We start from the raw sequence: 57,671 nt of genomic DNA, 5'->3' as shown, positions 1-57,671 counted from the left end.
GAGCCGGCCCCCGCGTACGGCAGGCGCGGCGCCGTCACCGCCGCCACCCAGCTCACCCTCTTCACCGTCGACGGGCTCATCCGCGCCCAGGTGCGCCGCGACACCGGCGCCTGGCACCCGCCGACCGATCTGTTCCGCGCCTACCGCCGCTGGGCCGCCACCCAGAGCGACTGGGGGCCCGACGAGCGGCGCGCGGAGGACGGCTGGCTGGCCCGCGAGGAGTGGCTGTACGCGCGGCGCGGTCCGGCCCGCGCCTGTCTGCTCGGGCTCGGCAACACGGTCATGGGCACCCTGGACACCCCCAAGAACCCGGACGAGAGCGGCCCCGAGGCGGCCGTCAGGTCCGCGCCCTTCGGGCTGCTCGTCGGCTGGGAGCCGCAGCTCGTGCTGCAGCTCGCTGTCGAGTGTGCCGTCCAGACCCACGGCCACCCCACCGCGTATCTGGCGGCCGGGGCGCACGCCGTGATCGTGCACGGGCTTGCCCGCGGGGAGTCGCTGGACGGGGCGATCCAGCGGTGCCTGGCCCTGCTGGCCGCCCGCCCCGGCCACCAGCCCGTCACCGACGCGCTCCGGCACGCGCTGGGCGCCGTACGGCAGGGCATGCCGACCCCGGCGCGGGTCGCGGAGCTCGACGCGGACGAGGGGACGGCGGAGGGCGCGCTGGCCGTCGCCGTGTACTGCGCCCTGGTCGGCGAGGACATCCGGCACGGGCTGCGGCTCGCCGTCAACCACGGTGGGGCGTCGGCCGCGTGTGGTGCGTTGTGCGGGGCCCTGCTGGGGGCGTTGCACGGGGAGACCGCGTTGCCGCCGGGGTGGCTCACGGAGCTGGAGGGCCGCCCCACGATCCTCGAACTCGCGGACGACTTCGCCATGGAAATGACCCAGGGCCCCGCCCTGCACGGCCCCGGCCTCCCCTCCCCGGGCTGGCTGACCCGCTACCCCCGGGGGTAGCCCCGCGAAGAGCCGCGGTCGCGTCTGCCGGGTCCCCCGTAGATGCGTCTGCGGCTTGTCTTTGGTTGCTCGCGCAGTTCCCCGCGCCCCTGACGGGGCACTCCGGTCGGCCGCGCCCGTAAGGGGCGCGGGGAACGGCGCGCTCAGCCCGCGAAGAGCCGCGGTCGCGTCTGCCGAGTTCCCCGCAGATGCGGCCGCGGCTTGTCTTTGGCCGCTCGCGCAGTTCCCCGCGCCCCTGACGGGGCACTCCGGCCGGCCGTGCCCCGCAGGGGCGCGGGGAACGGCGCGCTCAGCCCGCGAAGGGCCGCGGTCGCGTCTGCCGAGTTCCCCGCAGATGCGGCCGCGGCTTGTCTTTGGCCGCTCGCGCAGTTCCTCGCGCCCCTTACGGGGCACTCCGGTCGGCCGCGCCCCGTAGGGGCGCGGGGAACGGCGCGCTCAGCCCACGACAAGCCGCAGCGTTCCTTACGTCAGTCCTTCGACGGGGACGGTGCCACGTCGTCCCAAGGCTCCGCAGGAGTGGGCACAACGGCTCCCCCCGAGCCGTCGCCATCCGTGTTGATCCGCTCGATGAGCGCATCCCGCTCCGGCGTGTCCTCGGGCTTCACGTAGCCGATGACCACGAAGAGGACGAGCGAGACCGCCAGCGGGATCGACACCTGGTACTGGAGGGCGACCCCGCCAGCGACCGCGTCGTCGATCGGATAGTTGACCAGGTAGAAGGCGAAGAGCCCGACCGCCCAACTGGTCAGCGCCGCCGTCGGCCCGGACTTGCGGAACGTACGCAGCAGACCCAGCATCATCGGGATCGCGATCGGCCCCATCAGCCCGGCGACCCACTTGATGACCACCGTGATGATGTCCTTGAACGTGGGGGAGTCCACCTGCGTGGCGACCGCCATGGAGAGCCCCAGGAAGATCACCGTGGTGAGGCGGGCGGCGAGCAGCCCCCCGCGCTCGTCCCAGCCCCGGGCCCGCGCGGACATCGCGGGCGCCACGTCCCGGGTGAAGACCGCGGCGATGGCGTTGGCGTCGGAGGAGCACATGGCCATGGTGTGCGAGAAGAAGCCGACGACGACCAGGCCCAACAGCCCGTGCGGCAGCAGCTGTTCGGTCATCAGGGCGTACGCGTCCGAGCCGTCCGGCTTCTTCGCGTCGACGAGCAGCGGCGACATCCACATGGGGAAGAAGAGGACGACCGGCCAGACCAGCCACAGCGCCGCGGAGAGCTTCGCGGAGCGCGCCGCCTCCTTGGCGTCGGCGGTCGCCATGTACCGCTGCGCCTGGTTGAGCATGCCGCCGTTGTACTCGAAGAGCTTGATGAAGAGGAACGCGAGCAGGAAGACCGTGCCGTACGGGCCGACCAGCGGCTTGCCGTGGCCCGCGAGCGCCGGCTCGTCCCACACGCCGAAGAAGCCGCCGTGCGGCCCGAGCCTGCCGACGACCGCCACGAACATGGCGACTCCGGCGAGGAGTTGGATGACGAACTGGCCGAGCTCGGTCAGCGCGTCGGCCCACAGCCCGCCGATGGTGCAGTAGAACGCCGTGATCACGCCGGTGACGAGAATGCCCTGGTTGAGGGAGACGCCGGTGAAGACCGACAACAGGGTCGCGATCGCCGCCCACTTGGCGCCCACGTCCACGATCTTGAGCAGCATCCCCGACCAGGCGAGCGCCTGCTGGGTCTGCAGGTTGTAGCGGTTCTTCAGGTACTCCAGGGGCGAGGCGACGTGCAGTCGTGAGCGCAGCCGGTTGATGCGGGGGGCGAAGAGGCGCGCGCCGATGGCGATGCCGAGCGCGATGGGGAAGGACCAGGTGACGAAGGACGTCACGCCGTAGGTGTAGGCGATTCCCGCGTATCCGGTGAACATCACCGCGCTGTAGCCGGACATGTGGTGCGAGATGCCGGACAGCCACCAGGGCATCTTGCCGCCGGCGGTGAAGAAGTCGGAGACGTTGTCGACCCGCTTGTGGGACCACAGGCCGATCGCGACCATGACGCCGAAGTAGCCGATGAGCACGGCCCAGTCGAGACTGTTCATATGGCCCTCCAGGGGTCCGCCTGGTGAACGGGCCGATGGGGACGAGAGCGGCCCAGAAGTGCCCGCTCATCGTGGGTTCGGGCGCGGTGTGCCGACAACCGTCCGCAAGGTCAAGAGGAAGTAAAATCGTTCGCTTTGCTGACCTAGGTTCACATACATGGTCAGCCCCGGGCACAAAAAAGCGCCCCGTAAGGGGCGCGGGGAACGGCGCGCTCAGCCACCCACAACCCGCAGCCGAACAAGAACCGCCCCATCACAGCGAAGCGTTACCGCATGATCTCCCCCGCGTTGACCAGCAGCGACTGCCCCGTGATCGACCGCGCCCGGTCCGACGCCAGGAACACCGCCGCATCCGCCACGTCCCCGTCCGTGGCCAGATCGGGCAGGGCCATGCGCGCCGCGAGGCGGTCCCGCACCTCGTCCTCCGGTACGCCCTCGGTGTGCGCGGTGAACTGGACGTACGCCTCGACCGGCGGGCCCCACATCCAGCCCGGCAGCACGGTGTTGACCCGGATCCGGTCCGGCCCCAGCTCCTGCGCCAGCGCGTACATCGCCGACGTCAGCGCCCCCTTCGACGCCCCGTACGCCGCCTGGCGCACCTGCGAGGGCGCCGCGATCGCCGACTGGGTCCCGATGAACACCACCGAGCCGCCGGTGCGCTCCCTGAGTGCGGGCAGGCAGGCCCGCGTCATGCGCAGGGAGCCGAGGAGGTTGACGTCGATGACCTGGGCCCAGGTGGCGAAGTCCGCGTCCTCCAGGCCGCCGAAGTAGCTGTCCCACGCGGCGACATGGACCACCGCGTCGATCCCGCCGAAGCGTTCCCCGGCCAGCGCCGCGAGGGCCTCGCACTGCCGCTCGTCGGTGATGTCGGTGACCCGGAAGGCGGTGCGGGCGCCCTCGGGGTCGATCTCGGCGGCGGTCTTGGCGAGGTTCGCCTCCGTGCGCGCCCCGAGCACGGCGTTCCCGCCGTCGCGCACCACGGCCGCCGCGACCTGGTTGCCGAGCCCGGCGCCGACGCCCGAGACGACGACGGTCTTTCCCTGAAGGAGCGACGACGGCATGGGGCGCCTCCCGGCTCTGGCAGTTTTGCTGACGGGGCGTCAGAGTATGGGCGACCACCGGAGGAAGGAAGAGGGAGGCAGGAGCCGAGCATGAGCGAGGACACCCGCAGCGACGTCTACGCCGAGCTGGCCGCCGTCGGGCCCTACGGCGTCCACCCCGGGCACGCCCTGATCACCATGGTCGAACCGCACCCGGGCCACGAGTACGCGTACAACCGCTGGTACGAGGACGACCACTACTACGCCGGCGCGATGGCCATGCCCTGGATGTACGCGGGGCGCCGCTGGGTGGCCACGCGCGAACTCCAGCTCCTGCGCGCCCCGGAGAAGTCCGCCGTCGCCGAGCCGGTCACCGCCGGGTGCTACCTCTCCACGTACTGGGTGACGCAAGGGCGCTACGACGACCACATGAAGTGGACCGTCGGCATCAACCGGCGGCTCAACCGCGACGGCCGCGTCTACCGCGACCGCACCCACGTCTTCACCGCCTTCCAGGACCACGAGGCGACCGTCTACCGCGACGGCGCGGCGGGCCCGCGCGACTTCCACGCGCTCGACCACCCGTATCGGGGCCTGGTCCTTGAGGTCATCGACGCCGAAGGGCCCGAGCAGCGCGCCCAGTTGCTGGAGTGGCTGGTGGCCCGGCACCTGCCGCGGGCGCTCGCGGGGTCGCCCGCCGCCATGGTCACGCTGTTCCGTCCGACGCCGCTGCCGGGGGACCGGATGACGTACGTGAAGCAGGTCGAGGGCGTGGACACCCGGCTGACCCTGCTCTGGTTCCTGCAGGCGGACCCGCGGGAGTGCTGGGAGGAGCACTTCGCCGGGCGCGGGGAGGCGGTGGCGGAGTCGGGGCTCGGGCGGGTGGAGCTGGTGGCGCCGTTCATTCCGACCGTGCCGGGGACGGACACGTACGTCGATCAGCTGCGCTGACGTCCCCGGGGCGAGGGGTGAGGGGGTAGGGGCGGCGGGTGGTCGGCGGGGGGTAAAGCCGAGCCCCCTCGGCCGGGACGGCGGGCCAGTCGAGAGGGCTCATACGGTGGTGCCTGTGCGGTTGTTCGTGCGGGGTCCGTGGCAGTCTCACGCGAGGTCGGCAGCCCCCCTGCTCACCTCGCTGACGAACGCGTTCCACGACGCGGCGGGGAAGGCGAGGACCGGGCCCTCGGCCACCTTCGAGTCGCGCACGGAAATGCCCTGCGCGAGGGGCGACTTGACCTCGACGCACGCGCCGTTGCCGGTGGAGTACGAGGACTTGACCCACGTGTGCGAGGCACCCTGCTGAATTGCCATGTTCTGCTCCGGTCTTTCCAGTCGACGAGTAGCTGACACCGCATCGCTGCGGCTCGCGCCAACGCTCTTGCTCGATGGCGTGAATGACGCTACTCGCCAACATCGTGGCGTGAAGGGGTCGTTCACTCGACCGGATGGCATATACCAGGGGGGTCTTCCGCCCCGACATGGCGAGGGTGTACCGTGCGGCACTTTCACTCGGGGACCCCGGAAATCCCCGGAATTCCCGCGTGTATCAGCGGGCGTAGTCCTTCGAGATCTCGGCGATGAGCTGTCGGGACTGGTCCACGTTCAACGCCTGGGCCCGCAGATGCTCGTACATGACGCTGTACTGCTGGACGTCGTTCGCCTTCTCCAGATACAGGTCGCTGGTGACGCCCTCGATGTAGACCACGCTGGAGTCGGCGGCGTCGGGGAACTCCAGGATCGCGTACTGACCGTTGAGGCCGGGGTGCGCGCCCATCTCGAAGGGGATCACCTGGACGGTCACGTGCGGCAGTTGGGACTGCTCGACGAGGTGTTCCAGCTGGTCGCGCATGAGGTGCCGGGAGCCGACGACGCGGCGCAGCGCCGACTCGTCGAGCACGGTCCACAGGCGCAGCGGGTTGTCCGGCGCCGCGATGCGGTCCTGCCGCCGCATGCGCACCTGGACGCGCTTCTCGATGTCGGTCGGCGTGGTCTCCGGGAGCGCGCCGGTGACCAGCGCCTCCGCGTACGCGCGGGTCTGCAGCAGGCCGGGCACGACCTGCGGGTCGTACACGCGCAGCGACGCCGCGTCGGTCTCCAGGCCGATGTACACGCTGTAGGGGATGTCGCCGAAGGAGTGCCACCAGCCCTGCTGGCGGGAGTCCTTGGCCATCTGCATCAGGGAGTCGACGACGCGGTGGTCCTCGACCTCGTAGACACCGCACAGGTCGCGGACGTCGCGCTGGCTGATGGAGCGGCGGCCGTTCTCGAGGCGGCTGATCTTCGACTGGGAGACGAGCAGCCGCTCGGCGACCTCCTCGGCCGTCATGCCCTTGAGCTCGCGGAGCCGACGGAGCTCCTGGCCCAACCGGCGTCGCCTGACAGTGGGATTGACATTGGACGCCACGGGACGTGCACCTCCGGCTTGCCTGCCTCTGTTTTGCGTATCTACTGCTCAGCAGAGTGCCACCAACGAGGCCGGCACCGCTGGGAAACAGCGGATATGCGGACGTGAGGACGGGTGCGTGGGGGTACGGCCCTGCCCTGCGGCGCCCGGTCGCGAGCGGCCGCGCGGGACGGAAATGCCGGGGTGTCGTCGTCCGGACGGTCCGGCACCCCGCCCCGCGCGGCCCAGCGGCTCCCGAACCGGGTCTGGGGGACTGCGGCGCGGCGCTGGTGCGGTTGGTGCGAGTGATGCGGGTGGTGCGGGTGATGCGGTGGTGCTGAGCGGATGGTGCGGTGGTGCTGAGCGGTGTGCTGCCGATCGGTCGCGCGCGGGTGGTGCGGTACCTGGATCAGTGCGCGACCGCGCGTGCCATGGATCCGCGGCGCGGCTGCAGTGGCACCCCGCCGGGGTCCGCTGTCGCCCTGGCCGGCTGCCTGCCACCGCCCGGCCCGGGCGGGCCCGCCGGTGCGGCGCTGCGGCGCGGCTGGGCCGCGACGCCGTTCTGGACGTCCATCACGGCGTGCGCCACGAGGCCGCCCATCGGGTCGTGCCTGATGAGATCCCGGAGCCGGGAGCGCGATGAACGCCCCTCGTTCCCGGGGTAGAGGTGCTTGCCGAGACCGACCGCGTGGGCCAGCGCGGCGAGCGCCGCGGTCCGCGGGTCCGGCGGTACACCGGTGCGGATCGCACTGTCGAGCCGGGACCTGATGTCCCTGCTGATCGCCGTGTCCGTCGCCTGGTAGCGAGTCGTCGGCAGTACTCCGCACATCTGGCCCGACACGGCATGCACCATGCCGCACCGCTCCAGGTGCGCGAGGTAAATCTGGCGCAGCCCCAGTCGGGGCCCGCCGATCCAGTGGACCGCCCGGACCGGGCTGCCGCGCCTGCGCAGCAGTTCCAGTGCGGAGTCCAGAGTCGGATCTCCGGTCGGCCGTGGCATCACCACGGCGATACGATCCCCGTCAGGGGCTATCCGTCCGGCCAGCGCCAGCTCCACTAGCTGTGCTCCGGCCAGACCGAGGTCGAGCGACTGCGGCTGCGCCGTGGTACCCGTGGCCGGGTCCAAAGCGAGCAGCAGAAGCTCCTCCGGAATTGTTCTGCGGCTCCTGCCCATCCATGCCTCCCCGCGTGGATGAATGACAGGGTGACCCCTCTCACATTGGTCTGTCGAGAGCGCGTGGGCGGGATGTACGGGAACCAGTAGGTATGTCGTTCTCGTCTACCACGGGGGTTAAGCCCTCACACAGGACACTGGTACACGGTTCGGACAGTGGGGTCCGGCCGGATTTGGCGCACGGCCAGCACACGGCAAGCATTCAGCATCGGCATACGGCATGGCGTACGAGGAGGCATCGGTGGCGGGCGAGACCCCCGACAGGTCGAAGCAGCGGAAGTCGTCGGGGAACCCGACTACGGCGGACTCTTCCGAGTCGGCGCCGGAGGAACGGGACCCGCGCCTCGCGATGACCCGCGAGACGCCGCAGGTGCGGGAGGACACCGCTACCGCGGTCTTCTCGACGAAGGACGTCGCCGAGGAGGCGACCGGTTCCGGCGAGGACGCGGAGCCGGAGTCCGGGGCGGACGAGGGCGACGTGAAGTCCGCGTCGGAGGCCAAGGGTGAGGCCGCCCCCAAGGGGGAGGCGAACGGCGACGCGCGGCTGCGGGACGTGGTGGCGGCGTGGGTCGCGACCTCGGACGAGCCGGAGGACGAGGCGGCAGCCGAGGCCCCGGGCAGTGACGCTTCTGCGGCGGACGACGCCGAGGACGAGTCGCCGGCCAAGGGCGAGACCCCGGCCGACGACGACGCCAAGTCCACCGACGACGCCAAGTCCCCCGGCGGCGACAAGGCGACCGCGGTCTTCAAGGCGCTGCCCCCGAAGGACGCCGCCAAGGGCCCCGTGAAGGACGACGCCCCGGCCGAGGAGACTCCGGCCGACGTGACCCCGGCCGAGGACGAGACCCCGGCCGACGACGCCAAGTCCACCGACGACGCCAAGACCAAGTCCCGGTCCACCGGCGTCGACCAGGCCACCGCGGTCTTCAAGGCGCTGCCCGCGAAGGACGCCGCCAAGGGCCCGGTCAAGCAGCCCGGCAAGGACGTCGACCAGCCCACCACCATGCTCAAGATCGGCGACCAGAAGAGCGCCGAAGGCGAGAGTGCAAAGGGCACCGCAAAGGACTCTGCAAAGGGTGCGGCGGCGAAGGGAACCGGTGCGCCGGAGAGCGACGCCGAGCGGACCAGCAAGTTCGTCGCCCTGAAGCCGCTCGACGAGCCGTCCGCGAAGACGGCCACCCCCAGGACGGCCCCCAAGACCGCCCCCAAGGGCACCCCGAGGGCCACCCCCGCCGAGGAGCCGAAGCCGGCACCTAAGGCCACCCCCAAGGCCACGGGAGCAGCCGCAGCCACCGGCGCCGCAGGTGCCGCGGGCACGACGACCCCCGCCCCGGCCGCCACCCCCCAGGCGCCCCCGCCAGTGGAACGCACCACCCAGCAGCCGCTGCCGCCCAAGCCGCCCATCGACCTGCTCGCCGAGCTGACCAACACCCCGCCGCCGCCCGAGACGCCCGTCCGCACCGCCGTGCGCCGGGTCAAGATCTGGACGCCGCTGGTGCTGCTCCTGATCGTCGTCTTTGCGGTCGTACAGGCCGTGCGGCCGCTGCCGTCGCCGACCCTGAAGCTCACCGCCGAGGAGAGCGTCTCGTTCGACGGCGGCAAGCCGTCCATCCCGTGGCCGGGCCAGGGCCAGGCCGCGATGGACGTCAACGGCATCGGCACCTTCGGTACGTCCGGTGACCAGAAGCCCGTGCCGATCGCGAGCATCGCGAAGGTCATGACGGTCTACCTGATCCTGCGCGACCACCCGATGAAGCCGGGCCAGAAGGGGCCGGAGATCCCCGTCGACGCCGCCGCGCAGAAGCACTACGAGACCGGCAAGCCGGCCAACGAGTCCGTCGTCAAGGTCACCGAGGGCCAGAAGATCCGTCAGTACGAGGCCCTCCAGGCGGTCATGCTCCCGTCGGCGAACAACGTCGCCAAGCTCCTCGCCCGCTGGGACACCAAGAGCGACTCCGAGGACGCGTTCGTCGCGAAGATGAACAAGACGGCCAAGGAACTGGGCATGAAGAACACCCACTACACGGACCCCAGCGGCCTGGACAAGACCACCGTCTCGACCGCCGAGGACCTCGTGAAGCTCGGCCGTGCCGCGATGGAGAACCCCGTCTTCAACGAGATCTCCCGGCAGCCCAGCTACGTCGACCTCAACGGCGACAAGCAGCGGAACTTCTTCGGCCTCGTCCCGAGCATCGCCGTCGGCATCAAGACCGGCACCACCACCGCGGCCGGCGGCAACATCCTCTTCGCCGCGGAGAAGCAGGTCGGCGGCAAGAAGCAGACGATCATCGGCGCCGCCCTCGGCCAGTACGGCAAGAACGGCGTCGCCAACATCGACGAGGTCACCGGGGTCACCCGCAAGCTCATCGAGGCCGGGCAGGGTGCGCTGACCGCCAAGACCGTCGTGAAGAAGGGGACCGTCGTCGGCCAGGTCGACGACGGCCTGGGCGGCACGACCCCCGTCGTCGCCACCAAGGACGTCTCCGCGGTGGGCTGGTCCGGCCTCACCGTCAAGCTGATGCTCGACGAGGAGAAGGGCAGGACCGTCCCGCACACCGCGAAGGCCGGCACCGTGGTCGGCGTCCTGCACGTCGGTGACGGCAAGGGCAAGGGCGACGCCGTCGAGGTGCCGGTCGCGCTGCAGAAGAGCCTGAGCGAGCCGGGGCTCGGCGCCAAGCTGACCCGCGTCGGCTGACCCTCGAAGGACACCCGCGAAGACCTGGCGCGCGACCGCGAGGGGAGGCCCCACCCGGGGCCGCCCCTCGCGGCTGCGTGCTAGCGTCACAAACTCGGGGGGTAGTACGCCGGGGCGGAGGACGAGTGTTCCGGGACGAACTCTCGTCGGCACGGACCCGGGGCACTCCGGAAACACGGACGACACGGGGAGAACCTCCAGTGGCCACAGCGGAGCCGACGCGCGCCGAAGACGACGCCGCCGCGCCTGAGACGGGCGGGGGTGGCCGCGGCGCTGCGCGAATAAAGCTGCCGGCCCAGCGCCGCACCTCCGAGACGGGACCGGTCGAGCCGTGGCAGCGGCGCTTCGCACGCCACCCCGTGACGATCACGACCGTCGTCGCCGCGGTGCTGCACATCGTCTGGTTCTTCGTCTTCGCCAACAGCGGCGGTGACCTCGCCGCGCAGGACGCCTGGGCCGAGTTCGTCGGACGCCACCCCGCCTCCGCGTACAACCTCGGCTGGTACGGCGGCATGCACCCGGTGTCGTACAGCGTCATCTCGCCGTACCTGATGTCGGTGCTCGGCGTGCGGACCACGATGATGATCGCGGGGACCGTCTCCGCCGCGCTGCTCACCATGATCCTGATGCGCAGCCGCGCCGTGCAGCGGCTGCTGTGGCCGACCGCCGCCGGTGTCTTCGCGCTGCTGTGCAACGCGGTGTCGGGGCGTGTGACCTACGGCCTCGGCCAGATGTTCGCGCTGATGGCGGTCGCCGCCGTCTTCTGCTGGCCGCACCGCTGGCGCTACAAGCGGTGGGCGAAGGCGCTGGTCGCCGCGCCGTTCGCGGCGCTCGCGACGATGGGCAGCCCGGTGGCCGGGCTCTTCGTCGGGCTCGTCGCCGTCGCGCTGTTCCTCAGCAAGCGCTACCCGGGCGCCTACGCGCTGGGCCTCGCGCCCGCCGTCGTCGTCGGCCTGTCCGCGTTGCTGTTCCCGTTCTCCGGCACCCAGCCGATGTCGTTCGGCTCCGCGTCGCTGCCGCTGATCTGCGCCCTCCTCGTCTACTACGCGGTGCCGCGGCAGTGGAAGACGGTGCGGATCACGACGGCCGTGTACGGGGCGTTCGTGCTCGGCGTCTGGCTGATCAGCTCGCAGATCGGCTCCAACATCTCGCGCCTCGCGATGTCCTTCGCGGGCGTCGCGCTGCTCGCCGCGCTGCCCTACGCCGTGCCGAAGTCCCGCAAGTGGTACGTGATCGTCCTGGCGTTCGCCGGCTTCACCGGGTGGATCGGGTTCAAGGCCGTCGACGACATCGTGCACACCAGGTCGGACGCCTCCTGGACACGTGAGGTCGCGCCACTGGTGCACGAGCTGAAGGAGCGGGGCGCCGCCAAGGGCCGCGTCGAGGTGGTGCCGGCCCGCAGCCACCGCGAGGCGTCCGCGCTCCCCACGTACGTACAGCTGGCCCGCGGCTGGAACCGGCAGGCCGACATGGAGCGCAACCCGCTCTTCTACGACGACACCCTCAACTCCGCGAACTACCACGAGTGGCTGCGGCGCTGGGCCGTGCACTACGTGGCGGTCCCCAAGGGCGAGCCCGACGGGGACGGCGGCAAGCGCGAGACGCAGCTCATCTCGGACGGCCTGCCGTATCTGCGGCAGGTGTGGGTCGACTCCAACTGGAAGCTGTACGAGGTCACCGACCCGACGCCGATGGCCGAGCCGCACGCCGTGGTGGAACGCGCCGAGCAGGGCGAGATGACCGTCCGCGTGCAGAAGCCCGGCCGCGTCCTCATCCGCATCCCGTACTCGCCGTGGCTGAGCGTCGTCGACGCCAAGGGCAAGGGCGTCGAGCAGCCCCGCGAGACGGACGCCTCGAAGCGGCAGCGCGAGACGGACGAGCGGCGGCCCAAGGAGTACGCCAACGTCAACGGCTGTCTGCTGGAGGCCGAGGAGGACCACAACGGCGACGAGTGGGTCGAGCTGCTCGCCCCGAAGGCCGGCACCTACCGGCTCGGCTCGCCCTACCAGCTGCCCCGCGGCACGCCGTGCCCGGAGGAGATGCGCCGCTGACCGGGCGCGGCCCGTCCGGCGGGCCGGTCAGCCGCCCGGCGGCGCGCAGATCCCCGAGGCCGGCGGACGTCCGGGCCCCGCGTCCGCGGCGGCCTGGGCGCGCACGGTCTCCAGCTGGTCGAGGAGCGCGTCGAGCCGGTCGCCCGCCGGGTCCCTGAAGTACTGCAGGACGGCCCGGTGGAACGCGTCGCGCACGCCCGGTGCCATCACGTCCGACGCGTCGAAGCAGAGCGTGCGCGCCCGGCCGGTGAGGATGTGCGCGATGCGCCGGCCCGTGGGGTCGGCGGGCTGCGGGTCGCTCGCGTCGGGGAACAGCGGCCGCAGCTCCGGCTTCGCCCGGTCCCGCCACAGCGTGCGCGCCCGCGGCGACGACAGCCGGTCCACGAGGTCGCGCGCCGCCGGATCGCGGCTGAACACGGCGGCCATGTCGCCCGCGACCTCGTAGGCGCCGTCGTAGGTGGAGCGGCCACGCAGGAAGCCCGCCGCCGGGTCGACGCGGACCGGCTCGCCCGCGTACACGTAGCGGATGAACGCGCTCTGGTGCTCGTGCGTGCAGCCGGGCGTCAGGGAGCGGAGCAGACCGCGCGGGCCGCCGCCCTTCGCCGGGTCGGGCGTTCCCACGTAACTCGTGGTCAGCGAGCGGTCGATCGACGCCTTGGAGCGGTCGCCGAGCAGCGCGGCCCACGTCGTCCACGCCCTGCGCACCCGCCGGTCGTGCCAGCTGAGCCGCCCGGTGGCCCACTCCGTGTACGCGGTGGGGCCCGCCTGGTGGAGCAGGATGTCCTCGACCCAGTCGGTGCCGGGCCAGCCGGAGGTGGCCTGCGAGGCGAGGCCCACGCACCAGTCGGGGGCGCCGGCCGAGCGCCCCTCCTTGCTCCACACCAGACTCTTGAGGTCGACCTTCAACGGCACCCAGTAGGTGCGGCGCTGACCGTTCACGGAGAGCGGCAGGCTCCAGGGCGGATAGGCGCGGCCGGTGGCGGCGCGACCGAGCGGGGTGAGGCGGCCGGCCCGCGCGTACTCGGTGAGCTCGCCGACGCTGTTGAGGATCGCCACGTCCGGCGGGTCGCCCGCCTCCAGCTGGGCGACGAGCGTCTCGCGCAGGGAACGCGTGCCCTGGTAGGTGTACGTCTTGCCGGTGCCGTCGTCGAGCCGGTGCAGCATCGACTCGAAGGCCTCGCCCTCGGGGCCCGTCCAGGGGCCGAGCACCACGAGCGTCTCGGGCCGCCCGCCTCCGCAGGCGCCCGCGGTGACGGCGAGCAGACAGGCCGCGAGGAGCGCCCGGACCACGGCGAGTGCGGTGCGGGGGGCACGGGGGGTGCGGGGGGTGTGTGGGCTGCGTGAGGTACGCGTCCGGGCCGTCATACGGCGGCTCCCGAGCGGGAGACGAGGACGTACTCGCGGCGGTAGGCGTGCAGGGTGGCGCCGGTCAGGGCGGCGCCGAGGAGCCCGGCGGGCGTCACCCACGGCGCGGCCCCGTCCAGCGAGGCGAGGCGGCCTGCGGCCAGCTCGTGGCGGGCGCGGGCGTCGAGGGACGCGATCAGGAGACGGGGCCGGGCGGCGAAGGGGCGCTCCTCGGCCGCCGACTCGATCGCCGGTGACGTCCTGCCGACGAGGTCGCCCGCGACGGCCACCACCCGTTGCTGTGCCCGGTGGGCGAGCACGGCGTCGACGGTCAGGAACGGCACGCCGAGCAGCGGCAGCGCGGCCACCAGGAGCGGCAGGCTGAGGTGCAGGCGCAGCCGGCGGCGCAGGAACAGGTGGGTGTGCCAGAGCCCGCGGACGAGCAGGACGAGGGCGAGCGCGGCGACGACGGCCGCGGCGATCACCGGGGCGCCGAGCGCGGCGCGGTCGGTGAGGCGGTCGCGCAGGTGGTCCTCCAGGGCGGAGATGCGGTCGACGACGGCGGTGGCGTCGGAACGGGAGCGGGAGCCGGTTCCGGTGCCGGTGCCGGTATCGCAGGGTGGGTAACCGCCGTCCGCCGTCGTGGAGGCCGGTCCCGGTTCCGGTTCCGGGCAGAGCATGCTGCGGGCGTAGGAGAGGCCGGCGTTGCGCAGGGTGGGGTCGGCGACGTTGTTCTGCGCGAAGGTGATCCAGGTGCCGTAGTCCACGACGAGGCCGGAGACGACGTCGAGCTCCTGGCGTTCGGCGGTGGTCAGGGCGCCGCTGCGGGCGACCTGGTTGAGGCGCTGCACGGCCCGTGTGGTGCGCGTGCTGTACCGCTTGCTCAACCCGCTGAGCTGCACCGCCTCCCCGGCGTCCAGACTCTCGCCGGCCTCGCGGTCGGCGATGCGCAACGAGGTCTCGGCCTCGGCGAGCCCGACGAGTGCGGGGGCGAAGCTGTCGCGCAGCGCGGTCGAGTCGGTACGGATGTCGGCGTACGCCCACCCGAACGCGGCGGCGGCGACAACGGTGAGTAGGGGTAATGAGATCAGCCGCTCGCGGAGGTAACGACGGTTGCGGAGGCGGGGGGCGAGCGGGGCGGGCCAGAGGTACTGACGCAGGACGCGCAGGGTGAGGGCGACGAGCTGCCGGGGGGTGGGGTGGGGGTTGGTCATGGGGTGCCGCCGGGTGGGGCGCTGGGGGCGGGGACGCCGGGCCGGTGGCTGGCGGTGCGGGTCCGGTGGGGTGGGCGTGACCCGTCGTGGGGGGTGGTGGGGAGCTGTCTGGGGGCGTGGTGGCGGTGGCGGTTGCCGCCGGGTGGTGGGGTGCCGTCGCCGGGCAGGGGGCCGCGGGTGGGGGTGTGGTCGGTGGGTGGTGTGGGCCGGGTGGGCCGGCGTAGCCCGCCGTGCGGGGTGGCGGCGGGGCGCTGTCCGGGGGCGGGGCGGGGGTCCGTCATAGGGCGCCGCCCCTCGGCCCGGTGCCGCCCCTCGGCCCGGTGCCGCCCCCCGGCCCGGTGCCGCCCCCCGGCCCGGTGCCGCCCGGTAGGACCGTCATGCTCGACTGGATGCGGGCCGCCTCCACGTCGAACCGGGCTATGTGGTCGCGCAGTTCCACGGTGCCCCGCGCCGCATCGCGGACGCGGACGAGGCGGCGCAGGTGGGCCTGCATGGCCGTGTCGCCCGCCTCGGTGGCGAGCCGCCAGGCGGTGCCGAGCAGGGTCTCGGCCGCGGCGCGCCCGCCGCGCTTCAGCTCCGCGCAGGCCTCCTCGAAGGTGCGGTGCAGCTCTTCCTCGTGCCGGTAGTGCGCGACCTGCGGGTCGAGCCTGCTGTACAGGTCGGGGTCGTCGGTCCAGCGCATCAACACGGGCTGAGGGGTGGGGAGTTCAAGGGGCGCGCCGGACCCGTCGGCCACCAGTTCCACCTCGGTGAGCAGGAGCTCCTTGCCGAGCTGGGCGGGGTCGTAGGGCGCGCCGACGCAGAGCAGATAGGCGCGGGCCTCGTCCCCGCACGGACCGAGCCCGTACTCCTGGACGGGCCCGCCCGCCCCCGTCCGCACGCCGGACAGGTCGACGTGGTCGGGTTCGAGCACGGCCCGCGTCGGGTGGACCTGCTCGAAGGAGTACGGGCGCACCCCCGCGCGGTGGGTCAGCCGCAGGCGCAGCCCGGTGACGTCACGGTCGGCGGCGCGCCCGGCGAGCGCGGCCACCTCGCCGGGCAGCCGGGTCAGATCGTCGACGGCGCGGGCGCGCCCGCCCAACGCACCTGCGATCAGCAGGAGTTCCTCGGTCTCCCAGGCGTCACCGATGCCGACGACGTCACAGGTGAAGGCGTGCGCGCACTGTTCGACGCGCTCGCGCAGCTCCGCGCGGGTCTCGTAGCCGGGTTCGTTCTTGCCGTCGGTGAGCAGCAGGGCGTGGCGTACGAGACGGTCGGCCGCGACGCCCGCGCCCGCACCGGCACCGGCACCGGCACCGGCCCCCGCGCCGGGCAGATCGCGGAAGAGGTGCCGGGCACGCTCCAGCCAGGTACCCATCGCGGTGCCGCCCCCCGGCGTGCAGTCGCGCAGGGCCGCCTCGGCGGCGGCCCTGGACTCGGCGTGCGCGACGGCGAGTTGGGGCCGCCGGGGGTAGATCATGGCGGCCCTGTCGCCACCGGCCACCAGGGCGAACAACGAGCCGTCCGGGATACGGGCCAGCGCGCCGACGGCGGCGGCACGGGCGGCGACGAGCCGGCTCGGCGGCATGACCATCGACGAGGAGTGATCGATGAGCAACACCTCGGCGAGCCGCGCACCGCCCGCCCCGGCGCCCGCCACCTCCGCCGGAGCCGAACCCAGAGCCGGACCCGAAGCCGGACCCAGAGCCGGTGCCGGTTCCCGTGCCGCCCCGGCCGTCCTGCGGACGGTGACCGTGACCACCGCGTACATCCGGGCCGTCTCCCGGGCACCGGTAGGACGGGGGAGCTCGAGCACCTGGTTCACCTCGAGGGTGACCGAGGCGGCCAGTTCCTGATCTTCGTGCCCAGCCATGGCGTGTCCTTGCCGAATCGGGAGTGCCGGAGTCCGAGGGGACGCACCGCGTAGGCGCGGTCCAGGAGGACTTCGGCGAGGGGCGGCGCGCCGTCGTCGTCGGGCGCGGCCGGTGCGTCGCGGGCCGCCTGGTGGGCGAGGCCCCGGTAGAAGCGGGACAGGTCGGTGCGCAGCGCCCGCTCGTCCGCCGGGAAGGCGAGCAGCGGATCGGCGTGCGCGGCGACGGCGCGCAGCTCGGCGGCGGTCATCATGCGGGGCGCCGCCGCGCCGTCCGCCGGCGGGGGCCCGGCCGCCCCGCCGAGGAGCCGGTGCGCCGCGCCCCACACCTCCGCCTTCATCCGCACCCGCGCCTGCGCGTCGGTCAGCCCGTGCGCGGAGAACAGCTGGGCCAACGCCCGTACCGCCGCGCCGAGTCCGGCCGCGTCCCGCGCATGGTCGACGCGGACGCGCACGGCGGCCGTACGGGCGGCGGTGCGGTGCCGTGAGTGCTGCGGCACCGCGTCGAGCGCGGCGATGGCGTCGGTGAGGGCGGCGGGCCCGCCCAGCGCGAGCCGGGCCCGCGCGGCCCCGAACGCGGCGCTGCCCAGCGAGGGGTTGCGCAGCCGCACCGCCTCGTAGAAGGTCAGCGCCTCGTGCCCGCGCCCCAGCCGCTCCGCGCAGTAGCCGAGGGCCAGCTTGGGCGCGTACTCGCCGGGGATCGCGCCGTAGACCCGGTCGAAGTGGCCGCGCGCCTCGGCCACCCGGGAGCGGGCGAGCGCGAGCAGCCCGCGGTGCCAGTCGAGCCGCCAGTCGTACGGGGCCGCGGCGGGCCCGATGGCGTCCTCGGCCAGCGCGAGCGCGGTCTCGGCACCGGTGAGCGGACCGTCGTCGGGGCCCGGGCGCGGCACCCGCAGCCGCAGCCTGCACCGCAGCAGGTGCACCTCGGGGGAGCCGCGCCAGTCGCCGGTGTGCTGGAGCAGCGCCTCGGGGTCGTCGTCGCTGAGCCTGCTGAGCTCGCGGTGGTGGTCGTCGTCGGGGTCGGGGCGTGGCACCGGCAGCCGCCCCGCCACCTCGGCCGGTGCGGGCGCGGGGTGGTGGGGCGCCGACGTCGGGGCCGCCCAGCGGGACACCTCGGGTGGGGCGCCGAGTCCGGCGTCCAGGGCGTGCGCGGACTGCAGGAAGAGGGGGGAGGGCTCGAAGGTCTCCGCGCCGGTGCGCAGCGAGCGCAGTTCGCGGAAGACGCCGCGCAGTTGGTCGTCCATCTCGCGGGCGGTGGCGAAGCGGTCCTCGCGCCGGGTGCGGGTGGCGCGGCGCAGGACCCGGGCGAGGGAGACCGGGCCGAGGCCGCGGTGGCCGGTGGCCGGGTCGTCCAGCGGGTCGAGGGCGGCGAGCCCGGCGAGGTCGTGGCGGGTCCCGCCGATGCCGCACAGGGTGCGCAGGGTCTCGCCGAGGCTGAACAGGTCGTCCTGCGGCGCCGATTCGCCGCGGGCGCCGACGGTCGGCGCCCGGTAGAGGTCGGTGGTGAGGCCGGGCGCGCCCGCGCGGCGCACGCTGCCGACGTCGACGAGCTTGGTGGTGGACCCGTCGTGCATGACGTTGGGCGGCTTCAGGTCGCCGTACACCTTGCCGCGTTCGGGGGCGTGCAGATGCGCGAGCGCGGCGAGGATCCGCACGCCGTACGCGAGCACGAACTCCAGGAAGCGTTCCCCGCCGAACTCGTCGGGGCGCTCGCGGGCGCGGGCCCGCACCTCTTCGAGGTTGAGCCCGTCGACGTACTGCAGGACGAGGAAGTCGCCGACGCCGTCGTGGTGCCCGTAGTTGAAGACCCGGATGAACCCGTCGTGGTTCAGCTCGACCAGCTCGCGCCGCTCGCCTTCCAGGAGGCCGTACGAGGTGGTCGCGAGGTCGGCGTGGAGCATCTTCACGGCGACGGCGCGGTCGTCGACCTTGGTGTCGTGCGCGAGGCAGACCTCGCCCATTCCGCCGTACCCGAGCGGCCGCACCAGACGGTACTGGCCGGCGAGCAGCGTGCCGGCCGGCAACGGAAGCCCCCCGTCCGGCGCGGGCCCGGCGGTGTCCGCCCGGTCCAGGAGGGTGATCTCGGGCAGCACGGTGGGGTCGGGGTGCTCGCCCGGCAGTACGACGCGGGCGTCCCGCGCCGCCGGACCGACGCCCGCCGCCTCGACGACCCAGAGCTCGGAGGACTCGCGGTCCTCGGATCGGGATGGCCGGGGGACCGCCGGGACCACGGTGTCCGGGGCCACCGCCGCGGAGTGCAGGCCGGTGTCGGCGTCCACGCGTTCGCCGCTCGCCAGGCAGTACCCGGTGGGGGTGACGGAGCCCGAACAGCCGGGGTGGGGGCAGGGTTTGGCTGGGCTCACGAGTCACCGCCCGCGTCGGTCAGGCGCCGTACCACCCGGGTGAACGCCGCGACGGCCCGCTCGGCGTCGGGCAGGGGGCAGGGGCCCGCCATCAGGAGCCGCTGCGCCTCGCGGTACGGGCCCACCGCGTCCGGGTGCTCGGCGAGGCCCCGCCGGGCGAGGCGGGCCAGATGGTCGCGGAGCAGCCCCCGCAGCCGCAGATGCGCGTCGAGCACGCCGCGCAGCTCGCCCTCGGCGCGCTCGGCCCGCAACAGGTAGGTTTCCACGGCCTGTTCGGCGTACGAGAGCTTCTCCAGGAAGCGGGGTCCGCCCCGCTCCGACGGCGGCCGCAGTTCGCCGCTGAGCTGTACGGTCCACAGCGCGGCACGGGCCGCGTACGCCGTGGCGGTCGGCGGGTCGACGACGTGCGGCTCCACCCGGTGGAACAGGTGCCGGGCGCGCCGTTCGGTGTCGGCGAGGACATCCACGCGCGCGCCGATCCGCTGCAGCCACTGCGCGGCGCGCTCGGCGGGCAGCAGCCGCTCGGCGAGCGCGTAGGTGAAGCCGTGCGTGCTGGAGCGGACCACGAGGAGCAACCGAGCGCCGCCGTCGGCCAGTTCGGCCAGCACGCGGGCCGCGTCGGCGGGTTCGGTGGCCGACCGGTCGGCGTAGAGCACGGCGACGGCCGGGCGTCGCCGCGGCGCGGTGTGCGGGCGGGCCGCGTGCCGCAGTTCGTGCCGCAGGACGGCGAGCGCCTCGCGCAGCTCCGGCCGTCCCGGGTCGTCGAGGGCGACGCCCTCCAGGTCGAGGACGAGGCCGATGGAGCCGACCCGGGGCGCGATGCCGGCCCGGGACAGCAGCGAGTCGCCGCCCGCCCCGTGCTCGACCGGCCGCACCGCGAGTTGGGGGGACTGTTCGCGGTCGGCCATGTTCAGGACGACGTACAGGGCCTGGCGGGCCCGGTCGTCGTCCTCGGCGACGAAGAGCACCTCGGTGTCCCACGCGTCCGCCTCGCCGTTCAGCCAGCGGGTGACGGTGCGCTGCAGGCCGTGCGGGCGGGCCGTGCGGGCCGCGTCCGCCGAGACGACGCGGTGGCCGGGGATGGCGTGCGGCCCGCTCACGTACCGCTCGGCGAACCGCCGGAAGTACTTGGCGACGGTGGCCGCCGGGATCATGTACCCGTGCTCGCCCCGCTCGTCGGCCTGCACCAGGACGCCGAGCAGCCGGTCCGTGCCCTCCTCGCGCACCCCTGCCCCGCTGAACCCGCCCCGCAGCCGCGCCGCCCCGCCGGCCTCGGCGCCCGCTCCGGTGAGGTCGATCTGCACCCGCTCGTCGCCCTCGCCGCCGGGCCCCCGGCAGACCCCGGTGAGCCACTGGCCGCCCGACCGGTGCTCGGGGAAGCCGTCGATGAGGACGGTGGCGCCCCGGTAGTCGAGCGTGCGGTGCAGCGTGACGGGCGAGGGGAGCGGCGCGGGGGAGTCCAGGACGAGCACCGCGAGGTCGCCCTGCGCCTTGCCGAAGGGCGGCGCCCAGTGCCCGGCCGCCACGGTCGCGGTCCGCCACGGGGTGCGCTCCAGGCCCTGCAGCAGCGGGAACTCGACCTGGACGCGGTCGGGCCGCAGCCCCGTCGCCGGGTCGCGGATCACATGGGCGCAGGTGAGGACGCGATCGGCGCCGAACAGGACGCCGGCGCCGAGCACGTCACCGCTGCCCGAGGCCGCCCACCGGCGCAGCCGTACCCGCCAACTCGAATGGTCCATCGGAGAGTTGACGCCCCCGTCCCCAGCTTCCGCAGCCCCCTCCATGCTTCCTCAGGATAGGTGCGGAGACGGACAAAAGCTCCTGGGCTGCAAGGGGAGGCAGGGGGAAGCAGGCGGAGGCAGGGGGATACGTCGGTACGGGGAGGACGCCGCCCCTAGGCCGAGACCTCCCCCGACACCGGGAACGCCACGTCGCACACCTCGTCCTCGGGCCCCGTCCGCGTCCAGTCCGCGAAGTACACCTCGCGGCAGGGTCCCGTCACGGTGAGCCCCTGCTCGGCGATCCACGCCTCCACGGCGTCGAACGCCGCGATGATCTGCGGATAGGAGACCTGCGCCTTGGTGATCCTGGTGCAGGCGAGCCGGTGCGCGGGCTCCTTGCGCACCCGGACGTCCTGGGCCCTGCCCTGCCGTTCCGCCCACGCGCGGGCGGCCGCCACGTCGACGACGGGCACGCAGGACTCGGCGGGCCCGTCGCTCTCCTCGGTCACCTCCGCGTGGTAGACGACGAAGTGCGGGGCGGCGATGCCCCCGCACTCCTCGGCGGCGGCCCGCTCCAGACGTTCGGCGGACGCGCCGATCCACGCGGACAGCTCATCGCCCCGCACGTGCCTGGTCTCGCTGAGGACGTACCGCTCCGGCACGTCCACGACGCGCATCTCGAATGTCGCGTACAACTCGGTGTTCCTTCCCGACAGTCGGCCACGGAGGTACCGCGCGAGCGTCCGCTGTTCCGCGAAGCGCTCCTCGATCCCGGCCCAGTACCGCTCGAGCGAGCGCGCCGCCCGCTCCCCGTCCAGCGCCACCACCTCCGCGACCGCCGCGAGCGGCATGTCGAGGCGGCGCAGCAGCGCGACCGTGCGGGCACGTTCGACCTGGTCCGGCCGGTAGTAGCGGTAGCCGTTGACCTCGTCGACGTGGGCGGGCGGCAGCAGACCCAGCCGGTCGTACAGCCGCAGCGCCTTGGGGGAGAGCCGGGCGCGGGTGGCGAACTCGCCGATGGAGAGCAGCTCGCCGCCGGCCCGCACCGGCCCTGCTGGTGTCTCGCTCACGGGATCATCCTCCGTCACCGGGCCGTGCGGCCCGGTGACGCAGACGATGGAGTCTGCCCCAGGGGCAAGGTCAACGGCCCGCCCCCCTCGTGCGCCCCGCGTCAAAGGCCCGCCCTCGCGCGACCCCGCGTCAGCGGCCGGCCCCCCGCGCGTACTCCTTCCAGATCCGCGGCGGCAGCACGCTCCCGTGCCGGGACGTCGGGCCGCCGACGCCCGACATCGGCAGCAGCCGGGGCACTTCGGGACGCACCCGGAACAGCGTCACCGCCGTCGACAGGTCCTCGGTGTACCCCGCGAACCAGGCCGACCTGAGCCGGTCCTGGTCACCGGTGCGGCCCGCCGCGACCCCCGGCCCGAGGCCCCGTCCGCCGGCCCGCAGCGCGTCGGTGACCTGCCGGGCCACGTCCCCGTCGAGCGCCCGCCGGGACGCGGGCCGCTCCAGGCCGGGCAGCTCCTCGCCGTCCTTGACGACCTCGGTCACCGAGTACGGGTCGTGCCGGATCCCGGCGCTCGCGAACGTCGCGTACGCGGTGGCCATGCGAATCGCGCTGGGCGTCGACGTGCCGATGGAAAAGGTCGGCTCCAGGCGGCCCATGCTGCGGCGCAGCATGCCCGCGTCGACGGCCGTGCGGCGGACCTTGTCCCGGCCGACGTCCTTGCCGAGGCGTACGTAGGTGGCGTTGCCGCCGGAGAGCAGGGCCCGGCCGAGCTTGGGGCGGTCGGGGTCGGGGGCGCCACGGTCCTGGCGCAGGGCGCCGTCGGCCGCGTAGTGCGCGTCGGCGAGCCGGCTCGGGCGCAGGTCGGGGGCGCGGGCCGGGTGTCCGGCCGCCTCGGTGAGCGGCTCGTCGTGCACGGGCACCCCGTACTGCAGCGCGGCGGCCAGCACGAACGGCTTGAAGGCCGAACCGGCGGGCACCCCTGCGGTGTCGGCGTTGTTGGTGAAGTGCTCGGTGGCGTCAGGCCCGCCGTACAGCGCCACGATCGCCCCGTCGGAGGGCCGCACGGAGGCGGCGCCGGCCTGCAGGTACCGGTCGGCGGCCCGCTTCTTCGGGTCGGTGTCACGGTCCAGGACGCGGCGCACGGCACGCTCCAGGCGGCGCACCTTGTGCCGGTCGAAGGTGGTGTGGATCTCGTAACCGCCGCGGGCGAGCTCCTCGTCGGTGAGTCCGGTGTGCTCCTTGACGTACCGGCTCGCGATGTCGACGAGGTAGCCGGTCTGTCCGCCGAGGCTGGTGGAGCGCGAGCGGCTGCGCGGCTCGGGGAAGGTGCGGTACCCGGCCCGCTCCTTCTTCGTCATCAGGCCGACCCCGACCTGCCGGTCCAGGATCCACGCCCAGCGCTCCCGGGCCCGCCGGTGGTTGGCGGCGCCGCCCGCCGGGTCGTACTGCTCGGCGCCCTTCAGCATCGCGGCGAGGAACGCCCCTTGGCTGGGGTCGAGCCGGGCTGCGGGGATGCCGTAGTAGGCGTGGGCGGCGGCTTCGATGCCGTAGGCGCCGCGCCCGAACCAGCTGGTGTTCAGATAGCCCTTGAGGATCTCGTCCTTGCTCGTGCCGCGGTCCAGCTTCAGCGCGATGACGAACTCCTTGACCTTCCGGGTGACCGTCTGGTCCTGCGAGAGGTAGGTGTTCTTCACGTACTGCTGGGTGATGGTGGAGCCGCCCTGCGTCTCCCGGCCGCGCACCATGTTGACGGCGGCGCGGGCGAACCCCTTGGGGGACACCCCGGAGTCCCGGTAGAACGTCTCGTTCTCGGCGGCGATCACGGCATGCACGGCGGCCGGGGCGATCTGGTCGAGCTCCACGTTCTGCCGGTTGACCTCGCCGGTGCTCACCATCTGGGTGCCGTCGGACCAGTAGTAGACGTTGGCCTCGCGGCGGGCCGACGCGTTGGCGTCGGGGATGTCCACGCTGATGTACACGCAGACGAAGAGCCCGGCGACGATGACGACGAACAGCGCGGCGGAGCCCAGCAGTTGGCGCCACGACGGGAGCCAGCGGCGGACGCCGCGGCGGCCGGAGCGCGGATAGTCCACGAACCGTCGCCGGCCGCGACGGCGCGCCCTGTTCCCCTGAGCATGTGTACCCATGCCGGGGGAGAGCGCGCCGTGCGCGGCCGGGTTGGCCCCGAGGCTGTTTGCGGTGCGTAACAGCGCGGGAGTTCCCCGGAGGCTGTTTGCGTCACGTAACAGACCGCCGAGGGGAGTCGGCGGGGCCGGCCGGGGTCAGCGGACCTTGACGGCGGTCAGCGGGCCCTCGACTGCGGTCAGCGGACCTTCGTCAGTACGCCCTTGTTCTGGAGGGCCGCGATCCCGTTGGCCCAGAGGGCGTTGACGCGCTGCCGCTCCTGCGCGTTCGGGTACGGGTTGGTGCAGGACGTGCCGGGGCCGCCGCCCGACATCAGCTCGCTGCAGGGGCCCGAGTAGTGGTCGGGCAGACCGAGGACGTGGCCGGTCTCGTGGGCCGTCACGCGGGTGGAGTTGTACTGCTGGTTCTGCCGGTAGTCGAGGAAGATGTAACCCCGGCCGTGCCCGTCCGTGGAGGCGTACGAGCCGCGCGAGTCGTTGCCCTCGCGGTACTCGAAGTTGGCGCCCGAGGACGACTCCTGGAGCTTCACGTTGCTGACCGAGGAGTTCCAGATCTGCGTGCTCTGGGCTATCTGGCTGCGGAAGCTGGGCGCCCGGCTCGTGCTGTACCGGACGGTGACGACCTGGATGCCGGGCTTCGCGGCCTGCTGCTTCAGCGCCGACTTCATGACGGCGTCGAAGAACTGCCGGGTGGCGGCCTTGTCCTCGGCGGATCCGGTGTACCCGGACACGGCGGGGGCGGACGCCGGCTGCACCGACTCGTGCGCCGGTGCCGGTGCCGCGAACGCCGTGGGGGCGGCGGCCAGGGAGGCCAGGAGCGCGGTCGCGCCGAGGGTGGCGGCGAGGCTGGTTCTGGTTCGGTTCATGGGGGTGTGTCCCTTCCGGGCGGGGGCCTGCGGGTGCGGCCTCCGGTCGGGACGAGTATCGGGAGGGCGGGGCGCGTTTGAGCCGATGCCATCTGGTGATAGCGCCATGGCATCAACGGGGTTACGGAGGCGGGGACTTGAGGTTTACGGCTGCCGCGGGCGCCCCCCTGGGTCACGTCAGCCGCCGGATCCGGTGTACGTCGCGTACGCAGAGGTTGAGCAGAGTGGCGGCCACGATGACGCCCGCACAGACCAGCAGGACCGACCGGTCGGCGAAGGCGGACGAGGCGAGGGCGACGAGGAGATAGCCGAGCGGGATCGCGAGCCGCTCGCCGACCTGATTGAAGGAGCTCATCCTCCCCAACTCCGCCTCCGGCACGTGCTGTTGGAAGGCGGTAGCCCAAGTGACGACCGCGATGTCCAGGGTGACGCCGGCGGCCGCGGCGGCGAGCAGCAGCCAGGGCAGCGGAAGGCCGAGCGCGAGGCCCGCGAGCGGCACCGCGAGCCCCGCGCCGGCGACGACGGCGACGGTGAGGAGCCGGTGCGGTTTCCACCGCAGACAGACGACCGTCCCCGCGAGGAGCCCCAGCGAGAACGCGCCCTGGACGAACCCCCAGGTGCGGGCCCCCGCGTACCGCTCCTCGGCGACGACGGGCCCCAGCAGCTGGTACCCCGCGAGCCAGGCCGCGACGAGCACCGTGCCCGCGGCGGTGTACGTCCACAGCCAGGTCCGCGACCGGAACCCCGCCCAACCCGCCCTGAGATCGGCGAGCACGCTGCCCCTGCCCGCCGGGGCGCCGAGCCGCAGCCCGAGCAGGAGCAGCGCCGCGACGGCGAAGGTGACCGCGTCGAAGCCGAGCGCCCATGCGGGGCCGCTGACCGCGACGACCATGCCGCCGACGACGGGCCCGACCACCTTGACGGCGTTGGTGGGCAGCCGGAGCAGGGCGTTGGCCTGCTGCAACTGTCCCGGCGCGACGAGCTGGGCGACGACGCCCTGCGCGGCGGGCGCGGTGAGGGCCACCGCGACGCCCGAGACGAAGCCGCAGGCGGCGATCGAGCCGGTGCCCGCGTGCCCGCCGGCCACGACCAGGGTGAGGGCGCCCTGCGCGGTCGCGGCGAGCAGATTGCCGCGGAAGAGCAGCCGGCTACGGGAGACCCGGTCCGCGAGGACACCGCCGACCAGCAGGAAGACGACGGTCGGCACGGTGTTGGTGGCCAGCACGACCCCGAGCGCCCCGGCCCCGCCACCCGCGCCGATCACCGCGTACGCGAGGGCGAGCGGGGCCATGGCGGATCCGGTGGCGGAGACGAGCTGGGCGAGGAGGAAGCGCCGGAAGACGGGAGTGCGGAGGGGGGAGGGGGACGCGGGCGAAGGGTGCGGGGGAGGTGGCGGTGGCGGTGGCGTCTGCCCGGCGGCCGTTTCCGTGGCGTTGGTCATGGTCCCCCGGGGCTCGCGGATGGGTTCGGTGTGGCGGGCAGCTTAAGGGGGGTGGGGGAGGGGGGAATGCGGTGGGTCCGTGGGGGCTTGCTGATGATGGGACGTACGACGTGCGGTGCCTCTGCCGTCCGGGGGGTGGGGACGTCGTACCACCCACCTGGCCCGCCCTGTCCGTACGCCCGCCCTGTTCTCGGAGGCCCCGCACATGACGAACACACCTGGTACGCCCGGCACTTCAGGCGCTCCCGCCCGGCCGGCGTTCGACCCGTACGCGCTGCTCGCGGAGAGCCGGCTCGGTGTCCTCGCCACGATCAAGTCGGACGGCCGCCCGCAGCTGTCACCCGTCATGCCCTTCTACGACGCGGAGACGGGGCTCCTCCACGTGTCGATGACCGAGGGCCGGGCCAAGACGGCGAACCTGCGCCGGGACCCGCGTGCCACGCTGGAGGTCACCGGCCCCGACGGCCGCTCCTGGGCCACCGCCGAGGGCATCGCGACCCTCACGGGCCCGGGCACCGACCCGCACGGCCCCGAGGTCGAGGCCCTGGTGACCTACTACCGGACGGCGGCGGGGGAGCACCCGGACTGGGACGAGTACCGTGCGGCGATGGTGGCCGACCGCCGGGTGCTGATGACGATGACGGTCGACCGGGTGTACGGCGAGGACCTCGGCTGAGCGACTGAGCGGACGGACTGGTGGGCGAGGCCCCTTTACGAGGCCCGTCTACGAGGCGGCGCCCTTGGCGTCCACCATGCCGCCGATGACCAGCAGGACGACGGGGAAGCCGATCAGCAGGGAAGCCATGGTCCAGCCCATCTTCGCCGTTGTCCTGATCGCGACCTTCCTGCACAGCAGGGCCACGGGCACCAGGTAGAGGAACGCGGCGAAGAAGGTCAAGTACAGAAAGCCCATGAGGATTTCTCCCTAGACGTGCGGAGGGGGGCGGGCCGGCCGGTCCGGGCCGGTCCGTCCCCCTCTTCGTGCATTGGATCAGTCGGTGGTCATGCGCTCACTCACCCTCACCGGGTCACCGGGTCACCGGGTCACCGGTCACCGGGTGAGGTTCTCGGTGAACTTGTTCGCCGGCTCGTCACAGTGCACCACACTGCCGGGCCGGTTCCCCGGCCCGTCCCCAAGGAACGGAACGGGAGCGTCCACACCCCACGGATTGCCGCCGCTGCCCTCCTGTCCCACACGTTTTCGACACCTCACCCAGGGGGGCCATACAGGAGCAACTGCCCCTCACCGGTCACGGGTTCCCCACGTCCGCCGCGTAGAGGTGACACCCGTCGGATTCAGGCCAGTAAACTGCGCGCGCTCGAAAGGCGTCGCGGGAAGGCCGCGGGAAGGCAGGGGAACAGTGGCTCACGGGGGATATCAGGGCTGGTCACCGCGGAACACGCCACCGCAGGGTGGCGGCACACCACCGCAGGGGGGCGGCGCGCCGCCTCCGAACATCCCGCCGCAGGGCGCCCCGCACCCGTACGCGCCCCCGCCCCCGAACCCGTACCCCTACACCCACCCGCACCCCCACCCGTACCCGCTGCCGCCGCAGCCGGTCCGCCGACGGCGCTCGGGCTGCGGTTTCCTCTTCGTATCGCCGCTGATCCCGGTGATCCGCTCGGCCCGCCGGCGGGCGGAGGCGATCTTCAACCAGCCGGGTGCCGGTCACATCCCGGACCCGCTGGTGTCGAAGGTGCAGCTGTGGCGCGCGCTGGTGGGCACCGCCGCGTCGCTCTACCTCATCTACGCCTACGGTGCGGACGACGGCTGGAGCGGTGTCGCCAACGACGGCGTGGTCAAGCTGATCATGGCTCCGATCCTGCTCATCATCACCGGCCCGCTGGTGGTGATGGGCTTCATCCGCTACGCCCCCGCCGAGCACCGCCCCGTGCTCCGCTCCCGGCTGCGGGCGCCGCTGAAGGCGGTGGGCTGGTACGTCGGGATCCTGGTGGGCGTGGTCCTCGTCCTGGCGGGCAGCGCGCTCATCCTGAAGCAGAACTACGGCACGCTGATCAACGGCCTCATCGCCCTCGCCCTGCTCATCGGCCTGATCTGGCTGCTGCCGTTCATGCTGTTCTCCTCGGCGTACGCGGCCCGCTACGCCTTCAACACGTCCAACGTCCACGCGGCCCTGCCGGCCGCGCTGACCGTCGTACTCGTCTGGGAACTGATGCTCAGCAGCCTCGCCCTGGACGGCGGCCTCCCCCACGGGCCGCCGGCGGCCCAGTGGTGCGCGGTCCTGGGCGGCCCGATCTCGGTCACGGCGGTGGCCCTGTGGGAACTCCACCGGATGCGGACGCGGTATGGGGTGCGGGTGCGGGTCTGAGGGCGGGGCCCTGGGGGGGGGCAACACGGCCTGGTGGTGGGGCACTTATGGGTACGCCCCACTGCTCGGGTGGTCAGTGACACCAAGATCTCGGCGCATGACGATGCGGAGCGCGACCACTGCCGCGTCGAACCTGTCCTCGAGCTCCCGATAAGCGGGACTGTCGACCGTGGAGCCGTCCATGAGCAGATCTCTCGTGTCCCGCAGGACCACGAACGCGGTACGCGCGGCCGCGACGACCTCGTGCGGCGCGGTGATGGCCAACTGGTGCCGTAGCTCGTACGCGCCGGGCGCCAGGAACAGTTCTCGTACCCGCTGTGGGCGCTCCTCCGCGGAAATGTGGGCGTGCATGCACTCGTTGAGCGCCGTTCGCGTGCGGGAGAGCGCGGCGGTGTACTCGGCGTAGAGCTGCCTGCGCACGTCGAGGCTCTGCCCGGCGCGCTCCCTGCGCCAGCGGAGCCGATCGGTGATCAACGTCGACCCGACTCCGATGGCCGCGCCAAGTGCCGTACTGACGGGGGATATCCACTCCATGGCGGACCTTATCGCCCGCCGACCGGAGAGGTGGCGCAACGGGAGGTATGCCGGATCGATGGTGCCGTGCAGGGTCACCCTGTGATCGATCTTGAGCATCGCAGGTTACCTGGAACTAAAAGCTGTGATCAGAAGGTTAAGAAGGCCAACTCCTTAGATTTGAGGAAAAACTGAGGCGGAATTATGGCTTCCGCCACAGCTTGCCCCTTCTGTGCATGATCAAGTTGATCTTGACCGCAAGGCCCGGCTGGCACCGCTCGCCCCTACAGGGGCACAGGTGTGAGCTATGCCTGAAAAGCACGTTCAAAGGAGTACGGCGCGTGCAGAACAGCACTCACCGCCGCCAGTTCAGCAGGCTCTCCATGGCCGCTGTATCCGCCACTGCCGGGGCAGCGCTCTTCGCTTCCGCGATTCCGGCCACCGCCGACACCGCCACCCCGCGCCCGGCGGACGTGGCGAAGGCGGCAGCTGTCGTTGAGTCCGCCACGGGAACGTCCGACATCGCTGTGTCCACGGCGGCCCCGGGCACGCCCGCCAAGGCGACGACCGCCATGGACAACGTCGCCCTCACGGTCACCGCGCCGGACAAGGCGAATGGAGCCATCCATGCCGCCGATGACAGCGGTTCTTCGTTCGGTCTTACTCTGCCGGGCGCCGAAGGCGTGGAGGGCGTCAAGGCCGGTGCGGGCACCGTGGTCTATCCCGGTGCCGCCGCTGCCACCGACATCGCCGTGCAGCCGACCAAGGACGGTGGTGCCCGCACCTTGGTCACACTCAAGGACGGCAGAGCTCCCGAGTCTCACCGTTTCCGGCTCAACCTCCCGCAGGACGCGGAGATCACCGAAGACGGGCAGGGCGGCTTCGAGGTGACCCGTGAGGTCAGCGAAGGCGTCCAGCTCCCCGTGGCCACGATCGACGCGCCTTGGGCCAAGGACGCCAACGGCGATGCCGTGCCCACCCGTTACAAGCTCGACGGCAACGACATCGTCCAGACCGTGGAGACCAACGACAAGACAGCGTTCCCGGTGGTCGCGGACCCCAAGTTCACCTGGGGCATCGTGACCGGCACCGCCTACTTCAAGAAGAGCGAGACGAAGAAGATCGCCAACAATGGGGCACTGGTGGCCATGGGCAGTTGGGCCCTGCCGCCGGGCCTGAACGGCTATGTGAGCGCCCATGCCGCGGCCATCACCAAGGTGGCGATGAGCGCCAAGGCCAACAAGCGCTGCATCAAGATCAAGTTCGCCGCGGGACTCTTCCTGCCCGGTGAGTATTCTGGCGGTTACTGCAAGTAGAAGCTGGGGTTCTTGAAACATGTGGGTTCTGTACAGCGCCTGTATCGCCGTCTTCCTGTCCATCGCGATCCGGCTGTTCGTGGGGCGGAATGCAGCGGTGCCACCGTGGCGTGACGCGACCTCGATCTCCGTCGGAGTCGTCGTAGGAGCCGCCGTCTACATAGCGGCGACCACCGCGGCCCACGTGGAGAGCCAGATCGCCATCGCCTCGGCCCTGCTGTGGCTTACGGCCTCGATCAGCGGTGCCCATGCCGTAAGGGAATCGCGACGCTCCCACAGCTGAAGGTTCGCCGTATGAAGGGTCGTCGCGGATTCCACTCAGGGACCTGACGGAGCCGGGCCCCCAGCCAACAACACTGGCCGGGGGCCCGGCGGGCCCGAGCCCTACAGGCTGTCCAGGATCTTCTCCCGGCGGTCCCGGTACTCCTCGTCCGTGATCGCCCCGGCGGCCCGGAGCTGATCCAGGGTGGCGAGACGTGACGCGATGTCCCCGCCAGCGGGCGCGGGAGCACCCGGTGCCGTGGCGGCGGCCTGCGCCCCAGCGGCACCACCGGCGAGCCGGGCACGCAGCGCATCCGCCAGCGCCTTGCCCGCGTCCTTCGGCATCTGCTTGATCTCGGCCTTGTTGCCCGACGAGAACACCGCCAGCGTGCCCATCAGCATCCCGCCCGTCCACTGCACGGAGCTGATCCGGCTGTACGGAAAGTCTTCCACCTGCTGCGACATGACGCCGTGCTTCAGGAAGACAAGGCGCTGGTCGGTCATCACCACCAGGCCGTTTCCCTTGCCGTAGAGACCGGGAGCGAGCATCTCGACGGTCTCGCCCTCCCACAGCACCTCGGGCAACTTCTGAATCTCGCGCTTCGACCCGACCGCGCTCTTGAGCTTCGCTGCTGCGGCGTCGATGTCCGGCCGCACGTTGACGTCCACCATTAGTGGCACCCCTCCACGTCTGACGGCGGGGCGCCCATGCCGAACGGCATCGTGCCCCCGCCACGATGAGGATCTGAGCGTATCGCCGGATATGACGGCCGTGAGCGCCAGCGCGCAGGCGTACCTCTGGGTGCATCGGAGCCAGGCGGGGCCGGGTTCGAAGCCGCCCGCACCGTAGAGAGCCGTGACGCCCTGCGCACGCAGCTCCTTCGTCGCCCGATTGCTCGCAATCAACCGGGCCCTGACCCGATCTGCAATCCTGCGCAATGCCCCCGCCCCAGTGCGCGATCCCGGCGCATGCTGGACGCCCACCCTCGCTGACGGAGGACGACATGACTCTGCGGTTCATCGGCACCACCAGCGATGAAGGCGACTGCCCCACCTTGTACGACATCCCGGAGACGGAGGAGATCCTCGTCCAGGGCGACGTCGAAACCGATCCCGAGCACCTCGTGCAGCTGCGCGACTTGAAGCCGTCCGAGTCGTTCGTCCGAGTGCCTCGCTCGTTGCTCACCCGATACGCGCCGCGAACCACGACTCCGGATCTGGTCCCCTTCTCCGAGGTGACCCACCTGTTCCAGGAGTTCCGGCACACCGCATGGAGGCTGGAGACCCGCCGCGGTTACGCTTCCGACCGCAACAGTGCCAAGTGGGCGCGCTGGACTGCGGGCGCGGACATCAACGCCGAGCCTGAGAATGCCTGGCGCGAGAATGTACGTACGCAGACCGCTCAGGGCAAGCGGTTCGAGCGAGTACGCCTCGTCGACGAACCGGCCACACAGGGGCAGGAGTTCCTCCTCGCCGCCGGCCTGGGCAACGTCGCCGCCGGTGAGGACATCCGTAACCTCACGCGCTCGCGAGCGCAGGAACTTCGCCTGCCGGGATTCGACTTCTGGCTCTTCGACTCCAAGACCCTTGCCCGCTTCGCATTCGACGAGGACGACACCACCCTCGGCGTGTACGTCACCGAGGACCCCGCCGAGGTCCTCGCCGCCTGCCAGGCTCGCGATACGGCATGGCACTACGCCGTACCCACCAGCGATTTTCAGCGCGGGGTACGTTCCACTGTGTGAGTGACTTCCGAGAGGCCCGGCAGATCCTCGGTGCGCGGCTCAGTGAGCTACGCGCCGAGGCGGGCATGGAGGGAAAGGACCTTGCGGCCGAGCTGGGGTGGCAGCCGTCGAAGGTGAGCCGAATCCAGAACGGCCGGCAGTCCGCGAGTGCTGGGGATGTCACTGCGTGGGCGGCGGCCACGGGGCGGCCGGATGTCGAACCGGAATTGCAGGGACTGCGCGCGGGCGTGGAGTTGAAGCACCGGTCGTGGCGCAGGCAGCTCGCGGGCGGCCACGCCGAGCGGCAGAAGCTCGCGATCCGGGAGACGGAGGCGACCAGGCTGATCCGGGCGTTGGAGGTCTCGCGTATCCCGGGCCTGTTCCAGACGCGCGACTACGCGTCTGTGATTTTCGATTCCAACGCGGAGTTCCGCGAGATCCCTGCCACGACAGAGCAGGCCGTCGCGCATCGGATGCGGCGGCAAGAGGCCTTGTACGAGCCGGGGAAGGAGTTTCGGTTCCTCGTGTGTGAGGCGGCGCTCTACCACCGCTCGTGCCTCAAGTCGGTGATGGCCGAGCAGCTCGACCGCCTGTACAACGTGGTGGGCATGCCGCGTGTGGACCTGGGGATCCTGCCGTTCGGAACGCAGCTGAGGCGTACGGCTCCGCACGCCTTCTGGATTTACGACCGCCGTCAGGTCGTCGTCGAGACCATCACCGAGGAGCTCTGGCTCACTGCCGAGGAAGACATCCGGCTGTACGAGCGGGCGTGGGACTGGCTTGCGGAATCGGCTGAACGCGGGCCGATGGCACGTCGCTTGATCGGCCGCGCGCGGGCGTCCTTGGACCTCGGCTGAACAACCCGCGCAACTGATGAGTCGTTAAATGCAATCGCGCGCAATCGATCGACAACGGCTCTTGCCGCGCCCCTACGGTCCTGGTCATGGCCGCATTCAAGGGCGGGGGCGGCCCACGACTTCCCGCGGAGGCATTCCCATGACCACCCCGAGACAGACATCAGTGGTCGCGGACTGGCTGGCCCGCGCCCAGCAGGAGCCTGCGCAGGCCTGGCGGGAGTGGGCGGATACCGGTGTGGCCCTGCTCCCGTGTGGCCGCAGGTTCGAGGCGGTTCGTCTCCCCGAGCGCCTCGTGCGCAGCGCGGTGCGCTCCACCGACCCGCAGGTGATCGCGGTCCGGCTCGCGCAGAGCCTGGACGGTCCGGTGATCTACGACGGCCGCACCATGGGCGGCACGTACTACGCCCTGACCAGGCCACGTCGCAGGGGGACTTGGCGGCACGAGGACGTGGCGCCGTGGCTGGGGGCGGACACCTTTCTTGGTGTGCCGCGACTGTCCCGCACTGAACCGCCCGGCACGCACTGGGTGGTGGCGCCTCGCTACGAGGACGACCTGTGCGAGCCCCTGGCGGTGGAGGCCCTCAGCCGCATCGGCCGCGACGCCGGCGAGGAGGCAGAGCAGTGCTGAAGGCGCGGACGGCCGAGGAGCGTCGAGAGCGGGAGACGTACCAACGCCTCCTGTCGCACCTCGACGGGTGCGGCCCCTGCCACGACTGGGCGGACTGCGAGGAGGGCGAGCGGATCCGGCGCGCGCTCCGTGCCGCCCGGATGGCCGCGCGTCTGGCGGGCTGACCCGCCCACCCCTCAGCTCCCTTTCGCACCTGCGGAGGCACGTTCGCGAACGGCCGCACCGACCTCGACATCCCCGACGGCTCATGAGCCGAGTGGAGATCAGCAAGTTCTTCGACGGGGTGATCGCGGGTGGGTTCGACAGCTTTCGGGCGAGCGCAGAGGAGCTCTCCGAGGCCGGCGTCGCGGCCTGAGGCTGCGGGCGGAGAGGGTGAGGCCTGGTCCCCGCCTCGCGACAATCTCCGTTCTCTGACGGGCGGCCCGGTCTGCTCGCAGCACCCCGGACCACCGGCTCCGACGGCGCACAGTGCTGCGGGCAGCTACATCTGCCACCTGTGCGGCCGTACGGCGGCAGAACGCGATCCTGACCAGCCCGTACTGGCGTGAGGGCGGGGCGGCGACCTGACCTGTCATCGCCCGGGGGGTGCGCACGAGTAAGGCCCAGGACCGGAGATTTTCCCTCCGTGACCTGGGCCTTCCTGTTCTGATCTTGTGCCCCCGGCAGGATTCGAACCTGCGACACCCGCTTTAGGAGAGCGGTGCTCTATCCCCTGAGCTACGAAGGCGGTCCAGGCCGTGCCGTTTCCGGCCGGTCTGTGGTGAGCAGGCGCTGCGGTCTGCGATACCGCCGACAGTATAGCGGGTGGCCGTTCCTGGCCCCTCCGGCCCCCGGCCTGGTCAGGGGGCCGAGGGGTGGCGGGGTGTGTCGGGCCCGGCCCCTTGTGTCGTCGTCGCCGTGATCGACGCCGACGCCGACGCCGACTCCGGGGCTGACACCGCCACCGCTGCCGCGAAGCCCGGTGGGGCGGGGATGTCCGTGACGTGCCAGCCCGGCACCGGGCGTGGGTGGGCGCCCGTGCCCACCCGTAGCGTCGCCGCTCCGGCGGCCAGGCCCTCGCCCGTTCCCTTGAGCACCGCCTCCTTCCGCGTCCAGCAGCGCGCGAACGCCGCCGGACGGGCCGACGGCGGCAGGGCGGCCAGCTCGGTGGACTCCTGGGGGTGCAGGGCCGTGGCGACCTCCGCCACCAGCTCCCGTGACGGCAGCTCCTCCACGTCCACCCCTACCGGGCGGCCGGCGAGCGCGATGAGTGCCGTGTCTGCCGCGTGCGAGAGGGAGAAGTGCAGGTCCGGTGGGTGGTGTCGCGGGTCCACGATCGGGCGTCCGTGGGGGCCGCCGCAGCCTGGGCAGTCCGCTCTCGCCAGGCGGACCCCGGCCGGATCGACGTCCAGCTCCGCGCCCAGCAGCTGTCGCAGCGCCACGTGAGCCACTTCGTACAGCGAACGGTCCCGTTCGCGTCGGAAGGCCCGTGCCCGCTCCCGTTCCCGGAAGTCGAGTACCGCCAGGTCGAGTTGGGACGTGCCCACCCGCGCCAGCCAGAGGCTGGGCTCCCCGCTGTGGCGGCCTCCGGGCGTCGGCAGTCGCGCTGGGTCGAAGTCCCTGGGCGTGCAGGCCCCGCTGCCGGCCCCTGCGGGCAGGCGTGCGCGCCGCTCCTCGCCCAGGTCCGGGCGGCGGTCCGTGACGCGGTGGACCGTCGCGGAGGGGGCTGTCGCCGAGAGGGCCGTCGACGAGGCGGCCGTCGTCGAGTGGGCCGTCACGGAGTGGGCTCGCATCACCCGCACAACGTACGCCGCCCCCGCAGCGGCGGCATCCGGTTTGTGGGGTGGAGGGGATCTCGCGATGACGGTTCCGCGTCGTCCCCTCCAACCGTCCGTCTCGGATCCAACCGTCCGTCCATCTCGGATCGTTCTTAACCACCCTGTAATTGCCCGGAGTTGGCCCAAGCCCGTGCTTTCGGAGCCGTAAGTCGCCGCTTTCAGCGGTGATTTCCGGCCCCGTCGCACCGGCGCCCCCGCCTACTCCCTCCCGTGCGTCGAGTCAACCCTTGTGACCCGTCAGGGCGCTGGTTAAGCTCGCCGAGCCGAACACCGAACAGAGGCGGGGCCCCGTGATTACGGTGGACAGACGGATCGCGGTCATAGGTATGACCTGCAAGTTTCCCAACGCGGACGGCCCAGAGGCGTTCTGGCGGAATCTGCTCGACGGCAAGGATTCGATCACTCGAATCAGTGGTCCCGACGGTGTCGCGGCGCGGGGGCTCATCGACGATCCGGAGTGGTTCGACGCCGATTACTTCGGTATTTCGCCACGCGAGGCCCGCATCATCAATCCACAGGCTCGAATTTTCCTGGAGAGCGCCTTGGCCGCGCTCGAAGACGCAGGCCAGGATCCGCAGCGGGTCACCGGAGCGGTCGGCGTGTACGGGGGCAGCGGCGAGAACGCGTACGCGCAGCTGCTCAAGGCGGACCGGGCCGAGCGCCCCTCGGCGTCGGCCGCGTCGGCCGCCTCCGACTGGGAGATACGCGTCGCCAACGGGCCCGACTTCCTGTGCAGCAGGGTGGCCCACCGGCTCGGTCTGACCGGCCCGACGATGACCGTGCAGGCCGCCTGCGCCACCTCGTTGGTCGCCGTGCACGCCGCCGTCCAGGGGCTGTTGACCGGCGACTGCGACCTGGCACTCGCCGGTGGCGTCACCGTGCGGTTGCCGTCCGGAGTCGGCGGCACCGACGAGGTCGGCATCCAGGCCCCGGACGGCGTGCTGCGGGCCTTCGACGCCGCCGCGACCGGGCTTGTCGGCGGTGACGGTGTCGGCGTCGTGGTGCTGAAACGGTTCGCGGACGCGCAGGCCGACGGTGACCGCGTCGACGCCGTGATCCTCGGGACTGCGGTCAACAACGACGGCGCCGACCGCATGGGCTTCACCGCCCCGGGCGTCGCCGGCCAGGCCGCGGTCATCGAGCGCGCCCAGCGGGTGGCGGGCGTGGCGCCCGAATCCTGCACCTACGTGGAGACCCACGGCACCGGCACCCGCCTCGGCGACCCGGTCGAGATCGCCGCCCTGACCCGAGCCTTCCGCCGCGGCAGCGAGAGCGAGAGCGGTCATGACGGTGACAGCGGCGACGACCGCGGCAACCCGCGCCTCGGCTACTGCGGGATCGGTTCCGTCAAGACCAACGTCGGGCACACCGACGCCGCCGCCGGCGTGGCCGGCCTCATCAAGACGGTCCTCGCGCTCAAGCACGGGGTCATCCCGCCCAGCCTGCACTTCACCGAGCCCAATCCGGAGATCGATTTCGAGAACAGCCCGTTCCGCGTGGTCGCCCGCGCCGAGGACTGGCGGCCGGAGGGCGTGCCGCGCCGGGCCGGGGTGAGCTCCTTCAGCGTGGGCGGTACGAACGCCCACGTGGTCCTGGAACAGCCCCCCGCGGAAGAGCAGCCCCCCGCGGAAGCGGAGTCGAATGAGGCGCCGAGCGCGCGCGGCCCGTACGTGCTGCCGCTCTCGGCGAAGTCCCCCGCGGCTCTGGACGCCGTCACCGACCGGCTCGCGGAGCGGCTGCGGGCCGAGCCCGGCACCGTACTCGCCGATGTGGCCTGGACGCTGCAGACCGGGCGGCGGGAGCTCCCGTACCGGCGGATCGCGGTGGTACGTGATGCCGCGGACGCCGTACGTGTGCTGACCGGCGAGGACCCCGAGCGGCTCGCCACCGCCCCCAAAGCGGTCTGGCCGTCGGGCGGAGTGGCCGGGGAGGGCAAGGAGGACGAGGGGGCGCAGAGCGATCCCGTCGACTTCGGGCGGCGCTGGCTGACCGGTGCCGCCGTCGACTGGGCGGCCCTGCACCAGGGACGGCGGCCCCGCAAGGTCGCGCTGCCCACGTACCCCTTCGAGCGCCGGCTGTTCACGGTGGAACGGCACCACCGGCCCGCCGCAGCCGCCCCACCCACCGCACCCGGTACACCCACCGCACCCGCCACACCCTTCGCGCCCCCGGCATCCGCGCCCACCCGCGAGGTCACGTACGACCTCATCGCGAAGTACTTCGCCGAGATCCTCGATCTCCCCGAGGTGGAGCCCGACGAGAGCTTCTTCGACCTCGGCGGCGACTCCCTCATCGCGACCCGCCTCGTGGCCAGGATCCGCGAGGCGTACCCGGTGGAGCTCGCGCCCAAGGAGCTGATCACGGCTCCCACGGCCGCGGAGTTCGCCGCGCTGATCGAGGCGAGGCTCGCCCCCGGCCACGGCCGTATGCCGTGACGCGGTGGACCGTCCGCCGGCACCGCCGTCCGGACGCCGTCGCCGTCCTCTACTGCTTCCCGCACGCGGGCGGGCTGCCGGGCGAGTACGTCCGCTGGTCCGACGACCTGCCGGGGGTCGAGGTCCGGGGCGTGCACCTGCCCGGAAGGACCACCCGCCAGGCCGAGCCGGCGCACACGCGGATGGACGCCCTGGTGGACGCCCTCGTCTCGGCCGTCGACTTCGGGAATCCCGACGGAGGGCCGGGGGACGCACGGCACGCTCGCCGGCCGTTCCTCTTCTTCGGGCACAGCCTGGGCGCACTCATCGCCCTTGAGGTCACACGTGAACTCCAGGCGCGAAACAGCGAGTTGCCGCAACGGCTCATCGTCTCCTCCTGCCCCGCACCCCCGTTGCCGCCCGTCGCGCGGCCCGTCGACGGGCTGTCGGACGACGAACTGCTCGACGCGATCGAGCGCGGCACGGGCGAACCCATGGACCATCTGCGGGCCGACGCCGACCTGCGGGCGCACGCGCTCGCGTGCTTCCGGGCCGACTACGCCCTTCTGGAGCGGTACGTCCCGGGGAGGTCCGAGCCGCCGCTCGACCGGCCGGTCACCGTCCTCGCCGGCCGCGAGGAGGCGTACGCGCCCTGGCGGGCGGGCTGGGCGCGGCACACCAGCGCCACGACAGAGCTCACGGTCGCGGCCGGGGGCCACTTCTACTTCCGCGGAGGCCAGGGGCGCGACGATCTCCTGCGCACCCTCCGCGCATCCATGCCGACACCGACGACATGACATCGACGACACAACCAACGGCGTGACCGACGACATACGTGACCGACGACATGAGGGGGAGCAACGGGTGGACCGCATAGGGGTGGTGGGCGCCGGGACGATGGGGCGCGGCGTGGCCGAGCTGTTCGCGGAACACGGGCACGAGGTCGTGCTGGTGGACGTGACGGAGGCCGCCCTGGCGTCCGCACGGGACGAGATCGCGCGGAACGTACGGTTCGCTCCGCTGGTCCGCCCCGGGGCGCCCGTACGGGATCCGCTGGAGGTGACCGGGCGGATCGACTTCACCGTGGACCTCAAGCGGCTGGGGGACGTGGACTTCCTGGTCGAGAACGTCACCGAGGACTGGGACGTCAAGCGTCCCCTCTACGCCGAGCTCGACGCCCTGTGCCGCCCCGGTGTGCCCTTCGGCGTCAACACCTCCGCGATCCCCATCACGCGGGTCGCCGGGCTCACCGGCCGGCCTGAGCACGTGATCGGCATGCACTTCATGAACCCGGCGCACCTCAAGCCCACCGTCGAGCTGATCCGCGGCCACCACACGTCGGACGCCACGATCGCGCGGACCCGGGCGCTGCTCGACGGGGTCGGCAAGGGGCACGTCCTGGTGGAGGACTCCTCGGGCTTCGTGACGAACCGCGTCGCGATGCTCACCATCAACGAGGCGGTCTTCCTCCTCCACGAAGGCGTCTCCACGGCGGCGGACGTCGACCGGCTGTTCAAGGAGTGCTTCGGGCACGCCATGGGGCCGCTTGAGACCGCGGACCTCATCGGTCTCGACACCGTCCTGCTGTCCCTGAAGGTCCTGTACGACAACTTCGGCGACCCCAAGTACCGCCCCTGCCCCCTGCTCACCCGGCTGGTCGACGCGGGTCTCCACGGGCGCAAGACCGGACAGGGCTTCCATTCCTACGAGTCGGGAGAGTGACCCATGGCTGATGTAACGACCGAGGACGACAAGGTCCTGATCCGGGAGTTCCTCGCCCAGCACGTGCACGGCGTCGAGGTGGACGACGACGAGGACCTGTTCGCCTCGGGTCTGGTGAACTCGCTCTTCGCGGTGCAGCTGGTGATGTGGGTCGAGCGGACCTACGGCCTGGCCGTCGCCGGTGAGGACCTCGCCTTCACCAACTTCCGTTCCATCACGGCGATATCGGAGTTCGTGGAGCGCAAGAAGGCCCTCGCCGGAGGCGGCGCGTGATCGTCGAGCCGACGCCCGAGCAGCTGCGGCTGCGCCGGGAGATCATCGCGTTCGCCCGGGCAGAGCTCGGCCGTGACGCGGCCGAGGCCGACCGCGGCGCCCGCTTCCCCCGGGAGGACTGGCGGCGGTGCGCCGAGTTCGGCGTGCTGGGCTGGCCGGTGCCCGAGGAGTACGGCGGCCGCGGGTTCGACCCGCTGACCACGATGATGGCGCTGGAGGCGCTGGGCTACGCCTGCCCCGACAACGGCCTTGTGTTCGCGGTGAACAACCACCTCTGGGGCTGCGTGATCTACCTGCTGCTGCACGGTACGGACGAGCAGAAGCGCCGCTTCCTGCCCGGCCTGTGCGACGGCTCGCTGGTCGGCGCGCACGCGCTGTCGGAGCCGGAGGCGGGCTCCGACATCCTCGCCATGACCACCACGGCGGAGCGCGACGGCGACGGCTACCGGCTGCACGGCACCAAGTGCTTCATCAGCAACGGCCCGGTGGCGGACGTCTACGTCACGATCGCCCGCACCGGCACGGGCCCCGGCCGCCAGGACCAGCTGTCGGCCTTCCTGGTCACCGCCGACATGCCCGGCGTGGTGAAGAAGCGCGAGATGCCGAAGATGGGGCTGCGGACCACCCCGATGGGCGTCGTCGAGTTCGACGGGACGCCCGTGCCGGCGGCGAACCTGCTCGGCCACGAGGGCGCCGGCTACCCGGTCTTCACCTCGACCATCGAGTGGGAGCGTTCCTTCATGTTCGCCCCGCACGTGGGCGCCATGGAGCGGCTCCTGGAGACCTCGGTGCGGCAGGCCAACACCCGCCGCCAGTTCGGCCGGACGCTCGGGTCCTTCCAGGCCGTGTCGCACCCCATCGCGGACATGAAGATCCGTCTCGAACTGGCCCGGATGCTGCTCTACCGGGTCGGCTGGCTGAAGCGGCAGGGCCGCCTCGCCCTCCAGGAAGCCACCATGGCCAAGATCTTCATCAGCGAGGGCCTGGTCGAGACGGCGCGGGCCACCGTCGAACTGCACGGCGCCCGGGGCTATTTGGAGGAGTACGGGCTGGAGCGCGAACTGCGCGACGCGCTCGCCGGGCCGATCTACGCCGGGTCCAATTCCGTGCAGCGCGGCATCCTCGCCGAACTGCTCGGCGTGAGCGGGGCGTTGTCGGGCGGGGCCGTGTCGGGTGGAGCGGCTTCCGGTGGACCGGCTTCGGGCGGGGCGGTTTCGGGGGGTGAGCCGCGGTGACGACCATCCGGCTCGCCCTGGAACCGGCGCTGCCCGGTGAACTCGCCCAGGAACTGGCCCAGCGCGTCTACTTCGTCTCGGACACGATCACCGGCTTCTCCCTGGTCCGCTCGGACGCGTCCGGCGACATCACCGCCGTGGACGTGGCACTCGACGGCCCCGAGGGCGGCGCCCCGGCCGACCCGGCCGAGCTCGCCCGCAAGCTCAACCTGGTGACCGCGAACGACCTGCTCGGGCAGCGTTTCCTGGAGCCCAAGGTGGTCTGGCGTGCCGCCGACACCGGGCCGGCCAAGGACGTGTACGACGAGCTGGTGGCGCGCGGCGCGGCCGTCGAGGCGGGCGCGGGCCAGATCGGCGTCGGCGAGCCGGTCCTGTCGCTGATGGACCACCTGGACTCGCTGCTCCGCGCCCTGGTCGCCGAGGAGTTCGGCGCCAAGGAGTTCCGCTACCCGACACTGATCACCGCCGACGCGTTGCGCCGCACCGGCTACTTCGAGTCGTTCCCGCAGATGGTGATGACCGTGACGCGGCTGCACGGCGACGTCGACAGCTACCGCGGCTTCCTCGACGACCTCGCGTCCGGCGGCTCTCTGCAGGCGGCGCTCACCGCGCACAGCGGCGGCCACGACCACTGTCTGCCGCCCACCATGTGCTTCCACACCTACCACCAGTTCGCGGACGGCCCGCTGCCGCAGCCGTCGATGGTGGTGACCGCGCGCGGGAAGTCGTTCCGCAACGAGTCCCGGTACCGGCGCTCCCTGGAGCGGCTGTGGGACTTCACGATCCGCGAGATCGTCTTCCTCGGGACGCCGGAGTTCGTCCTCGACGCGCGCGGCAGGCTCATGGAGCGGGCGTACGAGCTGGTGGACGCGCTCGGCCTGGGCGGGCGGTGCGAGGTGGCGGGCGACCCGTTCTTCCTCAACGACACGACCGCGGCGCGCGCCTGGTCGCAGCGGCTGCTTGAGCTGAAGTACGAGCTGCGGCTGCCCCTCGACGGCGAACGCGACGTCTCCGTGGGCTCGTTCAACTACCACGAGCAGTTCTTCGGCCGGTCCTTCGGGATCGCCGGGGAGACGGGCGAGCCGGTCTTCACCGGGTGCGCCGGGTTCGGCCTGGAGCGTTTCGCCTACGCGTTCCTGTGCCGGCACGGTCTGGACCCGGCGAACTGGCCGGAATCCGTACGGGCGGCGGTGGCGCCGTGACCGTACGCGAACCCTCGCCGCAACCAGCGCCGGTATCCGCACCAGTACCCGCGCCCACACCACCCCCCGCGCCTCCGCGGCTGCTCACGCTGTGCGCGCCGACCGCGGAGCTGCTGGAGCGGGCCACGGACGACCTCGCCGACCGTCTCGACGCGATGGACGACGCGGACTTCGCGCGGCTGCCCGCGGTGCCCGCGCCCCCGGCGGAGCCCGGCACGGCACGGCGCGCCGTCCTCGCCGACTCGCCGGGCACCGCCGCGCGGTGGCTGCGCAAGCGGGACATCCGGCGCGTGGCCACCGGCGGACAGGGCGGTGACGCCTCCCGGGTGTACCTGTTCTCCGGGGTCGGTGACCAGTACCCGGGGCTCGGCGCCGGCCTGTACCGGTGCCTGCCGGTGTTCCGGGAAGAGCTCGACCGCTGCTTCCGGGTGCTCGCGGACGAGCACGGCCTGGACCTGCACCCCGTCCTCTTCCCGCCCGAACCCGAGCTCCCCGAAAGCCCCGCTCCGGCGGACGGCTTCGACCGGCACACGGCGCCGCGGGAGATCCACCGCACGGTCGTGGCGCAACCGCTGATGTTCGCGCTCCAGTACTCCCTGGCCCGCGCCCTCACGGCGCTCGGCGCCGCGCCCGCCGCGCTCGCCGGCTACAGCGTCGGCGAGTACACGGCCGCGTGCCTGGCCGGGGTGTTCCCCGTCGAGCACGCCCTCGGCCTGGTCACCGGGCGGGCACGGCTCGTCGACGAGCTGCCGCCGGGCGCGATGCTCGCCGTCGCGGCCGCACCGGAGGACCTGGCCGGGCCCCTGGACGGGCTGCTCCCCGGGCCGCTGTCGCTCGCCGCGCTCAACGGCCCGCAGCAGACGGTCCTCTCCGGCCCGGCCGACGCGGTCGACGCGGCCGTCGGGCGGCTGACCGGGGCGGGGCTGCCCTCCCAGCGGCTCGCGACCGCGCACGCCTACCACTCGGCGATGACGCGGGCGCTGGCCGGGCCCCTGGAGGAGCTGCTCGCCGCCGTGCCGCTGGCCCCGCCGCATATCCCGCTGCTCTCGAACGTGACCGGGACCTGGCTGCGCGACGCGGAGGCGACGAGCCCGGCCTTCTGGGCCGGTCAGCTCTCCCGGACGCTGCGCTTCTCGGACGAGCTCGCCGAGATCTGGCGGCTGCCGGACCCGCAGCTCATCGAGCTCGGCCCCGGCCAGGCGCTCAACCGGCTCGCCCTCGGGCACCCGGACCGCCCGTCGAACGCCCTCACCTCGGTCGTGCAGACCCTGCCGGGCCGTCTGGAGAGCCGTACGGAGTGGGAGCTGCTGCTCGCCGCCACCGGCCGGCTGTGGGTGGCGGGTGCGGCGGTCGACTGGGCCGCGCTCGCCGAGGACCCGTCAGCAGTGACGAAGGAGCACGCATGAACGACATGACCGAGATCCGTCCGGTGCCGCGCGACGGGACCACGCCCCTGCCGCTGTCGAGCGCGCAGGAACGGCTCTGGTTCATGCAGCAGCTGCGGCCCGGCATGCTCGCCTACCAGTTCCAGGCGAAGATCGTGTTCACCGGGAAGCTGGACGCCGCGCCCCTGGCCGCCGCCCTCACCGAGGTGGTGCGGCGGCACGAGGCCTACCGCACGACGTTCTCCGACAGCCCCGACGGCCCGGTCCAGGTGGTGCACCCGCCGTACGAGGTGGAGCTGCCGGTCCAGGACCTGCGCGGGCCCGACGCGGCCGCCGAGGCCGATGTCATCCGGGCCGCGGTCGCCGAGCAGATCCCGGTGGACCGGCTGCCGCTGGTGCACTGGCGGCTGCTGCGGACCGCCGACGACCGGCACGTGCTGCTGCACCAGGAGCACCATCTCGTCCACGACGGCTGGGCGTTCAACCTCTTCGTCGACGAACTGTGCGTGCTCTACCAGGCGTACGCCGCGGGCGAGCCCTCGCCGCTGCCCGAACCCGAGATCCAGTTCGCCGACTACGCGGTCTGGCAGCGGTCCTGGCTGGAAGGACCGGCCGCCGACAAGCAGCTCGCGTACTGGCGCGAGCAGCTCGACGGCGTGCCCTACTTCCTCGACCTGCCCACCGACCGGCCCCGCACCCCGGTGCGCCGGTTCACCGGTGACGCGCCGCGCTTCACGGTGCCGGGCGAGCTGGCCGACGCGGTGCGCGCGCTCGCCGCGCGGGAGCGGGTGCCGCTGTTCACGGTGATGCTCGCCGCGTTCGAGGTGCTGCTCGCGGGCTGGTCGGGGCAGGACGACTTCTGCGTCGCCACCGGGATGGCGGCCCGCACCCGGCCCGAGGTCGACGGCATGTTCGGCATGCTGGTCAACACCGTGGCGCTCCGTGCCGACGTGCGCGGCGACCCGACGTTCCGTGAACTGCTCGGCCGGGTGCGCAGGACGACCTTCGGCGCCCTGGAGAACCAGGAGCTGCCCTTCGACCGGGTGGTGGCGGCGCTGCGGCCGCCCCGGGTGGCGGGCCGCCAGGCGCTGTGCGAGGTGCTGTTCGCCTTCCACGACTCGCCGACGCGCGCCGTGCGGATCCCGGGCCTGGAGATCGAGGTCGTGCCCGGCGTCAGCAACAAGAGCGCCAAGTTCGACCTCAACATCATCGCGATCCCCCGCGCCGAGCAGTCGATCGGGCAGCGGGGCCAGGCCACGACCCAGGCGATCGAGCTCATCTGGGAGTACGACGGGGACCTCTTCGACGCCGCGACCGTCGCCCGGGCCGCCGAGCGGTACGAGGGGCTGCTCGCCGCGGTGACCGCGGCCCCGGACACCAGGATTTCAGCGCTGACCGGCGCCGGCCGGCGACAGGAGGCATGACGTGAGCGACGCGGACGAGCTGATCGGCCCGGTGCGGACGGCCTGGGCCGAGACCCTGGGCTACGACGAGACCGAGATACCCCTGGACGTCGGCTTCTTCGACGCCGGCGGCAACTCGCTGCTGCTGCTCCTGCTCTGGGAGCAGCTGAACGAGCTCACGCCGGGCGAGCTGCGCGCCACCGACCTCTTCCAGCATCCGACCGTGCGGCGCCAGGCGGAGTTCCTGCGGAGCGGCGCATGACCCGGAGCCTGTACGAGGTGGTCGCGGCCACCGCCGCACGGCTGCCGGACGCCCCCGCCGTCGAGTTCCCGGACAGCGGTGCGGTGAGCTACCGCGAGCTGCTGCGGGGCGCCGAGGCGGTCGCGGAGAAGATCGCGGCCGAGCACGGCACGGTGGAGCGCGTCGGCCTGCTCGCCGCCCGCAGCCTCGTCGCGTACACGGGCTACCTCGCGGCGCTGCGGCTCGGCGCCGCGGTCGTGCCCCTGGGCCCGGACTACCCGGCTCCGCGGAATCGGGGCATCTGCGCGGCGGCCGACGTCGACGTGGTCGTGGCGGAGGCGGCCGCCGTCGCGCGTGGCGGGACCGAATGGGCGGGCGGGCGCCCCGTCCTGCGGCTCGACGACGACGGGATCCGGGCGGCGGCGCCGGAGGGGCGGCTCACGCCGTACGCGCCGGATGCGGACCGTCCCGCGTATCTGCTCTTCACCTCCGGCACGACCGGCCGGCCCAAGGGCATCCCGATCCGGCACCGGCAGGCGCTGCCGTTCGTGGCGCACAACATCGCGCGCTACGGCGTCGGCCCCGGCTGCCGCATGTCGCACACCTTCGAGCTGACCTTCGACCTGTCGGTGTACGACCTGTTCGTCACCTGGGGCGGCGGGGCGACGCTCGTGGTGCCGTCACGGACCGAGCTGTTCGCCCCGGTCGACTACCTGAGCGGCCGGGAGCTGACCCACTGGTTCTCGGTGCCCTCGGCCGTCTCGGTGAGCGCGGGATTCGGGCAGCTCGCCGCGGGACGCCCCTCGGCCCTGCGCCACAGCGTCTTCTGCGGCGAACAGCTCACCCTGGACCAGGCGCGGGCCTGGCACGCCGTGGCCCCGGACGCGACCCTCGACAACCTCTACGGCCCGACCGAACTCACCGTCGCCTGCGCCGAGTTCCGGCTCCCCGGCGATCCCGCGCGCTGGCCGGCGACCTCCAACGGCACCGTCCCCATCGGCCGGATCTACCCGGGCCTGGAACACCGGGTCGCCCCGGAGACGGGCGAGCTGTGGGTGCGCGGGCCCCAGCGGTTCGACGGCTATCTGGACCCGCGCGACGACGAGGGCCGGTTCACGGCCGACGGGTACTTCCGCACCGGCGACCGCGTGCGGGTCGAGGACGGGCAGCTGGTCCACCGGGGCCGGCTCGACGACCAGGTGAAGATCCGCGGCTACCGCGTCGAGCCCAGCGAGGTGGAGGCCGCGCTGCGGCGCCTGGACGCGGTGACGGAGGCCGTGGTGCTCGGCGTCGGCCAGGACGGCGTCACCGATCTGGTGGCCTGCTACACCGGGCGCGGCACCGGACGGATGGAGCTGATCCGCGCGCTGCGCGCGACGCTGCCGCTCCACCTGGTGCCGCGCCGCTTCGAACATCTCGACTCCCTGCCCCGCAACGCCAACGGCAAGGTGGACCGCGGCGCGCTCCGCCGCATCGTCAGTGAGGTCAACGATGGCGCACTCGCCTGAACCCCCCGCCCCGGCCCGTACCCCGGCCGCGCAACGGCCCGGCATGGACTTCAGCCTCTTCTACTTCGCCAGCGACAGCGAGGAGTTCGCCGGACCCCGGTACCAACTCCTGCTCGACGGCGCCCGGTTCGCGGACACGCACGGCCTCGCCGCCGTATGGACGCCGGAGCGGCACTTCCACCCCTTCGGCGGCCTGTACCCGAACCCGGCCGTCACCGGGGCGGCCGTCGCCGCCGTCACCGAGCGCGTGGCGATCCGGGCGGGCAGCGTCGTGGCGCCCCTGCACCACCCGCTGCGCATCGCCGAGGAGTGGTCCGTCGTCGACAACCTCTCCGGCGGCCGCGTCGGGATCTCCTTCGCGTCCGGCTGGCACGCCGCCGACTTCGCGCTGCGCCCGGAGGCGTACGCCGACCGCCGCCGGCTGATGGCCGACCAGGTGCGCCAGGTCCAGGAGCTCTGGCGGGGCGCGTCGCTCGCCTTCCCGGACGGGGCGGGCACCGAGCGCGAGGTGTCCGTCCACCCCCGGCCCGTCCAGCCGGAACTGCCGACCTGGATCACCAGCTCGGGCAGCGTGGAGACCTTCCGGGCCGCCGGTGCCATGGGCGCGGGCGTCCTGACCCATCTCCTCGGCCAGGACCTGGACGACCTCGCGCACAAGATCGCCGAGTACCGCGCGGCGGGCGGCCGGCACGTGGTCCTGATGGTGCACACCTATCTGGACGACGACGCGGACCACGTACGGGAGCTGGTGCGCGAACCGCTGCTGCGCTATCTGCACGGCTCGCTCGGACTGCTCCTCGGCTCGGGGTTCGACGGCAGGCGCCGCATCGACCCCGCCAAACTGCACGAGGCCGACGTGGAGTTCATCGTGCAGCGCTCCTTCGACCGCTACGTCGACGACTGCGGGCTGCTGGGCTCGCCGACCACCGCGGCGCGCGCGGTGGAGCGGCTGCGCGGGATCGGCGTGGACGAGATCGCCTGCCTGATCGACTTCGGGCTGCCGCCCGAGACCGTCATGAAGGGCCTGGAACGGATCGCCGACCTGAACGCAGCGGAGCACCCCCATGGCTGAGCGGACCGGCACGACCCTCGACAGCCCCGCCTTCGCGCGGGCCGTCGCCCGCCTGCGGGTGCCCGGCATGGGCACCGAGGCCGTCGCCCCCTTCCTGGCCGGGCTGATCCGGATGACGCGGCCCCGCCGGGTCCTGGAGGTCGGCTCCGGCTACACCACCCCGTTCCTCGCGGCCGCCCTGGCCGAGGCCCAGGAGCAGGCCGCCGAGGAGTCCCGGCAGCTCGCCGCCAAGACCCGCCCGTATCTGCGCGCCGGGACCCCGCTGGACGACGACTGGCTGCGCGCCGAGCCCGCGCTCGCCGCCCCCGCGTCGTACCTGGAGCCCTACCGGCCGCGGTTCGTGGCCGTGGACGACCGGTCGATCCCGGAGTCCTCGGCCGGGCAGGTCGAGGGCGTCCTCGACGAACTGGGGCTCACCGGAGCGGTCACCTTCGTGGACGCGCCGCTGCGCGAGGCCGACGCCGCGCTGCCCGAGGACTTCGAGCCGATCGACTTCGCCTGGGTCGACGCGTGGGACTGCCTGTACTTCCTGGACCACTTCCTCGACCGGATCAACCCGGCCGGCGGTGTGGTGGTCCTGCACTACCTGATGACGTATCCGGAGGGCGAGGCGATCCTGCGCTATCTGGCCGGACTGCAGCGGGCCAGGCCCGGCGAGCTGGAGGTCCTGAACCTCCTGGAGTCGCACAAACTCCGGCAGAACAGCGTCACGATGATCCGCAGGGCCGCCGTCGCCGCGCCCCGCCTCGCCGGTCCGGGCGGCCGCATCCGGTACGACGACGAGCTGCGCGAACGCGCCACCACCCACGCCGAGTCCCTCGACAGCGAACTGGAGAAGAGCAAGTGAGCATCCTGCGCGGGGCCGTGACCCCCTACCCGGCCGACACGTCCATACCCGCGGTCTTCGCGGCCCAGGTCAAGGCGGGACCGGACGCGCCCGCCGTCGTGGACGGCGCCCACACCCTCTCGTACGCGGAACTCGACGCCCGCTCCGACCGGCTCGCCGGGCTGCTGCGCGAGCGGGGCGTGCGGGAGGGGTCCCGGGTGGGCGTGCTCCTGGAGCGGGGCCACGAGCTGGTCACCGCGGTGCTCGCCATCATCAAGGCGGGCGGCGCCTATGTGCCGATCAACCCGGAGTACCCGGCGGAGCGCAAGGAGTACATGCTGGCGACCGCGGAGGCGGCCGTGACGGTCACCGCCGATGAGCTGCGCGAGGCCGGTCTCCGGCAGGACCCGGCCGGTCCGCCGCAGGCCGCGACCGGGCCCCGCGACCCCGCGTTCATCCTGTTCACCTCGGGATCCACCGGCCGCCCCAAGGGCGTCGTCATCGAGCACCGCTCGGTGCTGCGGCTGGTCCGCGACACCGACTACCTGGAGTTCGGCCCCCACCAGCGCATCGCCCAGGTGTCCAACTCCTCCTTCGACGTCTTCACCTTCGAGGTGTGGGGGGCGCTCCTGAACGGCGGCACGGTCGTCGTGATCCCCACCGCGACGGTCCTCTCGCCGGTCGCGCTGGCCGCGGCGCTCGCGGAGCACCGGATCACCACCATGTTCCTGACCTCCGCGCTCTTCACCACCGTGATGGCGGACCGGCCGGACACCTTCGCCGGACTGCACACGCTGATGGTCGGCGGCGACGCGCTGAGCGTCGCGGCCGTGCGCCGCCTGCTCGCCGCGGACCCCGCCGTACGCCCCGCCCGCCTGGTGAACGGCTACGGTCCGGCGGAGGCCACCACCTACGCGGTCTGCGGCGAGCTGACCGAGCTGCCCGAGGACGCCCGCTCGGTGCCGATCGGCCTGCCCATCGCGAACACCGACTGCTATGTGCTCGGCGAGGACCGGGAGCCGGTCGCCGCCGGGGAGACGGGCGAGCTGTACATCGGCGGCCCGGGTGTGGCCCAGGGGTACGCGGGACGGCCCGACCTGACCGAGGAGCGCTTCCTGCCGGACCCGTACGCGAAGGAGCCCGGCGCCCGGATGTACCGCACGGGGGACCTGGTACGGGTCCTGCCGGACGGGCGGCTCGACTACCTGGGGCGGATCGACGACCAGGTGAAGATCCGCGGCTTCCGGGTCGAGCCGGGCGAGGTGGAGGCGGTCCTCGGCCGGCACCCGGAGGTCCGCGAGGTCGCCGTGGTCGCCGACCGCTCCTCGGGCGAGGCGCGGCTGGTGGCCCATGTGTCCCCCGCCGAGCCCGGCCGGACGCCCACCGGCCTGCGGGAGTTCCTGGCCGCGACGCTGCCGGAGTGGATGATCCCGTCCGCCTTCGCGGTGTTGCCCGCGCTGCCGCTGACGACGACCGGCAAGGTGGACCGGGCCGCGCTGCCGCCGGTGCCGGTGGACGGCGAGGACACGGGCGCGGTGGCCCCCCGCACCGACCTGGAGCGGGAGCTCGCGGCGATCGCCGCCGAGCTGATCGGGCTGCCCTCGGTCGGCGTCACCGACGACTTCTTCGCGCTCGGCGGCCACTCCCTGCTCGCGATGCGGCTGCTGTCCCGGGTCAACGCCCGCTTCGGGGTGCAGGTGGAGCTGGGCGCGTACGTCTACGACCCGACGATCGAGCGGCTCGCGGCCGAGGTGTCCGCCGGGCTGTCCGGCGCGGCGCCGGCCGAGGTGTCCCGTGACCGGTGACCCTCCGGTCTCGTACGCGCAGAAGCGGCTGTGGATCATCGACCGGCTCCACCCGGACAGCCCGGCCTACTCCGTCCCCGTCGTCCACCGGATCGACGGGGAGCCGGACGCCCCGGCCCTCGAAGCGGCCCTGACCGAGCTGGTCCGGCGGCACGAGGTGCTGCGGACCGGCTACCGGATGTCCCGCGGCGTCGTGCGCCAGGTCATCGGGCCCGCGGAGCCGGTCCGCCTGCCGCACGCCGACCTGACCGGGCACGAGGACCCGGCGGCCGAGGCGGAGCGGCTCGCCGCCGCCGAGGCGCGGCGGCCCTTCGACCTGGCGGCCGGTGAGGTGCTGCGGCCGCTGCTCCTCACCGTCGCGCCCGACCGGCACCTGCTCTGCCTGACGCTCCACCACATCGCGTGCGACGGCTGGTCGCTCACCGTCCTGGAGGGCGAACTCTCGCTCCTGTACGGGGCGTTCGCGGCGGGCCGCGTCCCCGAACCGCCCGAGCTGACCGAGCAGTACGCGGACTTCGCCCGGTGGCAGGCGGACCAGGTCGCGGGGGCCGCCCTGGACCGGGCGCGGGAGCACTGGACCAAGCACCTCGCCGGCGTACCGCCGCTGGCGAGCATCCCCTCCGACCATCCGCGCCCCGCGGTGTGGAGCTTCGAGGGCGGCCATGTGCCGGTCACGCTCGGGTCCGAAACCGTCGCCGGTGCGGGGCGGCTGGCGCGGGCCTGCGGCACCACGCCGTACGTCGTGATGCTGGCCGCGTTCGTCGCGCTGGTACGGGAGGAGAGCGGCACCCCGGAGGTCGTCGTGGGCGCGCCCGTGGCGCTGCGGACCCGGGAGAGCCAGTTCGCGCTGATCGGCATGTACGGCAACACGGTCGTGCAGCGGTTCGACGTGCCGGACCGGATGAGCTTCCGCGACCTGGTGCTGCGGGCCCGCGACGAGAGCCGGGCGGCCCTGGCCCACCAGGCGATGCCGTTCGAACTCCTGGTGGAGGAGCTGAACCCGGCGCGGGACCCCGGCGCCAATCCGCTGTTCCAGCTGATGTTCAGCCTCCAGCGGGTGGCGGCGCCCGGACTGCGGCTCGAAGGCTGCCGGGTGACCAGGGAGTTCGGCGACACCCGGACCGCCAAGGTCGACCTGTCCCTCTCGCTCGTCCAGGACGGCGCGGACTGCCGGGGACGCCTGGAGTACAGCGCGGACCTCTTCGAGGAGACCACCGCGCGGCGGCTCGCCGCGCGGTACACCACCCTGCTCGCCGCCGCCGTCGCCGAGCCCCTACGACCCATCGGACTGATGCCGTGACCGAGGCCGAACCCGCCGCCGAGACCGCACGCCCCTCCCTGCTGCGCCACCGCGACTTCATGCTGCTGTGGAGCGGCCAGACGGTCAGCGAAGTCGGCTCGATGATCACGCCGTTCGTGCTGCCGTTCCTCGCCATCACCGCCCTTGACGCCTCCAACTTCGAGGTCGGCCTGCTCACCGCGCTCGGCACGCTGGCCTTCCTGCTCGTCGCGCTGCCGGCGGGCGTCGTGGTCGACCGGGTCGCCAGGCACCGGCTGATGATGTGGTGCGACCTGGTGCGCGCGGCGGTCATCGCGACGGTGCCGGTGGCCTGGTACCTGGACACGCTCACGCTGACGCACCTGTGTGCGGTGGCGCTCGTCACGGGCTCCCTGACGGTGTTCTTCGATGTCGCGTACCAGAGCTATGTGCCGGCTCTCGTCGCCAAGGAACAGCTGATCGACGCCAACGGCAAGCTGGGCACCACCAGTTCGGCCGCCGCCACGCTCGGGCCCACGGTGGCGGGCGTGCTCGTCGCGGCCATCGGCGGGGCCAGGGCGCTGGTCGCCGACGCGATGTCGTTCCTCGTGTCCGCCGTCTCGCTGTTCCTGATCAGGACCCCGGAGCCGAAGCCGGCCCGCCCGGACGGGCCGCGGACGACCTTCCGCGAGCAGATGAGCGAAGGCCTCGGCTTCGTGGTCCGGCACCCCGTGCTGCGCCGCATCGTCGCCTGCACCGCCACGGTGAACCTCTTCTCCCACATGGCGTCGGCGATGGAGATCCCCTTCCTCGTCCGCGAACTGGGGCTCTCCTCCAGCCAGGCCGGTCTGCTGCTCGCCCTCGGACCCGTCGGCGGCGTCCTGGGCGGACTGCTCGCGGGCCGCCTCGCCCGGCGGGTCGGCTCCGCCCGGATCATCTGGCTGGCGCCGCTCGCCTGCGGCGTCCCCTCCTACCTCGTCCCGCTGGCGTACAACGGCTGGCGGGTCGTCTTCTTCGGGATCGGCTGGTTCGCCTTCACCTTCGGCGCCATCGTGTACAACACCGCGCAGGTCACCTACCGGCAGCAGCTTTGTCCGCCGGAGCTGCTCGGCCGGATGAACGCCGCGGTGCGGTGGATCGTCTGGGGGACCATCCCGCTGGGCGCGCTCGTCGGAGGCGCGCTCGCCACCTGGATCGGGCTGCGCCCCACGCTGTGGGTCGGCGTCGTCGGCGCGAGCCTCGGCGGCCTCTGGGTACTCTTCTCGCCGCTGCGCCGCCTGCGCGACGTGCCGCCGGACCACACCGCGGCCGCCGTCTCCTGATGCCCGAGGACATGCCCGAGGCCCGCCGCGGGGCCCGACCGGCGGCCCCGGCGGGGAAGTCGCCGCCCGGTCGCCCCTGGTGCTGCCGATCCCCGGGCCCCGGCCCTTTTAAGGTCGAGCTTCGTCGTGCATGGCGAGCAACTCGCGACACACACCAGGCCGGGCGCCCGCGACGCGCCCCAGGCCGGCATCCCGGGCGACACCCCTCAATGCACAGACATTTCTTTCCGATTCGGGCAGAGGACCGACAATGTCAAGCACACTTGCAGGACGGCCCGCCACCGAGGCCGCCACCTCCCTGACCGGCACCGTGCAGCAGCCCAGCGGCATGCCGGTGCACCGCTACAAGCCCTTCGGCGCCCCGGACCTGCCGGACCGCCGGTGGCCGACGCGCAAGCTCCGCACGGCGCCCCTGTGGTGCTCGGTGGACCTCCGCGACGGCAACCAGGCTCTGCCCGAGCCCATGGACCTGGCGCGCAAGCACCGGCTGTTCCGGCAGCTCGTCGCCATGGGCTACAAGGAGATCGAGGTCGGCTTCCCGTCGGCGAGCCAGGTCGACTTCGACTTCGTGCGCGAGCTGATCGAGCAGGACCTCATCCCGCACGACGTGACGATCCAGGTCATCGTGCAGGCACGGACCGAACTGATCGAGCGCACCTTCGAGTCGGTACGGGGCGCCCCGCGCGCCATCGTCCACCTGTACAACTCGGTCTCGCCGCTGCAGCGCGAGGTGGTGTTCGGCGCGGACCGCGAGGGGATCCTCGACCTGACGGTGCAGGCGGTCCGGCTCATCACCAAGCTCGCCCAGCAACACGTCGGCGGAGAGCTCCTGTTCGAGTACTCGCCGGAGTCGTTCACCGCGACCGAGGCCGACTACGCGCTGGAGATCTGCGAGGCCGTGATGGACGTCTGGCAGCCCGCCAAGGGCCGCCCGATCATCATCAACCTGCCGGCGACCGTCGAGTGCACCCTGCCCAACGAGTTCGCCGACCAGGTCGAGTGGATGGACCGCAACCTGAGCCGCCGCGAGCACATCAGCCTCTCCGTGCACCCGCACAACGACCGCGGCACCGGGGTGGCCGCCGCCGAACTCGCGCTCCTGGCCGGGGCCGACCGGGTGGAGGGCTGCCTGTTCGGCAACGGCGAGCGCACCGGCAACGTGGACCTGCTGACCCTCGGCCTGAACCTCTTCTCCCAGGGCGTCGACCCGATGATCGACTTCTCGGACGTCGAGACGATCCGGCGGGTCGCCGAGGAGTGCACCCAGCTGCCGGTCCACCCCCGCCACCCGTACGCGGGCGACCTGGTGTACACGGCCTTCTCCGGGTCCCACCAGGACGCGATCAAGAAGGGCTTCGACTGGATGGAGCAGGCGGCCCAGCGCGCCGGCACGCCCGTCGGCGAGGTCCCGTGGGGCGTTCCCTACCTGCCGATCGACCCGAAGGACGCGGGACGCTCCTACGAGGCGATCATCCGCGTCAACAGCCAGTCGGGCAAGGGCGGAGTCGCGTACCTGCTCAAGACGGAGCGCGGCTTCGACCTGCCGCGCCGCCTCCAGGTGGAGTTCTCCCGCCTGGTCCAGAGCTACAGCGAGGCCAGCGCCGCCGAGGTCGGGTCCGCGCAGGTGTGGGAGCTGTTCACCCGGGAGTTCCTGACGGAGGGCGCCCGGCTGCGGGTGACCGGGGCGGCGGCCGGCGTGGTCGAGGTGGAGCTGGACGGAGCGGCCCGCACCTTCCGCGCCGACTGCGGCGAGACGTTCGCCGAGGCGCTGCGGGGTGCCGGGACGGACGTCGTGGCGCGGTCCCTCAGCGTCCAGCCCCCCGGCGACGACTCCTCGGTGGTCGTCTACGCCGAGTGCGAGATCGGCGGCGAGAGCGTCTGGGGCGTCGGCCGCCACGCCGACGAGGCCGGGGCGGCCGTGCGCGCCGTCGCCTCCGCGGTCAACCGGGCGTCCCTCTGACAGCGCGGGGGCCCCGGTCTCGACCGGGGCGCCCCGCCATGGCACCGTCGACGTGGACGGGCCCCATGAGATAGGCGAGACAACGATGTTCAGAGATCTCCGGAAGCGTCCCGCGTCGTCGTCCGACGGGACGGCCGAGGAACTGACCTGCTACTTCCTTCATCACGCGGGCGGTTCCGCGGTCGGCTTCATGCCGCTGGCCCGGGCCTTCCCGCCCGGCTGGCGGCTGCGCGCCGTCGACCTGCCCGCCCGCGGCACGGCCTCCGACCAGACGCACTGCCAGGACGCGGCGGAGGCCGTCAAGCTGCTCGCGCCCGCCATCCTGGACGAAGTGAGCGGCCCCTACGCGGTGTTCGGGCACAGCATGGGCGCCCTGATCGGATACGAACTCATCCGTGAACTGGAGCGCTCCGCCCAACCGCCGGTCTGGTTCGGGGTGTCGGCGATGCCGGCGCCCCAACTGGCCAGCGAGTACTTCTCGGAGCGGCGCGACCTGTGGCCTTCGGAGCGGCTCCTCGACTTCATGCGGCGGCTGGGCGGCACTCCGGAGGAGATGCTGGACGACCCCGACATGGCGGACTGGATGGTCGGCATCCTGCGCGGCGACCTGCACCTGGTGGACACCTATGAGTACGCGGCGGGGCCGCCCGTCTCGGTGCCGATGTCGGTCTTCATGGGGGTGGAGGACGAGCTGTCCGAGCCCGAGCTGATCGACGACTGGCAGTCGTACTGCACCCGGCCCGTACGGTTCCACACGCTGCCCGGTGGACACTTCTATCTGTTCGAGCAGGCGGAGAGCCTGGCCCGGTACATGGCCGAGGACATCGAGAAGGTCAAGGAGACCGCACAGACGTGATCACCGTGCACCTGAAGTACGAGATCGACACCGACAAGCTGGAGGACTTCGAGGAGTACGGCCGCCGGTGGGTGCGGCTCGTCAACCGCCTCGGCGGCGTCCACCACGGCTACTTCCTGCCGAGCGAGGGGGACAGCGACATCGCCTACGCGCTCTTCTCGTTCCCGAGCCTCGCCGCGTACGAGGTGTACCGCAACGCCAGCTTCGAGGACCCGGAGTGCCGGGCGGCCTTCGAACTGGCCCGCGCCACCGGCTGCGTCAAGCGCTACGAGCGCCGCTTCCTGCGGCCGCTGGACGACGCGACTCCGGTGGAGGCGGGCCTGACCGTCGACTGAGGAATTGCCGCACTCGACCCCGAGAGTCATAAGACCCGAAGAACCACAGGAGCCCGTATCCCGGCCTCGTCGTCCGCCCGTGAGGGTGGACGAGCGAAGGCCCGGACACGGGCTCCGGTTCATGCGGTGGACGCGGCCACCACGGCGGGGACCGTCGGCGCGGTCCGCTCGGCCAGCAGCGGGCGGACCAGGTTGAGGACGGTGAACCTGGGGGTGCCGCCGGCGTCCCAGCCGGACGGGCGCACCAGGCCCCGGGTGCACAGCAGATGGATCGCGCTGAGCGCCGAGTCCCCGACGTGCCCCAGGCAGGCGAAGGCCTGGGCCATGGTCCAGGGGTGCGGCTGGGTGGCGAGCCGGTGCAGGATGTCGGCGTCCCGCGGGTCGAGCGCGTTGACGGAACGCTCCAGCGCCGCCCGCAGATCGCCCGAGTCGTTGCCGGGCGAGGTGGCGAGCTTGAACGGGTCGCGCCGCGCCAGGTCCAGGAGCTGGGCCGGCTCGTACAGGAGCAGCCAGGCTGCGGCGGCCTCGATCGCCTGCGGGATGCCGTCGAGGCTGTGGCAGATGCCGGCCAGGGCGGCCGCGGTGCGGCTGTCGGCCAGCGCCTCGCGCTCCAGGGAGCTGCGGCGCGAGAGCATCAGCTGCAGGGCGGGGCTGACGGCCGAGGCCGGCTCCCGTCCCGCGATGCTGACCGGCCGCTCCGACACGGCCAGCGGGAAGACGGGATGATCGGTGCCCGCGCCCCACTGCGAGCCCTCCCGGGCCTCGCACAGGACGTGCAGCCCCCGGCACTGTTCGAGCAGGCGGCGCAGCGCCGCCTCCGGGCCGGGGCCCACGGTCACGTCGTGCAGCACGAGCAGCACGTCGTTGGTGCCGAAGGCCGTTGCCAGATAGTCGAGTTCGGGATCGCCGCCCAGCAGGGCGGTGATGCGGTCCCGCACGGGATCCGCGGGCTTGCCCGCCGGTCCCGCGTCGGGTTCGACCCAGACCACCGGCATCTGGGCGGAGGCGTGCATGGCCCCGGCGACCTCCTGGATGAGCCGGGACTTGCCGACACCGGCCATGCCGACCACACGGATCAGCCGGTGTCCGCCGAGCTCGATGAGGTCCGTGAGGGCCTCGATGTCGCG

Annotated in this window: 49 protein-coding genes and 1 tRNA gene (2 of these 50 only partly in view); 30 read left to right on the top strand and 20 right to left on the bottom strand. The window is 72.6% G+C overall.

The window, feature by feature from the left end:
• Nucleotides 1-951 carry the 3' portion of an ADP-ribosylglycohydrolase family protein gene (locus ACZ6CV_RS17985; RefSeq protein WP_469251736.1) on the top strand. 171 nt of this gene lie to the left of the window's left edge, so only the last 951 of its 1,122 coding nucleotides appear in the window; its start codon lies off the left edge, out of view; its stop codon occupies nt 949-951.
• A 467-nt stretch (nt 952-1,418) separates the two neighbouring features.
• Here the strand turns inward: ACZ6CV_RS17985 and ACZ6CV_RS17980 are convergent, their stop codons facing one another.
• Nucleotides 1,419-2,990, bottom strand: a complete 1,572-nt coding sequence (locus tag ACZ6CV_RS17980; protein WP_469251735.1) for a sodium:solute symporter family protein — start codon at nt 2,988-2,990, stop codon at nt 1,419-1,421.
• 266 nt (nt 2,991-3,256) lie between these two features.
• Complete coding sequence (locus ACZ6CV_RS17975; RefSeq protein WP_469251734.1) at nt 3,257-4,051, bottom strand: SDR family oxidoreductase; 795 nt, start codon at nt 4,049-4,051, stop codon at nt 3,257-3,259.
• Nucleotides 4,052-4,141: 90 nt separating this feature from the next.
• Here ACZ6CV_RS17975 and ACZ6CV_RS17970 point away from each other — a divergent pair, with 90 nt between their 5' ends.
• A complete protein-coding gene (locus tag ACZ6CV_RS17970; protein WP_469251733.1) occupies nt 4,142-4,981 on the top strand; it encodes a hypothetical protein in 840 nt (279 codons plus the stop codon).
• Between the two features lie 147 nt (nt 4,982-5,128).
• Here the strand turns inward: ACZ6CV_RS17970 and ACZ6CV_RS17965 are convergent, their stop codons facing one another.
• The 3 genes from ACZ6CV_RS17965 to ACZ6CV_RS17955 all read right to left on the bottom strand — a co-directional run bounded on the left by ACZ6CV_RS17965 (nt 5,129) and on the right by ACZ6CV_RS17955 (nt 7,584).
• Nucleotides 5,129-5,338 (bottom strand): DUF397 domain-containing protein, encoded by a 210-nt coding sequence (locus ACZ6CV_RS17965; RefSeq protein WP_362372613.1) that lies wholly within the window; start codon nt 5,336-5,338, stop codon nt 5,129-5,131.
• Between the two features lie 235 nt (nt 5,339-5,573).
• Entirely contained in the window at nt 5,574-6,431 is an 858-nt protein-coding gene (locus ACZ6CV_RS17960) for a helix-turn-helix domain-containing protein (RefSeq protein WP_362372615.1), read from the bottom strand.
• Between the two features lie 388 nt (nt 6,432-6,819).
• Nucleotides 6,820-7,584: a GOLPH3/VPS74 family protein gene (locus ACZ6CV_RS17955; protein WP_355807695.1), complete on the bottom strand. Its 765-nt coding sequence runs from the start codon at nt 7,582-7,584 to the stop codon at nt 6,820-6,822.
• Between the two features lie 220 nt (nt 7,585-7,804).
• Here ACZ6CV_RS17955 and ACZ6CV_RS17950 point away from each other — a divergent pair, with 220 nt between their 5' ends.
• Both ACZ6CV_RS17950 and ACZ6CV_RS17945 read left to right on the top strand, forming a co-directional pair.
• A complete protein-coding gene (locus ACZ6CV_RS17950) occupies nt 7,805-10,279 on the top strand; it encodes a D-alanyl-D-alanine carboxypeptidase family protein (protein WP_469251732.1) in 2,475 nt (824 codons plus the stop codon).
• Between the two features lie 200 nt (nt 10,280-10,479).
• The gene (locus ACZ6CV_RS17945) at nt 10,480-12,330 is read left to right on the top strand and encodes an MFS transporter (protein ID WP_469251731.1); all 1,851 of its coding nucleotides are present in this window, start codon (nt 10,480-10,482) and stop codon (nt 12,328-12,330) included.
• Between the two features lie 27 nt (nt 12,331-12,357).
• On the opposite strand, the gene ACZ6CV_RS17940 is transcribed toward ACZ6CV_RS17945, so the two are convergent.
• The 9 genes from ACZ6CV_RS17940 to ACZ6CV_RS17900 form a co-directional block, all read right to left on the bottom strand.
• Nucleotides 12,358-13,695 (bottom strand): extracellular solute-binding protein, encoded by a 1,338-nt coding sequence (locus ACZ6CV_RS17940; protein WP_469251730.1) that lies wholly within the window; start codon nt 13,693-13,695, stop codon nt 12,358-12,360.
• Nucleotides 13,692-14,888 (bottom strand): hypothetical protein, encoded by a 1,197-nt coding sequence (locus ACZ6CV_RS17935; RefSeq protein ID WP_469251729.1) that lies wholly within the window; start codon nt 14,886-14,888, stop codon nt 13,692-13,694. Before ACZ6CV_RS17935 ends, ACZ6CV_RS17940 begins: the two co-directional genes overlap by 4 nt.
• Nucleotides 14,889-15,165: 277 nt before the next feature.
• The gene (locus ACZ6CV_RS17930) at nt 15,166-16,740 is read right to left on the bottom strand and encodes a vWA domain-containing protein (RefSeq protein WP_469251728.1); all 1,575 of its coding nucleotides are present in this window, start codon (nt 16,738-16,740) and stop codon (nt 15,166-15,168) included.
• On the bottom strand, nt 16,689-19,100 hold the full coding sequence (locus tag ACZ6CV_RS17925) for a tetratricopeptide repeat protein (RefSeq protein WP_469251727.1): 2,412 nt from the start codon (nt 19,098-19,100) through the stop codon (nt 16,689-16,691). The genes ACZ6CV_RS17930 and ACZ6CV_RS17925 overlap by 52 nt, the downstream gene beginning before the upstream one ends.
• Complete coding sequence (locus tag ACZ6CV_RS17920; protein ID WP_469251726.1) at nt 19,097-20,839, bottom strand: trypsin-like serine peptidase; 1,743 nt, start codon at nt 20,837-20,839, stop codon at nt 19,097-19,099. Before ACZ6CV_RS17920 ends, ACZ6CV_RS17925 begins: the two co-directional genes overlap by 4 nt.
• Nucleotides 20,840-20,994: 155 nt before the next feature.
• Nucleotides 20,995-21,891 carry a MerR family transcriptional regulator gene (locus ACZ6CV_RS17915; RefSeq protein ID WP_469251725.1) on the bottom strand — a complete coding sequence of 299 codons (897 nt, stop codon included), beginning with the start codon at nt 21,889-21,891 and terminating at the stop codon, nt 20,995-20,997.
• A 130-nt stretch (nt 21,892-22,021) separates the two neighbouring features.
• Nucleotides 22,022-23,977 (bottom strand): transglycosylase domain-containing protein, encoded by a 1,956-nt coding sequence (locus ACZ6CV_RS17910; protein WP_469251724.1) that lies wholly within the window; start codon nt 23,975-23,977, stop codon nt 22,022-22,024.
• A gap of 176 nt (nt 23,978-24,153) precedes the next feature.
• Complete coding sequence (snpA, locus tag ACZ6CV_RS17905) at nt 24,154-24,840, bottom strand: snapalysin (protein WP_469251723.1); 687 nt, start codon at nt 24,838-24,840, stop codon at nt 24,154-24,156.
• Between the two features lie 172 nt (nt 24,841-25,012).
• A complete protein-coding gene (locus ACZ6CV_RS17900) occupies nt 25,013-26,281 on the bottom strand; it encodes an MFS transporter (protein WP_469251722.1) in 1,269 nt (422 codons plus the stop codon).
• A gap of 205 nt (nt 26,282-26,486) precedes the next feature.
• Here ACZ6CV_RS17900 and ACZ6CV_RS17895 point away from each other — a divergent pair, with 205 nt between their 5' ends.
• Nucleotides 26,487-26,957, top strand: coding sequence for a PPOX class F420-dependent oxidoreductase (locus ACZ6CV_RS17895; protein WP_469251721.1), 471 nt, complete (start codon nt 26,487-26,489; stop codon nt 26,955-26,957).
• A 48-nt stretch (nt 26,958-27,005) separates the two neighbouring features.
• On the opposite strand, the gene ACZ6CV_RS17890 is transcribed toward ACZ6CV_RS17895, so the two are convergent.
• A complete protein-coding gene (locus tag ACZ6CV_RS17890) occupies nt 27,006-27,194 on the bottom strand; it encodes a hypothetical protein (RefSeq protein WP_469251720.1) in 189 nt (62 codons plus the stop codon).
• 448 nt (nt 27,195-27,642) lie between these two features.
• On the opposite strand from ACZ6CV_RS17890, the gene ACZ6CV_RS17885 reads away from it, so the two are divergent.
• Entirely contained in the window at nt 27,643-28,611 is a 969-nt protein-coding gene (locus ACZ6CV_RS17885; protein WP_469251719.1) for a hypothetical protein, read from the top strand.
• Nucleotides 28,612-28,656: 45 nt separating this feature from the next.
• On the opposite strand, the gene ACZ6CV_RS17880 is transcribed toward ACZ6CV_RS17885, so the two are convergent.
• Nucleotides 28,657-29,244: a hypothetical protein gene (locus ACZ6CV_RS17880; protein WP_469251718.1), complete on the bottom strand. Its 588-nt coding sequence runs from the start codon at nt 29,242-29,244 to the stop codon at nt 28,657-28,659.
• Nucleotides 29,245-29,465: 221 nt separating this feature from the next.
• On the opposite strand from ACZ6CV_RS17880, the gene ACZ6CV_RS17875 reads away from it, so the two are divergent.
• Together ACZ6CV_RS17875 and ACZ6CV_RS17870 are read left to right on the top strand one after the other, a co-directional pair.
• Nucleotides 29,466-30,440, top strand: coding sequence for a hypothetical protein (locus ACZ6CV_RS17875; RefSeq protein WP_469251717.1), 975 nt, complete (start codon nt 29,466-29,468; stop codon nt 30,438-30,440).
• A gap of 19 nt (nt 30,441-30,459) precedes the next feature.
• Entirely contained in the window at nt 30,460-30,723 is a 264-nt protein-coding gene (locus ACZ6CV_RS17870) for a hypothetical protein (RefSeq protein WP_469251716.1), read from the top strand.
• Nucleotides 30,724-30,824: 101 nt separating this feature from the next.
• Here the strand turns inward: ACZ6CV_RS17870 and ACZ6CV_RS17865 are convergent, their stop codons facing one another.
• Nucleotides 30,825-31,373, bottom strand: a complete 549-nt coding sequence (locus tag ACZ6CV_RS17865) for a PH domain-containing protein (protein ID WP_469251715.1) — start codon at nt 31,371-31,373, stop codon at nt 30,825-30,827.
• A 332-nt stretch (nt 31,374-31,705) separates the two neighbouring features.
• On the opposite strand from ACZ6CV_RS17865, the gene ACZ6CV_RS17860 reads away from it, so the two are divergent.
• From ACZ6CV_RS17860 to ACZ6CV_RS17845, 4 genes are all read left to right on the top strand, one after another.
• The gene (locus ACZ6CV_RS17860; protein WP_469251714.1) at nt 31,706-32,446 is read left to right on the top strand and encodes a DUF6879 family protein; all 741 of its coding nucleotides are present in this window, start codon (nt 31,706-31,708) and stop codon (nt 32,444-32,446) included.
• A complete protein-coding gene (locus ACZ6CV_RS17855; protein WP_469251713.1) occupies nt 32,443-33,282 on the top strand; it encodes a helix-turn-helix domain-containing protein in 840 nt (279 codons plus the stop codon). The genes ACZ6CV_RS17860 and ACZ6CV_RS17855 overlap by 4 nt, the downstream gene beginning before the upstream one ends.
• A 139-nt stretch (nt 33,283-33,421) precedes the next feature.
• Nucleotides 33,422-33,910, top strand: coding sequence for a hypothetical protein (locus ACZ6CV_RS17850; protein WP_469251712.1), 489 nt, complete (start codon nt 33,422-33,424; stop codon nt 33,908-33,910).
• On the top strand, nt 33,904-34,074 hold the full coding sequence (locus ACZ6CV_RS17845; RefSeq protein ID WP_469251711.1) for a hypothetical protein: 171 nt from the start codon (nt 33,904-33,906) through the stop codon (nt 34,072-34,074). The genes ACZ6CV_RS17850 and ACZ6CV_RS17845 overlap by 7 nt, the downstream gene beginning before the upstream one ends.
• A gap of 490 nt (nt 34,075-34,564) precedes the next feature.
• Here ACZ6CV_RS17845 and ACZ6CV_RS17840 read toward each other — a convergent pair.
• Nucleotides 34,565-34,637 (bottom strand) — tRNA-Arg (locus tag ACZ6CV_RS17840).
• Nucleotides 34,638-34,749: 112 nt separating this feature from the next.
• Nucleotides 34,750-35,682: a 4'-phosphopantetheinyl transferase family protein gene (locus ACZ6CV_RS17835; protein ID WP_469252014.1), complete on the bottom strand. Its 933-nt coding sequence runs from the start codon at nt 35,680-35,682 to the stop codon at nt 34,750-34,752.
• A 335-nt stretch (nt 35,683-36,017) separates the two neighbouring features.
• Here ACZ6CV_RS17835 and ACZ6CV_RS17830 point away from each other — a divergent pair, with 335 nt between their 5' ends.
• The 18 genes from ACZ6CV_RS17830 (at nt 36,018) to ACZ6CV_RS17745 (ending at nt 56,544) form a co-directional block, all read left to right on the top strand.
• A complete protein-coding gene (locus ACZ6CV_RS17830; RefSeq protein WP_469251710.1) occupies nt 36,018-38,162 on the top strand; it encodes an acyl carrier protein in 2,145 nt (714 codons plus the stop codon).
• A complete protein-coding gene (locus ACZ6CV_RS17825) occupies nt 38,159-38,938 on the top strand; it encodes a thioesterase II family protein (protein ID WP_469251709.1) in 780 nt (259 codons plus the stop codon). The genes ACZ6CV_RS17830 and ACZ6CV_RS17825 overlap by 4 nt, the downstream gene beginning before the upstream one ends.
• A gap of 22 nt (nt 38,939-38,960) precedes the next feature.
• Nucleotides 38,961-39,863 (top strand): 3-hydroxyacyl-CoA dehydrogenase family protein, encoded by a 903-nt coding sequence (locus tag ACZ6CV_RS17820; protein WP_469251708.1) that lies wholly within the window; start codon nt 38,961-38,963, stop codon nt 39,861-39,863.
• 3 nt (nt 39,864-39,866) lie between these two features.
• Nucleotides 39,867-40,136, top strand: a complete 270-nt coding sequence (locus ACZ6CV_RS17815; protein ID WP_362372687.1) for a phosphopantetheine-binding protein — start codon at nt 39,867-39,869, stop codon at nt 40,134-40,136.
• Nucleotides 40,133-41,371 carry an acyl-CoA dehydrogenase family protein gene (locus tag ACZ6CV_RS17810; RefSeq protein ID WP_469251707.1) on the top strand — a complete coding sequence of 413 codons (1,239 nt, stop codon included), beginning with the start codon at nt 40,133-40,135 and terminating at the stop codon, nt 41,369-41,371. Before ACZ6CV_RS17815 ends, ACZ6CV_RS17810 begins: the two co-directional genes overlap by 4 nt.
• A complete protein-coding gene (locus ACZ6CV_RS17805) occupies nt 41,368-42,573 on the top strand; it encodes a class-II aminoacyl-tRNA synthetase family protein (RefSeq protein ID WP_469251706.1) in 1,206 nt (401 codons plus the stop codon). Before ACZ6CV_RS17810 ends, ACZ6CV_RS17805 begins: the two co-directional genes overlap by 4 nt.
• The gene (locus ACZ6CV_RS17800) at nt 42,570-43,979 is read left to right on the top strand and encodes an acyltransferase domain-containing protein (protein ID WP_469251705.1); all 1,410 of its coding nucleotides are present in this window, start codon (nt 42,570-42,572) and stop codon (nt 43,977-43,979) included. The genes ACZ6CV_RS17805 and ACZ6CV_RS17800 overlap by 4 nt, the downstream gene beginning before the upstream one ends.
• Nucleotides 43,976-45,382, top strand: a complete 1,407-nt coding sequence (locus tag ACZ6CV_RS17795) for a condensation domain-containing protein (RefSeq protein WP_469251704.1) — start codon at nt 43,976-43,978, stop codon at nt 45,380-45,382. Before ACZ6CV_RS17800 ends, ACZ6CV_RS17795 begins: the two co-directional genes overlap by 4 nt.
• 1 nt (nt 45,383) lies before the next feature.
• Complete coding sequence (locus tag ACZ6CV_RS17790; protein WP_355807629.1) at nt 45,384-45,623, top strand: acyl carrier protein; 240 nt, start codon at nt 45,384-45,386, stop codon at nt 45,621-45,623.
• Nucleotides 45,620-47,110: an AMP-binding protein gene (locus tag ACZ6CV_RS17785; protein WP_469251703.1), complete on the top strand. Its 1,491-nt coding sequence runs from the start codon at nt 45,620-45,622 to the stop codon at nt 47,108-47,110. Before ACZ6CV_RS17790 ends, ACZ6CV_RS17785 begins: the two co-directional genes overlap by 4 nt.
• Nucleotides 47,094-48,182: a MupA/Atu3671 family FMN-dependent luciferase-like monooxygenase gene (locus ACZ6CV_RS17780; protein ID WP_469251702.1), complete on the top strand. Its 1,089-nt coding sequence runs from the start codon at nt 47,094-47,096 to the stop codon at nt 48,180-48,182. Before ACZ6CV_RS17785 ends, ACZ6CV_RS17780 begins: the two co-directional genes overlap by 17 nt.
• On the top strand, nt 48,175-49,029 hold the full coding sequence (locus ACZ6CV_RS17775) for an O-methyltransferase (RefSeq protein ID WP_469251701.1): 855 nt from the start codon (nt 48,175-48,177) through the stop codon (nt 49,027-49,029). Before ACZ6CV_RS17780 ends, ACZ6CV_RS17775 begins: the two co-directional genes overlap by 8 nt.
• Nucleotides 49,026-50,813: an amino acid adenylation domain-containing protein gene (locus ACZ6CV_RS17770; protein WP_469251700.1), complete on the top strand. Its 1,788-nt coding sequence runs from the start codon at nt 49,026-49,028 to the stop codon at nt 50,811-50,813. The genes ACZ6CV_RS17775 and ACZ6CV_RS17770 overlap by 4 nt, the downstream gene beginning before the upstream one ends.
• Nucleotides 50,803-52,113 carry a condensation domain-containing protein gene (locus ACZ6CV_RS17765; protein ID WP_469251699.1) on the top strand — a complete coding sequence of 437 codons (1,311 nt, stop codon included), beginning with the start codon at nt 50,803-50,805 and terminating at the stop codon, nt 52,111-52,113. The genes ACZ6CV_RS17770 and ACZ6CV_RS17765 overlap by 11 nt, the downstream gene beginning before the upstream one ends.
• On the top strand, nt 52,110-53,393 hold the full coding sequence (locus tag ACZ6CV_RS17760) for an MFS transporter (protein ID WP_469251698.1): 1,284 nt from the start codon (nt 52,110-52,112) through the stop codon (nt 53,391-53,393). Before ACZ6CV_RS17765 ends, ACZ6CV_RS17760 begins: the two co-directional genes overlap by 4 nt.
• A gap of 250 nt (nt 53,394-53,643) precedes the next feature.
• The gene (leuA, locus tag ACZ6CV_RS17755; protein WP_469251697.1) at nt 53,644-55,353 is read left to right on the top strand and encodes a 2-isopropylmalate synthase; all 1,710 of its coding nucleotides are present in this window, start codon (nt 53,644-53,646) and stop codon (nt 55,351-55,353) included.
• Between the two features lie 85 nt (nt 55,354-55,438).
• On the top strand, nt 55,439-56,209 hold the full coding sequence (locus ACZ6CV_RS17750) for a thioesterase II family protein (RefSeq protein ID WP_469251696.1): 771 nt from the start codon (nt 55,439-55,441) through the stop codon (nt 56,207-56,209).
• Nucleotides 56,206-56,544 (top strand): NIPSNAP family protein, encoded by a 339-nt coding sequence (locus ACZ6CV_RS17745; protein ID WP_469251695.1) that lies wholly within the window; start codon nt 56,206-56,208, stop codon nt 56,542-56,544. Before ACZ6CV_RS17750 ends, ACZ6CV_RS17745 begins: the two co-directional genes overlap by 4 nt.
• A gap of 119 nt (nt 56,545-56,663) precedes the next feature.
• Here the strand turns inward: ACZ6CV_RS17745 and ACZ6CV_RS17740 are convergent, their stop codons facing one another.
• Nucleotides 56,664-57,671 carry the 3' portion of an AAA family ATPase gene (locus ACZ6CV_RS17740; protein WP_469251694.1) on the bottom strand. The gene runs 408 nt beyond the window's last position, so 1,008 of the gene's 1,416 nt are visible here — the last part of the coding sequence; its start codon lies beyond the right edge, outside the window; its stop codon occupies nt 56,664-56,666.

The organism is Streptomyces sp. NPDC041713, from assembly GCF_055591085.1.
Note: the sequence above shows the minus strand (reverse complement) of the source record. Positions and strands in the feature narration are given on the sequence as shown.

Bases quoted from the DNA above. Each gene is read 5' to 3' on its own strand.
- ACZ6CV_RS17980 (WP_469251735.1), bottom strand. From the start codon at position 2,990: ATGAACAGTCTCGACTGGGCCGTGCTCATCGGCTACTTCGGCGTCATG.
- ACZ6CV_RS17975 (WP_469251734.1), bottom strand. From the start codon at position 4,051: ATGCCGTCGTCGCTCCTTCAGGGAAAGACCGTCGTCGTCTCGGGCGTC.
- ACZ6CV_RS17970 (WP_469251733.1), top strand. From the start codon at position 4,142: ATGAGCGAGGACACCCGCAGCGACGTCTACGCCGAGCTGGCCGCCGTC.
- ACZ6CV_RS17965 (WP_362372613.1), bottom strand. From the start codon at position 5,338: ATGGCAATTCAGCAGGGTGCCTCGCACACGTGGGTCAAGTCCTCGTAC.
- ACZ6CV_RS17955 (WP_355807695.1), bottom strand. From the start codon at position 7,584: ATGGGCAGGAGCCGCAGAACAATTCCGGAGGAGCTTCTGCTGCTCGCT.
- ACZ6CV_RS17950 (WP_469251732.1), top strand. From the start codon at position 7,805: ATGGCGTACGAGGAGGCATCGGTGGCGGGCGAGACCCCCGACAGGTCG.
- ACZ6CV_RS17940 (WP_469251730.1), bottom strand. From the start codon at position 13,695: ATGACGGCCCGGACGCGTACCTCACGCAGCCCACACACCCCCCGCACC.
- ACZ6CV_RS17935 (WP_469251729.1), bottom strand. From the start codon at position 14,888: ATGACCAACCCCCACCCCACCCCCCGGCAGCTCGTCGCCCTCACCCTG.
- ACZ6CV_RS17930 (WP_469251728.1), bottom strand. From the start codon at position 16,740: ATGGCTGGGCACGAAGATCAGGAACTGGCCGCCTCGGTCACCCTCGAG.
- ACZ6CV_RS17920 (WP_469251726.1), bottom strand. From the start codon at position 20,839: ATGGACCATTCGAGTTGGCGGGTACGGCTGCGCCGGTGGGCGGCCTCG.
- ACZ6CV_RS17910 (WP_469251724.1), bottom strand. From the start codon at position 23,977: ATGGGTACACATGCTCAGGGGAACAGGGCGCGCCGTCGCGGCCGGCGA.
- snpA (WP_469251723.1), bottom strand. From the start codon at position 24,840: ATGAACCGAACCAGAACCAGCCTCGCCGCCACCCTCGGCGCGACCGCG.
- ACZ6CV_RS17900 (WP_469251722.1), bottom strand. From the start codon at position 26,281: ATGACCAACGCCACGGAAACGGCCGCCGGGCAGACGCCACCGCCACCG.
- ACZ6CV_RS17895 (WP_469251721.1), top strand. From the start codon at position 26,487: ATGACGAACACACCTGGTACGCCCGGCACTTCAGGCGCTCCCGCCCGG.
- ACZ6CV_RS17890 (WP_469251720.1), bottom strand. From the start codon at position 27,194: ATGGGCTTTCTGTACTTGACCTTCTTCGCCGCGTTCCTCTACCTGGTG.
- ACZ6CV_RS17880 (WP_469251718.1), bottom strand. From the start codon at position 29,244: ATGCTCAAGATCGATCACAGGGTGACCCTGCACGGCACCATCGATCCG.
- ACZ6CV_RS17870 (WP_469251716.1), top strand. From the start codon at position 30,460: ATGTGGGTTCTGTACAGCGCCTGTATCGCCGTCTTCCTGTCCATCGCG.
- ACZ6CV_RS17865 (WP_469251715.1), bottom strand. From the start codon at position 31,373: ATGGTGGACGTCAACGTGCGGCCGGACATCGACGCCGCAGCAGCGAAG.
- ACZ6CV_RS17860 (WP_469251714.1), top strand. From the start codon at position 31,706: ATGACTCTGCGGTTCATCGGCACCACCAGCGATGAAGGCGACTGCCCC.
- ACZ6CV_RS17850 (WP_469251712.1), top strand. From the start codon at position 33,422: ATGACCACCCCGAGACAGACATCAGTGGTCGCGGACTGGCTGGCCCGC.
- ACZ6CV_RS17835 (WP_469252014.1), bottom strand. From the start codon at position 35,682: ATGCGAGCCCACTCCGTGACGGCCCACTCGACGACGGCCGCCTCGTCG.
- ACZ6CV_RS17815 (WP_362372687.1), top strand. From the start codon at position 39,867: ATGGCTGATGTAACGACCGAGGACGACAAGGTCCTGATCCGGGAGTTC.
- ACZ6CV_RS17795 (WP_469251704.1), top strand. From the start codon at position 43,976: ATGAACGACATGACCGAGATCCGTCCGGTGCCGCGCGACGGGACCACG.
- ACZ6CV_RS17785 (WP_469251703.1), top strand. From the start codon at position 45,620: ATGACCCGGAGCCTGTACGAGGTGGTCGCGGCCACCGCCGCACGGCTG.
- ACZ6CV_RS17780 (WP_469251702.1), top strand. From the start codon at position 47,094: ATGGCGCACTCGCCTGAACCCCCCGCCCCGGCCCGTACCCCGGCCGCG.
- ACZ6CV_RS17775 (WP_469251701.1), top strand. From the start codon at position 48,175: ATGGCTGAGCGGACCGGCACGACCCTCGACAGCCCCGCCTTCGCGCGG.
- leuA (WP_469251697.1), top strand. From the start codon at position 53,644: ATGTCAAGCACACTTGCAGGACGGCCCGCCACCGAGGCCGCCACCTCC.
- ACZ6CV_RS17750 (WP_469251696.1), top strand. From the start codon at position 55,439: ATGTTCAGAGATCTCCGGAAGCGTCCCGCGTCGTCGTCCGACGGGACG.